This window comes from Halobacillus sp. Nhm2S1, from assembly GCF_019599545.1.
Taxonomy (GTDB): Bacteria; Bacillota; Bacilli; order Bacillales; family Halobacillaceae; genus Halobacillus.
Window position 1 is genome coordinate 1,038,086 of record NZ_JAIEZV010000001.1, and the last position, 56,497, is coordinate 1,094,582.

Below are 56,497 nucleotides of genomic sequence, written 5' to 3' on the forward strand. Positions count from 1 at the left end.
GACAACGGGGACGGGAAGATAACTGTCCTGTTATTGGGAGTGGATCAGCGAGGGGCAGAGATTGCAAGAACGGACACGATCATGATTGCTGAATATGAGCCCGCTTCTAAAGAAGCAAAGATTGCTTCTTTAATGAGGGACCTTTATGTTGATATCCCGGGGCACGGATACAATAAACTGAATGCTGCATTCGCTTTAGGGGGCCCGGAACTCCTACGTGAGACCATTGAGGTCAATTTAGGTATTGAAGCCGAATACTATTCGATCGTGGACTTTCAAGGGTTTACACAAATTGTGGACACTTTATCACCGGACGGAATGAAAGTGGATGTAGAAAAGAACATGCAGTACCGCTCTGGGGATGGAACGACGGACATCCAATTACAAGAAGGATCACAAACCCTTAATGGAGAAGAACTTCTTGGTTATGTGAGATATCGAAGTGATGCTCGAGGGGATTTTGCGAGAGTAGAGAGACAACAGAAGGTCATTCAATTGATGAAAAAGGAACTTCTTTCTTTCCAGGGAGTCCTGAAAGCACCACGGTTGATTGGAAACATACAGCCTTACATTGATACAAATCTCGAAGGAAGTAAAATGGTTCAGATTGGGAAGGACCTTTTGCTGAACCCTGTGGAATCCATGGACATGATCAGCATCCCTACCACAGATAATGTATGGGATGAACGGAAGACTTATCCGATCGGCCTTGTGCTTAACCATGATGAGGAAGCGACAAAACAAACACTTCAGCATTTTTTTGAAAAGGAATAAAAGAAAACCCGATGTCTGAATAGCAGACATCGGTTTTTTTTATTCTTCGTATTTTTGGAAGATCAGACTAGCATTATGACCGCCAAAGCCGAGCGAGTTACTCATTACGGTGTTGACGTCTTGTTTACGCGCCTCGTTCGGAACATAATCAAGGTCACACTCCGGATCTGGAGTTTCGTAATTGATCGTCGGTGGCAATATTCCATCGTTGATTGCTTTTAAGGAAATAACCGCTTCAACCGCACCGGCAGCACCCAAAAGGTGACCAGTCATAGATTTCGTTGAAGAAATAGCAAATTTATTCGCATGTTCTTGGAATACTGTCTTGGCCGCATGTGTTTCAAATTTATCATTCAGTTCTGTGGACGTTCCGTGAGCGTTCAAGTAATCAATATCTTCCGGCTTCAAACCAGCATCATCGATGGCTTGTCTCATGGCACGCGCCGCACCGTCTCCTTCAGGTGCTGGAGAAGTGATGTGATAAGCATCTCCTGTTGAACCATAGCCTTTCAGCTCACCATAGATTTTCGCTCCACGTTTTTTCGCAGACTCCAACGTTTCCATAATAAGAATGCCTGCACCTTCACCCATGACGAAACCATCACGGTTTTTATCAAAAGGACGACTGGCTGTTTGCGGATCTTCATTTAGAGATAACGCACGTGCTGCAGCGAATCCAGCGAATGACATTTTATTCATCGGAGCTTCCGTACCACCGGCAATCATTATATCGGCATCGCCGCGTTGAATCACTTTAAAGGCATCTCCAATTGAATTTGCACCTGAGGAACAGGCGGTTACTGTACAGGAATTAATCCCTTTAGCTCCAAGTGCAATGGATACTTGACCAGCAGCCATGTCCGGAATCATCATAGGAATGAAAAACGGACTGACACGGCGGTAACCTTTCTTCTGGAACGTTTCAAATTGGGATTCATACGTACCCATACCACCAATTCCAGAACCAATCCATACGCCTGTTCGATGAGCCACATCGTCTGTGATCTCGAGCTTTGCGTCTTCCACGGCCATATGAGCAGCAACCATCGCATATTGAACAAACGGGTCCATGCGACGTGCATCCTTACGATCAACATAATCAGAAGGATCGAAGTCTTTCAGTTCTGCTGCCACATGGACAGGATAATCTTCCTTATTAACTTTCGTGATTTCACCGACTCCGGAGACACCATTTTTTATATTGTTCCACATTTCTTCTACTGAATTACCGACAGGAGTTACAGCTCCCATTCCGGTAATGACTACACGATGTTTATCCATCATTCCATACCTCCTTGGTTACTTCCCCCATCGAAGGGCAACGGCTCCCCATGTGAGTCCGCCACCGAATCCGACAAGAACGACTAGATCATTATCTTTTATCTTACCTGCCTTCACGTCCTCTGACAAAGCGATTGGAATAGACGCTGAAGAAGTATTTCCATAACGCTTCACCTGCGTAGACATTTTTTCTTCAGGGATTCCTAAGCGTTGTCTGGCTGCTTCCATTATCCTTATATTCGCCTGGTGTGGCACTAAATAATCAACATCCTGTTCACTCAAGCCAATTTTCTTAACCACATTGACTGAGGATTCAGGCATTTGTCTCACAGCGAACTTGAATACTTCACGACCATTCATGGATAGGGTATCTTCAGGTGTTTGATACAAATGAGGTCCACCTGCTCCATCCGCGCCAAGTTCAAAGGAAAGAATTCCTTTATCCTCACTTACTGGGCCAATGACAGCAGCTCCTGCTCCATCACCAAAAAGGACGCACGTATTACGGTCGGTCCAATCTGTAATCTTTGAAAGTTTCTCAACCCCCACGACAAGAACATTCTTATATGCATTCGTTTCAATAAACTGTTTAGCTGTGATGACACCATACATGAATCCAGCACAGGCAGCACTCAAATCCATAGCCGCAACTTTATTGGCACCAAGCCTATGTTGAAGCATGGTGGCAACAGATGGGAATGGTGTATCCGGGGTAACAGTAGCAACGAGGATCATATCAAGATCTTCTGCTTTCATATCCGCATCTTTCAAAGCTTCTTCTGCTGCGCGAAAAGCTAGATCAGAAGTATCCATATCGTCTGCAGCGATGCGGCGTTCTTCAATCCCTGTCCGCGTACGAATCCACTCATCACTCGTATCCACCATTTTCTCCAAGTCTTTGTTCGTCAGCACTTTTTCCGGCGCATAGTGTCCAATGCCCAAGAATCCTGCATTCATATATTCATCCCCTTAAAGGTAATATCTAATATCAATTCTTATGACTTGGTACTAATTTTAATTCATCTTGGACTAATCTGCAAGTTTTCCACCACATGATCCTTGAACTACTATTTCTTTTTTTATTCTGTTATACCTGCCTACAAAATACATCAAGGTCTTACATAAATTGTAGCAGAGGAGGTGTGCTTGTATGGGCAAAAGAAAGTCATCCCCATTTGATGATTTCTGGGGGTTCCGTCAGCAAGAAGATCATGAAGGGGAGAAAGGTTCGCAACCAAAACTCAATGATCTGTTCCAAGAAGCTTCAAAAACATGGAAGTCCGTGTCACCGATGATCAAACCAATGATGGATAAATTTAAGAAGTAAAAATAAGTTCCTTGAATTTGACATGAATTCATAAAAAAACCTCTGAAGCTTTTTGTCTGCTTCAGAGGTCTTTTTCAGGGAGATCTCCTGTTTCTTTATAAGTTTCTACAACTTCTTCCATTTTGCTTTGGAAGTTTTCCGGGATCCTTGGGCTGTAACCCCCCATTTTTATAGCACCTTCTTGAAAATCAAATGTAAGCATTTCTCCAGGTAGGTCTTCGTTCATATAACGCTCCATCGCTAATTTATATACTTCATCTACCTTTTGGACAGTACTTGTGAGCACCGTATTTTCAGCTACAGAAGATTGGTCCTGTACATAACCGATGGCAAAATTCCCGTCATTTTGGGCCCTTTCAATGACCGCAACATTAAAAACATCTCCCGCTGGATAAAACACATCCACACCCTCTTCTTTCATCGAGTCATAATACATGAGGGCCATCTCCGTATTCTCCCAGCTGTTGGTAAGTGATATGTCAACTTGAGCCTCAGGATTTTGATAGATGACACCTTCATAAAATCCTTCTACTTCTGGCTGCCATTCAAATACCCCAATGATTCCAACACGATTGGTTTTAGTCATCTCCCCAGCTACCATTCCAGCGAAAAATCCCATCGCTTGCGCATCGAAATTGAGGCTTGTTACATTTTCGGCTGAGAATTGGCCATTAAAATAGACGAAATCCATATCAGGATAAACCTCATGTAATTCCCTGAAGTGATTTCCATATAAGCTGCTATGTCCGAAGATGACGTCAATTCCTTTAGCTGCAAACTCATCGACGGCCTCGGCTGTATGTTGATATGTGCGTATTCCTTCTTTAAAGTAAATATCTACTCCATATTCCTCCTGGATGGCTTGCAATCCTTTGTACCCTTGCTGCCCCCATGCTTTGTCATGGATCGTCGTTTCAACTAGCATGCCGACCTTTATATCTTTTTTATAATCTGGCAAACCTTGACATGCGACAAGGGAAAATAATAGAGAGAGGATCATGATGGACTGTAATTTCACATTCAAGCACTCCTAAGTACCTACTTATATCCTCTCCCTATTCTACATTTTTTTCATATCAAAAGTAAATGACAACATTGAGACCCCTAGATATTGCGAAGCATCTGCTCACAGCGCCACAGAGCATCCACTCTTTCTGTGATGATATCCTTGTCTTCAAGTCGCTCTCCTACACGCAACGGTTCCTGATCAAGAAAGCTTCTCAGGAAGATATCCATGAAATCCCCGATATAGATTGCCTGGTGATCCATGATCCATTGCACCAGTTCATCTTTTTCCTGAGCGCCTGTTTTCCTGATATCCATCCATTCACCATAAAGAAGGGGCGTCTCGATCCAATTTCTTTCTGTATCTCCTTGCCTGACCAACAACCCCCCATCCACTAAGTCCACTTCCCACTCGTCACTTGATTGTTGGACGTGATTTTCTTTATCACTTCGTTGAAAAAAATGCTGGAAATTGCTGTTTCTGCCTACGTACATATATAGGAGATCGCTCTTCGAATCCTCGATGGGGTCAATACCGATGACTTCGATACCTTCCTGAAGAAGACTCGATGTCAGATGATATCCAATCCAATGAAAGCAAGGGTTAATGGTCACCATCATAGGCTATCCTCCTCTTCCTTGTCTTCCTACATAATATTCAATGGAAACGTTAATCATGAAGCGATTTCATATTTCCTTTTCCTGTACTCTCTGATAAGATAAGAATAGATTGTGTAAAAATGAGGTGAGTAATGATGCGGATGATTTGGACAATCATTTGGGCTTTCCTATTGAGCTTCATGTCCGCTTATGTAGTCAGCAACATGGCTGGGAGCAGTTTCGCTTTCTCTCAAGTCATCATTATGACAATTCTTTTCACACTGGCTGCAGTTGTTCTTGGGGAAGGAATTATCAAAGAAGAAGCATAAGCCACACTCAAGCGTTGCTATCCTTCGGGAGGCAACGTTTTTCATTTGGAAAATGATGAGATTCTCCTCTAGCCACAAGGACAAGGTTCCTTTATAATCGTAGAGTGCGTGAACATCGTCACAATTGTTCTATCAACACAAACAAAAAATATAGATAGAAATAGGAATACAGACGGGCAGGAGGAACAAAGAGTATGGAACAACTATGGTTGATTATTAAATATTTATTTTTGGGGATCTTTCAAGGATTTACTGAACCCATTCCGATTTCATCCAGTGGTCATTTGGTCATTGCACAGGAACTACTAGGGGTTGAATTGGAAGGACTCACCTTTGAGGTGCTCGTGAACTTTGGGTCTCTCGTAGCGGTTTTGATCATCTACCGCGAAGATCTCCTTCGCCTCATACAAAATGGATTCGGATACTTATTTAATCGCAGCCAACGCAATCATCAGCAAAAAGATGATTTTGATTTCATTATTTATCTGATCATAGGAACAATTCCGGCTGGGGTGCTTGGCGTTCTTCTCGGAGATGCTATTGAAGTTTTATCTACCGTTCAAACGGTTGGAATCACATTGATCATTACAGGAATTGCCCTTTGGTTAATTCGTAACCTGAGAGGACGCAAAGGCGACGGACAATTAACGTGGAAAGATGCCTTGATTGTAGGGATTGGACAAGCAGTCGCTCTGATACCGGGAATAAGCCGCTCGGGAGCCACGATTGTTGCCGCCATGTTTTTAGGAATGAAACAAGAGACGGCGCTCCGTTTTTCTTTCTTATTATTTATCCCTGTAAGTCTGGGAACAATGCTTCTATCCATAGAAGATGTGATCAAACATGCAAGTGATGAGAATGCCTGGTTTGCCTATATCATGGCCTTTGCGGGATCTGTAGTCGCTTCGTATTTCTCATTAAAATGGTTCATGGGCATCATGGCCCGTGGGAATTTGAAATACTTCGCGTTTTACTGTTTTATCGTCGGGGGACTTGTCGTGCTATTCTTATAAATCCGAAAAGCCAGTACAACTATTAAAGTTGTACTGGCTTTTTAATTAAATGGGTCCAGAGGGTTACCCCCCACTAACTGGAGGAATAAAAGCAATCGTATCACCTTCAGTGATGGTTGTATCCTCAGGAGCAAATTCTTCATTGACTGCCATCATGCAATTGTTCACTTGGTCGAGGGAATATTCGGAGCGCACTTTTTCTTTCACTTCTCCTAAAGTCATTCCGGCTGCTGCCAGTCTTACCTCATCCGTTCCAATCGCTTCCTTTAATCCCGCAAAAAATAAGAGTGTATTCATTTGATTTCCTCCTTCAACGGAACTCCCGGCTTGACCTCTTTCTGGTCTCCAATCCATTCTTCACCGTCTTCCCAATGCTCTTTTTTCCAAATGGGAACAATTTCTTTAATTCTTTCTATAGCATAACGGCTGGCTTCATAAGAGTCGTTCCGGTGCGGAGTGGAAACAGCGATGATTACAGCAACATCCGTAATCTCAAGGCGTCCGACCCGGTGGGCAATGACAACGTCTGCGCTCGGCCATTGCCGCTCCATTTCCTTGGTGATTTGTTCCAGTTTCTTTTCCGCCATCTCTTTGTATGTTTCATATTGTAAATAAAGGGTCCGTTTGCCTTTTGTGAATTCTCTTACTGTGCCAATAAACGTATTGACGGCACCCGCCTCTCTTCGGATTACCCTCTTTGTTACATCTTCAATCTCGAGTGGCTCTGATGTAATCCAACAGCGCTTTTCCATCAGGCTCCCTCCTTCGCTATACGATAGACTTCTGGTAAGCGCTTTCTCCACTCTCTGAGCGATATGGCTGGTAAGGATATTTGATCCAACATTCGCTCATCCCAACAAATGACTAGTTGGATATTCGTTAAACTTTCAAGCAATGAGAGATCTTCTTCCCTTTTTATAATGACAGCCTTAGGAAAGTCTTCCTGCTTGTACCCTTCCACAGCAATTAAATCAGGAGAAAAGTGCTGATAAATGTTTACAAGTTGCGTGAGCGGAAAATCATCTTCGTGAGATAATTCAAGCTGAAATCTTCGAGGGCTGTCCACTCCTGTCAAAAATGCGCCCGATTCATGAAGCCGATAACTATCCGTATCAAGATGCATAACCTTCAACGGTTCCTCATGACCATGGTGCTTGATCGCCGCTACTTTGTCTCCACGGTCTGTCCCATAGGCAATCAAATCTGAGAGCAATGATGTCTTTCCAGTATTTTTGTAACCGACAATTTGAAAAACCGGCGTTTCGGGCATTCGTCTTCCCTCCTTGGTAATCACTCGCACACGTTAAATAACAATGGGGCTTGGATGATGTGCACTGGACCGCGAACGGAACAGAAAAGACAACGCTCTTCGCCGGATCTGTCTTCCTTTGTTATGTAAAAACCCCTACCGTCGTTCACACGGCAGGGGCATAGCTTCCATAAATCAATCTGGAATTCCAAGAGCTATCTTCGCATAACGGCTCATACGATCTTTGGTCCAAGGTGGATTCCAAACGATGTTGACCTTGATTTCATTCAATTCAGGCAAGTCAGCGAGAGATCGTTTGACATCCTGTTCGATATGACCCGCAAGCGGGCAGCCCATAGCCGTTAGCGTCATGGTTACCGTTGTGTCGCCATTGTCATCTATATCGACGCCATAGACCAAACCTAAGTTGACGATATCAATGCCGAGCTCAGGGTCAATGACATTCTCAAGGGCACCCATTGCATTTTCTTCAAGTGCAGTTGTACTCACATTAGTTCCCCCTTCACAATTCTTCAAACTCTATTATAAACAAAATTTCAAAGAGAATAAAATATTCCCACTGGTTACAATACTAACTCCAACCAATTGACCATTTCGATAACAGCAAAACGGCTGACTTTATGATCACGTCCGACCTCTCTCAGAAAACGAATATTTTCAGGGTTCTTATATTGAGCGATCGCTTCATTATAAAAATCATAGGAATGCTCAAACGGAACAACTGGATCCGCATCGCCATGCCAGAAAAACAGCGGCCGTCCATAAAGTTTATCCATTTGCTTGGAAAGGTCAATACCTTCAAGTGAGCTGTACAGTTCATCAAGGTCTGCTTCTTTCAAAGGAAGTGAAACCCCGGAGTTTTCGACGTCCTGTATGAGCTTTCTGGCAAAATCAACAGGCTTTGGCGACCCCATCATCACAGCAGAAGCTTGAATCCAGGGATACATCGTCAATGCAGCACTTGTCGTTATACCGCCCATGGAGGTTCCGCCGACACCAATCCGTCGATCTTTAATTAGATCCTGCCGATCAAGTTCATCTTTTATATCTTGAAGCTCTTTTAAATTTTGATACACGATATCCCAAAACTTGAAGTTGAGTTCCTGTTTCGGCAGTTCTTCATCACGTTCTCCATGATGAGCGCTATCAGGAAGGATGACCCGATACCCCTTTTGAGCAAGGAGATAAGCTTGGGGTAAGTTATGTTCTTTTGCGGATGTGAACCCATGGAAGTAGATGAACACGGGTAATGGCTGATCTTGTTTCGTCGAATCGACTACAGTTAAAGCGGGTACATTTTTATAAGTATTACGGTAAATCCCAATCATTGTTCCTATTTCCTTTCTGCAAAAACTTTACGTTTGGTTTAAGTTGTGTTTATAAATGGTTTATATAATATGTATCGTAACACTGCCATCTTTAATTGGAAAGTGTTAGGTAGTCACAAGGGAAATTCTTTACAATCCACCGCTCTCCCCGATAAACTATACATACAAATGAGGTGAAGATTATGGAACGACATTTGATTGCATTAGATTTAGATGGAACATTATTAACCGATAATAAAGTCATTAGTGAAAAGACGAAGAATACCGTCCTGAAGGCTATGGAACAAGGTCACATCGTCGTCATAGCAACAGGCAGACCACACCGGGCGAGCATTGATTATTATCATGAACTCGGTCTTGATACACCAATGGTTAATTTTAACGGGGCACTGATTCACCATCCGAAAAACCACCGTTGGGATGCCATTCACTCTCCTTTAGGGATTCGTACCGCTCATAAAATCATTCACACCTGTCAGGAGCTCGGTGTGAAGAACATTCTTGCTGAAGTGAAAGATGATGTATATTTAGATCAATATGATGAGGAAATCATGAGTATTTTCCAAACCAAAAACGACCCCATTACCGTCGGCCGCCTTCAATCAAACTTAAAAGAAGACCCGACATCCATTCTCATCCATCCAGAAGAAGAAAAAATCCAAAGGCTCCGGGATGAACTGGACGATCACGCTTCTCTGATCGATCACCGCAAATGGGGTGCTCCGTGGCATGTCATTGAAATTGTGCGGGCAGGCATGAATAAAGCCGTTGGTCTGGATAAGATCGCCCGATACTTCCATGTCCCGAATGAGCGGATCATTGCTTTCGGAGATGAAGACAATGATTTTGAAATGATTGATTATGCAGGTGTTGGCGTAGCGATGGGAAATGCCATCAATGAACTGAAAGACCTTGCGAATCATGTTACCTATACCAATGAAGAAGATGGGATCGGCGTATTCCTCGATGATTATTTAAAAATAAACAAGCGTGCGATATAAGGTACATTTTTCCTCGCGTAAAAAAGGACCCTCCTGCCATACTAATCTTGAACGTGAAAGCGTTCAGGCTTATTTATGACAGGAGGGTCTTGTCATGGAGCAGCAAAAGAAAACCAATCGTAAACAGGATCGCTGGACAGAAGTTCGAAAATTCGACGAAAGCGAGATGGAGCCGAAAAGGCTTTCAGAAGCGAATCGTAAAGAAATCGAATCAGACCAGCATACGGTAGGAGGGTTTTAACCATGGAGAAAAACCTTTTTGAAAACGCGCGCGAAGCGGTCAACCGTTTCACCCAAAAGCGTGGGGGCAAACACGACGCGACTAGCCAACATGATATGGAAGCCGCGAAACAAGCGATTCAGTCTGCCTATAGCCAATGTTCTCAAGAGGAGAAACAACAGCTACAGCAGTTTGAACAAGAAGTGGAAGCTCACCACAACAACTTACGATAACGATCGTAGAGAATCAGGCTGTTCCCAAACAGCCTGATTCTTTTTAATTCAAGTTTCCGACTTTTGTACACTGCCATAATGTAGAAGATCTATGAGTAATAATAAGTGTTTTTATTTGAATGGGGATTAGAAAGTTATAAACTTGTCTATCCGGGTATATAATGAATACCCCCTAATGATTTTCTAAATACATCGAAGCGCCGGATTGAGTGCACAATCCGGCGCTTCGATGTATTTAGTTACAAATTTCTTCTAAGCTTTTCACTACTTCGAGATCAGGATCTGTGGGTTGAACAAAAACAGCTTTCATCCCCATATTTAACGCCCATACAAATTGTATCGATCCAATATGGACTTTAAATGAACTTCGGCCGCCATGAAATCTTTTGTTTTCACGTAACATTCTCGTGCTTCTTTGATTCAAACCCCATCATGCATGGCGACGGCGAAAGGCAACCAACACTCGACCCCGATCGATATGTACTGCTCAAATTCTTATTGCATTTTATGGGGATCCGCCCGTCTTATCGTTTCCCTACACCACACGTCTCCATCCCAGGAGGTCACTATTTCAATTTTACTCGTAAATGTGTCCACGTTCACGATTGTGTCGTGCTCCATGTCATACTCTTTACCAATCGCAAGTAAATGTTCCCTATTCCTTATGGCCATATCATCTTCATACCACGTTCCGTCCAGGTCAAAAATGAAACAGGCTGCCTTCTCGATCACATTAATCGCCACCCCTTCTCTATTCCTTATCACCATCACACTATACTTGAGTACCATAAAGAGAGGAGGAATGAACATGGTCAGGAAGAACAACCAAACTTTAATCGGTTCTTGGATCATTGCGGCCGGTACCGTCGCTTCAGCCGTTAATGCTTCGATTAATGCCTATACAGGCGACGATGGTGAGGGACTTAATCTCATCGGGAATACATTCCAAGCAACAGGAAATGGAGTGGTTGCGAATGATGCAGAGTCTATTCTCTCTGCATCAGGAAATCTCATTCAGTCAGCAGGAAACTCTACGATCATTTACAGTATTTTGGCAGACTTAGAAAGGAAAGACGAGTTAAATCTTGTAATAAAAGGAAATTTGTTACAAGCGTTCGGCGGTCTCATCGCATTTTCTGAAACATACGAAACGGACGCTTCCTTGACGAACGCCTACAAATTAAACGGCGAATTGTTAGAGGTCGTCGGAAATTCGATTCAGGCTGTGGCTGCAGGACGTGAGTTGGAGGGGATTGAAGCTGGCCATTTTTCTGCACTTGGAAGCTGGATTCAAGCAATCGGGGCCGTTATTGTAGCTCTGACTATCACCAAACAGGAACAGAAGAGAGTATAAAATACATAAAGGCCGGGAGCATTCCCGGCCTTCTACTCGAATCTGTAATATGACTTCTTTAATGTGAATGCATATAGGACATGGCCGATCAGCCAATATAAAATCGCTGTCCCATCTGTGAGAGCTGGGGTCTCTTTAATCGCTAAAATCGTTAGTGGTACATAGGTCGTAGCAGCAATGGCTGTAAGAAGAATGGCCAGGCCCCACCGGTTCCGGTTGGTTTCCTTCCATTTACGCATAAAGACATAACTATATAGAATGCCGATCATCCAGGATATGATCATGTGAAAGAGCCACTCCATCACCACAGGCCAATCGATGTCACCGATGACAGGGATAAAGTCCACATTCATCAATAACGTGTACACTTTCTTCCCTGTTATTTTCTCTACAAACCACATATACAAGCCAAGAACAATACCTGATGTTGTCCCTATAAAGACTCCCCATCGAATCATAAGCATCCTCCAAGGTTTTAGTAAGCTTCCTGTTTCCTAAGTTCCCTTAATAGCATCTCTAAAACCTGACGAAGCTCTCGATAATCCCCTTCAAGCATACGGAAGTACAGAGCTCTCATAAAGTGCTTGCTGTTGTTAATAATGATATCCTCATTCGGGTCCTGCCAGCTGTCACGGATATAAAGCAATGTTTCAAGCCACTCCACGCGTTCGGCATGGCTGATTTTACCAAACATTTTCATAACTGCTGTCACCATCCGCTCTTCTTCATCAAAAAGGTACGGATGATCGATCAGGAATTGCTCTCTGATTACTGGAAGCATCTCCAGGATTTCTTCTTTGGTTATTTCTTCGCAGGCAGCCACGCTGTAAATGGCATCAGCCGCATGCGCCATTGCATGCGCCCACCCTTTATCTTTTACATAGCCGCGGTGGTCTTTTTCCTGCTGCATATATTTTTTCAAATGATCCCATACGCGATGAACTTCCTCTTCCTTTAAAAACGGGGAATGTCTGTGCTTTTCCATGATGGGCGGAATCAGCAATACAGAAAAACTGCGTTTGAACACAGCATCCTCTTCTTTCTTGGATGTTCCGATTCGGTAAAATAAATAATTTTTATTCAATACGGACTGCAATATATTCTTTAACTGTTCATTTGAATAGTAACCGCGTTCGATAAACGTCGTAAATATAGAATGGATCAAATCATCTCGCAAAACAGGATGGACAGATCCGACTTTTTGTAGCATCATAGTGGTGAGCTCTTGTAAATTCTGACCTTCAGGCAGCGTGTAATCATTTTCTTTGATCGGCTGTAACATTTCAATCAGTCTTGATTCCATCGCACACACCTCCTAAACATTGCTCTCATTGTACCACAGATCCAGAGCAATCATATATCCATGAGGTTCGTAGTTTTGAAGGTTATTATTTTTTGATAAAATAAGAAGAGACGGAACAGAGGAGGATACTATTATGGCAATTCAAGTACAGGAAACACCTAACCCTAATGCACGTAAATTCACAACTGAGTCTATGATCTTTCAAGGGGACGGCAGCGTGTCTGTCATGCCTGGTCAAACAAGCGAGCACAAAATCATGAACGACTTGATGGAACTTGATGGCGTCGATAACGTCTTCGGCTTCCAAAACTTCATCACCGTCAATAAGCTCCCTCAGGCCGACTGGGACGAGTTGACTCCTAAAGTAATGAGTACACTTGAAGAATACGGCTATTAAAAAAAATCCGCCATCATGGCGGATTTTTTTATTCTTCCGGCTGGAAGTTTTCTAATGGGATGTAATTCATATTCGTCGGACTTCCATCTTGTGCACTTTCTTCAAACAAAGTAAGGGTCAGGGTCCCAAACATCGGCAGATCTTCTTCTGGGATATCAATCTCAAGCTCAAATGTAGACCATGACGGAGCTCCTTCATTTACCTGGAAGGCTGTTGGTTCCACTTGCACATTATGCCCGTCTTCGACACTATATATGAAGCTTCCTTCGAAGACACGTGCCTCTCCCTTAACTACATAGGAACCTTTTTCACCTGTGACAGTGATATCACGGAAAGCCTGCCCATCTCCATCGTATTGAGACGATGGTGCTTGTTTTTCAGAGCCTTCTTCCTCATCTGTTTCCTCTTCAATCGTAAAACTTTGAGTCACTTGGAAAGGATTTGCCTCCAAAGACTGGTCATTGATTGTATTCACAAGAAACGTCATCGTCGCTTCATAAGTTCCGGGTTTCTCAATTCCCGTCCACGTTTCTTTCACATCGAAGACATCCCCTTGAGCCAACTCCTCTGTCGTCAGTTCTTGTGTAAACATTTTATCGGCAGAGAAGGTGTACACACTCTCTCCTGCTTCGTTCTTGACCTGGACTTCATACTTTTGACTGGAAGTAAAACCAAGCGTGACTGGCTCTTCCCCGGCATTTTCCAAGTTAAAATTAAAGGTTGCCGTGTTAGAAGTTGCGTCAATCGTCGCGTCCATGGCTATTTGTTCAATAAGAGCTTCCATATCCACTTCTGGTTCTTGTTCAGATGGTTCTTCCGTCATCTGATCCTCCTTTTCTTCTCCGCTCGCTTCATTTTCAGTTTCATTTGCACAGGCTGCTAAGGAAAGCACCAGGGTTCCTAACAAAATGGCCAAAAACTTTTTCATGACCCCACTCCTCTATTTTTCTATTTATTACATAAGTCGTTTGTCTTTAGAAAAAAGTTACACTATTGGTCATCTTTTCTGAAGAACCCGAAAATACCAGTGGTTTGCACGATGTTTGTGAACGCCTGGGGATCTACTTCCTGAATAATATGCTGCAAATCATAGAGTTCATATCTTGTTATGACCATGACAAGCATATTCTTATCCTGCTGAGTGAAAGCTCCTCTCGCTGGCAACGTTGTAATCCCACGTACCATATGCCCATGGATCGCTTTTTCCAAATCGGCTGCTTTCGATGTAATGATCATCGCCGTCAGTTTCTCGTGACGTGTATGAATGGCATCAATGACCCTTGTAGTCACGTACAAAGTCAGCAATGTGTAGAGTGCATTTTCCGGCTCATATAATAAACCGGCAATCGCGATAATTGCACTGTTAAGTATAAGGAAATAAATGCCGATCGGACGGTCTTTCATCCTGGACAAAACCATGGCTACGATATCGAGACCGCCGGTAGAAGCACCCCATTTTAAGGTGATTCCAACACCCATTCCCCCGATAACTCCACCAAACACAGCGTTCAGAATGATATCCTCAGATAATTGCTGGACAGGAATTAATTCAAGAAATAGAGTGGTGAAAGCAACTGATATTGCACTGTAAACAGTAAAACCTTTTCCCACCTTCAGCCATCCGAGAATGGCGACTGGAATGTTAAGTAAGAATAGTAGAATACCTGTACTCACCGGTACACCGGCAAAATCATTTAAAATACTTGTGAGCAACTGGGCAACCCCCGTAAACCCACTCGCATAAACATTTGCTTCAATCAAGAATAAATTCAGCGAAACCGCGTTTAACACAGCGCCGAACAGAACAATCAATATACGTTTTATTTCAACAGTAAACAAAAGCGAACCTCCTTGCCTAAATTCATCTATTCATTTTTATCACCGTAGTAGAGTAAAATCAAGATAATTTTGGTAGAATCGTGTAAAGTTTTGTCGGATGGTTTGCCAACAGTATATTTTGACTATCTCACGGTTTGTGCCTAAACTAAAAGTACATCCTAAAAAATAGAAGGTGACGCGTATGCATGTACAAGTATTGTGTGATTCTGCAAGTGATTTGAACCAAGAAATGTTTGAGCAGTTTTCTGTCCAATCCCTTCCATTGAAAGTCATCCTAAACAATGAAGAATATGACGATGGGATCGACATCACTCCAAAAGAAGTCTACGACCGTATGAAAGACGGGGAAGCACCTAAAACAGCTCAAGTCTCCCCGCAAACTTTTCGAGAAACGTTCACTGCTTTAGCCGAAAAAGGGCAGCCTTTCATTTATTTTGCGTTCTCTTCCGAACTATCAGGTACATACCAAACAGCAAAAATGATTGAACAAGAAGTAAAAGAAGAGTATGAGAACGCCCGATTTGATGTCATCGATACAAAAGCTGCTTCCCTGGGCTATGGTCTAGTTATTTTAAGAGCTGCAGAATTGGCAAAGGGTGGTGCTTCGTACGATGAAGTGCTTGAGCTTGGACAATACCACGCCACTCATATGGAGCATATTTTCACAGTCGATGATTTGGAATACTTACAACGCGGGGGCCGGGTAAGCCGAACCGCTGCATTTGTAGGCGGTTTACTGAAAATCAAACCTCTCTTGCATATGGAGGATGGAAAACTTATTCCTCTTGAAAAAATCCGCGGTTCGAAAAAAGTTTTGAAACGCATGCTCGAAGTCATGGATGAGCGTGGAGCAGACCTCCAAAACCAGCGCATGGCTATCAGCCACGGAGATGATCTGGAAAGAGCCGAGCAGCTCGCGGAAATGATCAAAGAAACTTATGGAACGAAAGAAATCCATATTGATTACGTCGGAGCAACCATTGGAGCCCACGCCGGACCAGGCACGATCGCCCTGTTCTTTTTAAATGACACCTATAAATAAACATTCCCAAATACATGTAACCCTACTCCCTTAATTACGACTAATAACTAAAGGCACAGAGAGGTTGGGTACGCTCTTTCATGAGAGCGTTCCACCTTTTGCCTTGCCAAGTCTAATATAGGGGGTCTTTTTATGTACAGAAAAAGAAAAATGATCTTACTTATTTTCACCCTCACCATGCTGCTTGCCGCATGCAGCGGAGAAGACAACAGCAAAGCACCTACAGGTGAAGAATCCACAAGCGAAAGTAGCTTCGACAATGCCAATGAGTCGATGAATACGGAGACAAAAGAAGCATCGAAAAGCGGTCTATCAGAAGCACCAGGTACACCGGAGAATGACATAGAGCAAGCGGAAGCCCAACAAGAAAGAATGATGATCTACGAAGCACACATCGACCTTGAAACCAAAGATTTTGATAACTTCCAACAAAACCTCCAGTCACAAATGAATCAACATGGAGCTTATATGGTAGAAACCAATGTTCACAAAACGGAACGCGGAAACAGGCAAGGCCATATTCGAATTCGAGTCCCTCAACCGAACTTTGAAGGTTTATTGAGCGGTTTTGAGACTATATCAGACCAAATCATATCCAGGAATATAAATAGTAGAGACGTGACGAAGAACTATGTGGACCTGAAGGCAAGGTTAAAAGCAAAAGAGGAAATCGAAGCAAGGCTTCTAAGTTTTTTGGAAGAAGCCACTGCCACAGAAGACTTAGTGGAAATATCTCAAGACCTTGAACGCGTACAATCAGACATTGAATCTCTGAAGGGGGAGATGAACTACTTAGAAAATCAAAGCGACTTTTCCACCATAACCATTTCCTTTACTGAAACCAAGGTTGTCGTCGGTAGAGTTGATCAACAAGACTTGAACACCTGGGAACGAACAAAACAAGCCTTTTTCAAAAGCATTAACGGGATAACAAGTATTGCCTCATGGCTTTTTATCGCAGCAGTAGGCTACTCCCCAGTCGTTATTCCTGTGCTCATCGTCATTGCCCTAGGGATCTGGCTGCGTAAAAAAAGAAAAAGCAAGTCTGATGACAAATAAATGCTTACCAAAAACAATTCAACAATAAAAACAGGCCCAAGCTGGGCCTGTTTTTCATTTATCTTTTGTCCGCTTTCCGATTCTTCAAGCTGATTACCGTAACCGCTATGACAAACAAAGAGAGTACTCCACCGACGAACCCTATAAACAGCCAGTTATAGCCGCTATTAGGTTCAACGATGAAGACGTCAGCTGTTTCACGTTCCATACCAAGGCGGTAGGACCCATCGCTTTGCTGACGGACAAGACCATCATGAAGCAAACCTCTTAACTGGTGGTCATCTTCCATACCTTCCAGGGTCATGGTGCGGGTCTCTTCTGCATTATTGAGGGCTACAACCATGTCATTACCATCATATGTGCGTTTGAAAACGACAAGTCCGTCCTCGTTGTACAGTTCGCGATACTCCCCTCTGGTAAGGGCTGGAAACTGTTCTCTCATCGAATTCAGTTTTTCTATCCGTTTTTTCAGTTTTTCATCCCCGGCTTTAAAATTCATCATCGGGAGATTTTGCGGATCTCCTCCATCATCTATAGGGGTTTCGGTTCCGTAGTACACAACCGGGACACCCGGGACCGTGTATATATACGTTAAAGCCAGCTGCCATCTTGTAATCGGATTTTGCCCTTTTACGACAGCTTCATGTGTAAAACGAGACACATCATAAAAGTCCAGCTGGTGCGGCTGTGAAAGATTCTCTTCTGCTCGAAGATCGTTTAGAGAGTTGCCTGATTGATTAAAAGACTCTCTTGTCACCTTTCTGAACGGATGATCTTCTTCAATCGAAGAAGTGTACTTAATCAGAGGGGCCTCCTGCAAAGACGTTCCACTTAAATCCGATTCATTCATGATAATTCGGAAACCATCTACCCCCGTCTCTTCTTTCCAAAAATCCATCGTTTCTTTAAAGTAAGTGGCTACATTTTCCCTTTCCAAAGCAACCTGAGGCAATTGATCAAACCACGGATGCTCGCTGGAAACCTCTTCCCCTGTCAGCCAGCCGGACTCATCATTACTTTCTGTCCACGGATGGTTCTCAGATACAAATCCTGCAGGAAGATCAAAAAGCACTTTTAAATCTCGGGCATGAGCTTCTTCCACCACTTCTCTCGCTTCTTCCATCGTTCCGAAATGTTCTTCAACATTTCGGAAGTCTGATACGTGGAAACCGTGGTAGCTGTCTCCATCATTCTGCATAATCGGAGAGAGTTGAATGGTGGTAAAACCCAATTCTTTTATGTAATCCAGTTGATCGACAATCCCAGATAAGTCCCCACCATGATACGCGTTGGGGTTTTCCAAATCTACGCCTTCATTGTTGTTCATATCTCCGTTCATAAAACGATCGACAACAATATAATAAACGCTTTCATCCTGCCATTGCCTTTCTCCGCTAACTTCAGCCTTTGCTGTCACAGGCAACCCTAAAAAAAACGGGAGGCATGCCAACAGCATGATTGCTCTTTTCATCTTCTGTGTCCCCCTTACAGATGTCATACCTCATTCTAGAGTAGCCCTTCCCCCCTTACTCCGTCAATCTCCTGCTCAATTCTCCATGAAATTGACACAGGTCTCCCTCTCTCCATTAAAAAATACAGACCCAAGGAGGTCTGTATTAAGCAGATTCAAATTCCAAATATAGAAACTAAACATAAGCTCCTGATCATTAAAGACTTAATCTCGAGATACTTTCAGGGTTCGTTGCCTTATTAGGAGTCAGGGCTCCGCGCCCGGCCCACGGAAAGCGGACGGTTTCCCGCAGCCCCTAAACTTCCACAAAATTATAGAAACTAAGACTTCATCAATACTTTAGAAAGAGATGCGTTTGTAGGCTTTCATCATGGCTTGGTTATGTTGGTCAGATCCGTCGATGTTGCCACTTTTGAAAATGGGAGGCGTGTCCCCGTTTTCTGCGATTCCCTCAATTGTTCTTGTCATGAGTTCGTGTAAAATTCCCGCTCCAACTACAGAAGAAACGGGTGAATAAGATCGATCTCCCTTTTGTATAATCGTATCCCCCACAGGAACTTCCATGTCGATGACATCATCTACGACATCCTCAAGCCTCTGATTGCTGCTGTGCCGCGAAGGTTGACTTTCTTTATAACAGAGAGATGTTAAAGCGACGGTGTACAACCCTATCCCCCTACAGTAAATGGCTGTTTCAATAGGAGCTGGATTTCTGCCGGAAGTAGAAATAATTAAGACTGCATCTTTTTTCTGCAAATCTTCCTTTATCAAATATGGCTGTACCACTCCTGATTTGCGTTCATTTTCACTAGCCTGCCTTGCTCCTCGATGCAGCATCAGTTCTTCAATCATTATTGGATGCACAGGGACAAGCCCTCCCGCTCGGTAAAAAACTTCCTGAGCAAGCAAACTGGAGTGGCCGCAGCCAAATGTATGGATAACTCCTCCTGCTTGAATAATCCGGGAAAAGCGATCACTGATCTTATCGAATTTATAGGATTGGGAGGATTCAATATCCAATAATTTCTGGGAGGCTATTGTTAAATAGTTCATTTGGAACTCCTTATCGATCAATATCTGTAATGAATTTATACCGATCAGCGCGGTAAGTAGATTTAACGACCTCAAACGGTACATTGTGAGCAAGAAAGCTTTTTCGTTCAATATGAAGTACCGGAGAGTGAGGGGGAATGTTTAAATAGTTCGCTTCTTCCTCATCTGCAGCGCGCGCTTCAATGATTTGACGTGCTTGACTAATCGCCATACCCAATTCATGTTCTACATAATTATAGATCGATCCTTGGACGATTTCTTCAGATAAATCAGGCAGCAATTCCTTGGGCATAAAGGTGTTTTCGATTGCCATAGGTTTTTCATCCGCCATTCTTATTCGTTGGATCCCATACACCTTTTTCCCTTCTTCCAAATTCAGTTTCTCACGGATATCTCTCGGGGCTTCAATAACATCAAAGGCCAGCAGCCGACTGCTCGATGTCATCCCTCTCTTTTTCATGTCTTCCGTAAAACTCGTCAAACCTTTTAGTGGCTGTTCGATTTTCTTTTCTGCGACATAAGTCCCTTTTCCTTTTTCCCGATAAAGAACGCCTGCGTTCACCAAATTTGTCACTGCCTGTCTTACAGTCATGCGACTGACTTCAAAACGCTCGGAAAGCTCACGCTCGGACGGGATCATTCTACCGGCTTCAAACTCTTCTTCTTCTATTTTTTGTTTCAGGTATTCTTCAATCTGATAATACAATGGTAACGGAACGTTTTTCTTTAACAAGGGATTCATCCTTTCCGTTGGACTTTCTTATACGCATCTTCATCAACGATCAGGGTAAGGTCGTGATGGCTTTTCAGTGAAGAAGCAGGGAAATCTTCGTCAGTCTCTCCATGAAGCAGCTGGTAAATGGCATCCGATTTCCGATCACCAGAAGCTAAAAGGATGATTTTTTGACTTTTCAATATGGAACGAATGCCCATCGTGATCGCCTTCGTCGGTACATCTTCCATAGATTCAAAGAATCGGGCATTGGCTTCTCTCGTTGAATCGGTCAGGTGTACAATATGGGTCTCACTATCAAACGAAGTGCCTGGTTCATTAAAACCGATGTGGCCATTTTCACCAATACCGAGAAGCTGTAGATCAGGGGGGCCGATCGTATCAATCACTTCTTCATAACGTCTACATTCTTGTACCAAATCCTCTGCTTTCCCAAAAGGGATGTACGTGTTCTTTTCATCGATGTTAATAGACTGAAAGAAGTTTTGATTCATAAAGTAGCGATAACTCTGATGATGCTCGGGATCCAGACCGACGTATTCATCTAAATTGATGGTAGATAAAAAACGATAATCCGTTCGCCCCTCCTTATAACTATTGATTAATTCTTTGTACGTGCCAAGAGGGGTTCCTCCCGTAGCTAAGCCTAGCACAGTATCCGGCTTTTTTGTCATTTGTTCCTCAATCATTTGAGAAGCCGCCTGACTCATCTCCTTGTAATCCTTTGCAATGATGATGTTCATGTTGCTCCCCCTTCACAATTATAACTGATGATTCCACGGCAAATCGTTGTTACTACACACCCTTTTTCATCCAAAAGGACAAGGTCTGCATCTTTCCCTTTCGTAATGCTCCCTTTCCGATCATAAACCCCAAGCTCACGAGCTGCATTGGCGGAAGTCATTTTGACCAATTCATTAAGCTCAACCCCGGCGAAAGCGCGCATTTTTCTTGCCGCCTCTTCCAGTGTTAATATACTTCCTGCAAGCGTGCCGTCAGAGAGGCGGGCTTCCCCATTATTCACCGTTACATTCTGCCCGGCAAGGTCATAGGTGCCAGCAGGGAGGCACTTGGCCCTCATCGCATCTGTTATTAGGATCGTTCGGTCACTACCAAGAACCTGATAGGCTAGTCGAACCGCTTCCGGATGAATATGGATGTGATCGACAATCATCTCAACAAGAAGGGCAGGGTTCGTAAAAGCAGCGCCCACCAAGCCCGGTTCCCTGTGGTGCAGACCACTCATTTGATTGTATAAATGTGTGATATGGCTGGCCCCTTTTTCCACTGCTTCGTTGGCTTCATTCAAGGTAGCTTCACTATGTCCCAACGAACAGATAACCCCTTTCCTTCTCACCTCTTCAATAAAAGGAAGGGCCCCTTCCAACTCAGGTGCCAAAGTTATGAGTTTAATGTTTTGATGGCTTTCATTTTGCCATTGTTCGAAAAGATCGAGGGATGGTTTCGTAATATGCTCTAAAGGCTGAGCCCCTGCTTTAGATGGGGATATAAATGGACCTTCCAAGTGAATGCCGAGCACCTCTGCTTGTCCCTGTCCCTGTTCCTGTTTTTCAATGAATTCTCCTGCATTCGTGACTGCTTTAGTAATCCGCTCTTTTGACTGGGTCATCGTTGTAGCTAAGAAACTGGTCGTTCCTTCCTGGGGGAGCTGAACGGCCAGTCCATACAAAGCTTCTTCAGTAGCGTCCATGACATCATGACCATTCGCGCCATGAATGTGTACATCAATGAAACCTGGCAGAAGTGTAAGGTTTCTATCTTTCCCATCAATAACAGAAGCCTCACCCTTCACTACGAACCCTTCATGAATTTCTTCTATTTTCCCATCACGGACTGTTACAGAACCAGAGGGGATCGTCCTGTTTTCCGTCACAACAGTTACGTTCGCAATCACCAGATCACTCATCTCCTTGGCCTCCTTCCTCTACTTTCACTACCCCTTTTTGACCTTTTTTCACATACCCTTCTTTCAAAAGTTCCACAGTAGCTCTTTCCGCATTCGTGAAAATGAACGGGGTCACTACAGAAGGTGCGTTCGCTTTGACAAAGTCAAGATCCACTCGAAGCAATGGGGTTCCTTGTTCCACTTTTTGTCCAGATTCCACAAGCAATTCAAACCCATCTCCATCAAGCTTGACTGTATCCAATCCAACGTGAATCAGCATTTCCAATCCATTCTCAAGCTCAAGACCGATGGCATGCTTCGTAGGGAAAACTTGTAGGACCTTCCCGTTCACAGGAGAATGGAAAGTTTCCTCAGATGGATCAATAGCAAAACCAGGCCCCATCATCCCTTGGGCAAAAACTTCATCTGGAACTTCAGCAAGAGGGAGCACTTTTCCATTCAACGGCATTTGAAAATCTTCTTCTTTTACTTCCTTTGATGGAACCTTTTCTGCTCCTTGCTTTACAAGTGGTACTTGTTCATCCTGTACACCTTCAGAAACGTGATATCCATGCTCCATTTGATTCTTCATCGCATCAGCGACAAACTCGACAGAAGTACCTACAATCACTTGAAGGTTTCTTTTACCGATTCTCATCACTCCACGTGCACCTTGACGCTTCAATTCCTTCTCATTGACTTTATCACGATCTTTCATTTCAAGACGGAGGCGAGTGGTACAATAATCCAACGTTTCGATGTTTTCAGGACCACCTAATGCATGTAAATAATGGGAAGCCTTCACATCATAATCATTGCTTTCTGTTTCAGTGGACTCCTCTTCCATTTCCTCATCTTCTCTCCCTGGTGTTTTCAAATCCAGTTTGACAATAAGGAAATAGAAAATCAGGAAGTAGATGGCTCCCATAAACAATCCGATTAAAATCAGAGTAAACGGATTCTGTGCAATGTTATAGTTCAGTAAATAGTCGATCAACCCTGCCGAAAAACCAAAGCCATGTCTGACATCAAAGACAAAAGCGAGAATCATCGACACACCGGTCAGCAAGGAGTGAACGACATAAAGAAGGGGAGAAAGGAACATGAAAGAAAATTCGATCGGCTCGGTAACCCCTGTAATGAAGGAGGTCAAACCGATACTCAAAAACATTCCTCCGACAGCTGCCTTTCTCTCCTTTTTTGCTGCCGCATACATAGCGAGACATGCAGCCGGCAGACCGAACATCATGACAGGGAAAAAACCAGCCAAAAAGTAACCAGCCGAAGGGTCGCCATTCAGGAAACGATTAATCTCTCCGCGCACAACATCTCCCGCCTCTGTTGTAAATGTTCCGAAATCAAACCAGATCAAAGCATTCATAACATGGTGTAAACCGACGGGAATAAGCAGGCGGTTCAGCACACCATAGACACCTACGCCAAGTTCTCCTCCGTTCAAAATCCAATTTGCCGTAGAATCAAGAACAGCTTGTGGATACACCCATACATATCCGAAAACAAAGGAAAGCACGACCATAACTGCTGAGGTGATGATCGGAACAAAGCGTTTGCCTCCGAAGAAAGATAGGAAATCCGGGAACTTTACATCATTGTACTTGTTGTAAAGCATCCCAGCGATGACACCAGCAATCACACCGGCGAAAACCCCCATATCCACATCTTTATTTATAGCTTCTATTCCACTATCCAGGACCAAATAACCAATAGCACCTGCTAAAGCTGCCGCCCCATTTCCATCTTTCGCAAAACCCATCGCAATCCCGATGGCAAAAATAAGAGCCAAATTCCCGAGAATTCCGTTACCTGCTGCCGTAATAAACGGAATGTCCAACATATCTTCCATCCCTAATCTTACAAGTAAAGCCGCAGCCGGCAATGTAGCGATCGGGAACATTAATGATTTACCTATTCGTTGTAAAAAACTTAGCATTCTTGCTAGCCTCCTCCAATTTGAAAACGTTTTACTGAAGCCATCTTACCACCATGTTTTCTAGTTGTCTATACCAGTATGATATGTTTGAATATTCTATAAAAATACACTTATATTCTCCTTAGCTACATTTTCTACACATTTTCATGATTTAAACTTATTAAAGTATATGGCAGGATTGTGGAAGACTCAGTTTCGAGATGTTTCCAGGGTTCGTTGCCTTGTTGGGCGTCAGGGGTGGCTGGGAAGCTACTCGCTTTCCTGTGGGGGAGTGGCGAGCTTCCTCGGACTTTGTCCTGTGGGATCTCGCCTATCTCCTTTCTCCCACGGGAGTCTCCCAGCTTCCCAACCACCCCTTTCAATGTAAGGGAGAAACGAACCCTTGTACCAATTTGGAGGGTCTTCCACTATCCAACTGTTAGAGGTATAAAGCGCTGTGGATTAAACTTTTAAGTGTTATGGTGGTGTTCTATAACCCACTTCCCGTAATTATATGAGCTGACCTTTTGGTAGTGGTTTCGAGGATCTTCCTTGACAAAGGGGCGGAGGGGAATGGCGAGACTCCTGCGGGAAAAAAGTGCAGGGTGAGACCCCACAGGACGAAGTCCAAGTAGGCTCACCGCGCTCCCGCGGAAAGCGAGCTATTCCCCACAGCCCCCATCCACTCAACAAAAGTCTCGAAACTGAGTCTTCAAGTAAAGGGAGCTTATGTGGAAGTAGGAGAATTGAAAAAACCGCCCTGAAAGTGGGCGGTTTGGTTAGAAGGTAACTTTGTAGGTTCTGAGCCAGTGGTCAATCTGACAAAGGTGAGCAATGAGCTGCGGCCCTGTCATCAGCTGACCAAACCAAGGTGTATCAATTGACTTCCCTTCTGAATCATTTAACTTCCGCACCTGATCACGATCAAAAATATCAAAGAGCGGAGCATTCGAATCTGCAAGCGTCTCTTCCATCCAAGTACAAACAGCCTTCGTATAGTCAGGGTGGAAGGTTTTCGGATACGGGTTCTTTTTCCGGAAGAGTACTTTATCTGGTAGAATTCCTCGGAGTGCCTGACGCAGCAGGCCTTTCTCCTGATCATTATGAAACTTCATACTCCATGGTACATTCCATACATACTCAACAAGGCGGTGGTCACTGAAAGGTACACGCACCTCAAGACTCGCTCCCATACTCATTCGGTCTTTGCGCTCCAGTAAAGTCTGCATAAACCAGTTCATATTGAGGTATGACATTTGCCTGTGCTTCTTACTATCCTCATCCTCACCTGCAAGCAGTGGCGTTTCTGCAACGGTTTCCTGATATCGCTTCAACATATACCATTCAATATCAATATCCCCATTTAAATCTTGACGGACAAGAGAGACTCTCTCATTAAGGGAGCGAATCCATGGAAATCCTTTTCTTTCTTTATCCTCTTTCCGGTAAAACCAGGGATATCCTCCAAAGATCTCATCGGCACATTCTCCTGAAAGAGCGACGGTTACATGGTTTTTAATTTCCTCACAAAACCACAACAAAGATGAATCCACATCCGCCATCCCTGGCAGATCACGGAGCTCTACCGCCCGTTTCAAACGTGAAACAAGATCCTCTGTCCTTGCTTCCATCACAGAGTGTTTGGTTTGGTTCTTTGCACTGACAAGATTGATGAACGCTTCATCACGATCTGGTTGAAACGCATTCTTTTTGAAAAATTTCTCTTGATCTTTATAGTCGATGGAAAATGTCTGAAGCGCCCCTAACTGATCCTGTTTATATTTTTCAGCGGCTACAGCCGTAATGGCACTTGAATCGACGCCTCCAGATAAAAACGTCCCAAGTTTCACATCAGAAACAAGCTGGCGCTGGGAAGCATCCATAAACAATTCGCGCACGCGCGCAACTGTCTTATCGAACGAGTCTTCATGAGGAGCGCTCTCTACGTTCCAATACCTGTCGATTTTTAATTTTCCTTTTTCAAATACAGCTCTATGGCCTGGCCGGATTTCATTAATCTCTTGGAAAATCCCCTCGCCAGGTGTTCGAGACGGTCCTAAGGATAAGAGTTCATGGAGACCATTACTGTCAACAGCAGCTGAAACATCAGGGTGGGCTAATATAGCCTTCATTTCAGAGGCAAACATCACACCATTACCTCTGTCACTGTAAAAGAGCGGCTTAACCCCCAACCGGTCACGGGCTAAAAATAAGCGCTCGCGCTTTTTCTCCCAGACACTGAACGCAAAGATTCCATTCATGTAGTCGACACATGCGGTTCCCCATTCCATGTAACTGACGAGGACCACCTCAGTATCTGAATGGGACTGGAACGTCCACCCCTTGGCCTTTAGCTGGTCTCTGATATCATCTGTATTGTAAAGCTCTCCGTTATAGCATAAAATGTATTCTTCATCCCGCGCCTTGCGGATCATGGGTTGCTTACCTCCGGCAGGGTCCACAACAATTAAACGTTGGTGACCAAATGCAGCCGGTCCCTCTATCCATTTCTGGTAATCATCAGGCCCACGGTGCTGCAACGTGTTTGCCATTTGATCCAATATCGAAGCCTTTTCCTCTGTTTTATGTGTTGCATCGACCCATCCGACAATTCCACACATCTAGCCTCACCATCCTTTTTTCATACGAAATGCGCAAGTCACGCTACAGCGCTGGATATTCACATAAAAAAACCATCATGACTCACTATATGATGGTAGTGTTTTTCTTATGAAACCTCTCCCACTTTCCCTGTACTAGGAAAGGTGATGCCAGAAGCTGTTAAGCCTCAATAGGAAGATTCCTGTGGCTCACTAGAATATTGAAGGGACACAGCTCTTTCCAAGTATTTATTCTTTTCGGGATTAGTAGTTTTTGAGTCTTTATCAACGGCAAGCCACCCAACCTATGCACGGAATTTCAGTAGCAAACATCAGGAGCTATTTTTAAAGAGATAAAAAAACAAGAGAAAAGTGTTGACATGAATAATGAGAATGATTATCATTGTAATTGATAATAGTTATCACCGTTATCCCCCCAAAATAACGGACGAACATCAGACACAAAAACACAGCCCCCTTTTTTGATATTAAAAAGCTGCATGCGAACGTCGCATGCAGCTTTATTTTTATGCTGGCAGAATGCCGGCTGGTAAGAAGCCAAATCCAAGAATGATCGCGATGATGCCAGCGATGGCAAGCTGTGCCCACCAAATGCCTGTTGGCTTCTTCTTTTTGTATTTGACAGCTACCATTTCCATGGAAGCGATGGTCCATAAACCGACGAGCAGTTTAATGATGATAAGCGGACCGTATTCGGCGTAGCTTGCAAACAATGAACCTCCGGAATAAAGAATAAGCAAATAAAAAAGACGAAGAATCATGTGAGAGATCTTTGCTGCTTTTTCACTGCCTTTGCGGCTGAACATGGTTACAAGACCGACAAGTACGAATGCGATGACCCATGAAGTAATATGTAAGTGCGCCATATTTTGTTATCCTCCTTTTCATATGAATCTACGGTTATGATACCATGACTGTTCCGCATATTCCTATTATTTTAATGCAGACTGCATTTTCGAAATTATAAGAAAATAAAGAGCAAACCTGTTATAATGATGAAAGACTGAAATGAAAATGGAGGGATTGCATGTCTGTAATTAGTAGTCAAAACATTATTGATCAAACCCAGGAATATGGTGCGAAGAACTACCATCCACTTCCGATTGTCATCGCTAAAGCCGAAGGTGTATGGGTGGAGGATCCTGAGGGAAATCGTTATATGGATATGTTAAGCGCTTACTCAGCGGTCAACCAGGGACATCGACACCCGAAGATCATTCAGGCGCTGACTGATCAGGCGAACCGTGTAACCTTGACTTCCCGGGCTTTCCACAACGACCAGCTCGGCCCGTGGTACGAGAAAATTTGTAAGCTGACGAATAAAGAGATGGCTCTTCCGATGAACACAGGAGCTGAGGCTGTAGAAACGGCCATTAAATCGGCAAGACGCTGGGCTTATGATGTTAAAAAAGTAGAAGAAGACAAAGCGGAGATCATTGCATGTACAGGAAACTTCCACGGCCGGACGATGACAGCGGTCTCCCTTTCTTCTGAGAAAGAATACAAACGTGGTTTCGGACCAATGCTTCCAGGCATTAAACTCGTTCCTTATGGAGATATTGATGCACTGAAAGAAGCAATCACAGAAAATACAGCCGGCTTCATGCTTGAGCCAATTCAAGGGGAAGCAGGCATCGTCATGCCGCCGGAAGGCTTCCTTAAAGAAGCCTATGACGTTTGTAAGGAGAACAATGTATTGTTCATTGCGGATGAGATTCAAGCAGGTCTTGGCCGTAGCGGTAAGATGTTTGCTTGCGATTGGGAAAATGTCAGCCCCGACATGCTCATTCTTGGTAAAGCTCTTGGCGGAGGTGTCTTCCCGATCTCCTGTGTGGTTGCAAACAGGGAAGTCCTTGGTGTCTTCAACCCAGGCTCTCACGGTTCCACATTCGGCGGCAACCCACTTGCCTGCGCCGTTTCAGTGGCTTCTCTTGAAGTGATTGAAGAGGAGAAACTGGCGGAGCGTTCGCTTGAACTAGGAAACTATATGATGCAGGAGCTCAAATCGATTGACAACCCGAAAATTAAAGAGGTTCGCGGAAAAGGTCTCTTTATCGGTGTTGAAATGACAGAGCCTGCCCGCAAGTACTGTGAAGAACTAAAAGAAAAAGGACTGCTCTGTAAAGAAACACATGAAAATGTGATCCGCTTTGCTCCTCCTCTCGTCATTGAGCAGGATGACCTGGACTGGGCCATCAGTCAAATCAAAGCAGTTTTAAGCTAAGTATAAATAAAAGACGGCAGACCCAAAGGGCTGCCGTCTTCGTTATTTAAGAGAAGCAATCTTCTTTTGTTTCCAGGGGGCAAGAACGACCTCCACCTCCCGCTCTTCTCTCTGCTCCCAAAACGTTCCTGTATTTTCTTCAATGTAATACCTTCCAAGTCCAATATCCACTTGATATTGCTGAAGGGAAGGATCAGACCATTGATACTTAGAAGAAAGCACCACTTGATTGCTTTCTGTATCGGGCCACAGGGTAGAGGCTTCTACAAGCTCGTATATTTCCTCGTCACTTTCCTCAAGCAGTAAAAACACTTTTTCTCCACGATTCAAAGGTTCTTCGACCAGCCATTTTTCTTCAGGAATTTGTTCAATGGCATAATCCAGTGTTACATAATCCCCGTAAAAAGGATCACGCGGGTCCACAGGTGCCGTCTTAAGGGTAATCGTCTGTCCCCAAAGATCCATCGCATAATAAGAGGCAGACATGAGAAGAAGAAACAAGAGTTGTAGAGTGACAAGCCCATAAAACCACCAGCGCTGCTTCATTTCTCTCCCCCTCCTTTATGGATGGTGCGCCTTTTTTTCTCGAGGAAGTAACTGAGCGCAAACAATAAAACGCCGCCGATCAAGAAGAACAACGAGCGATCCATGAAATCCCAAGCGAGTTGAAAATAAGCAATAAAAGTAGTCAGAAGAAAAGCGACTGTCCCTTTGTTCACCCATCGTGACACTTCCTGCTGATAACCTGAGATTAACCACAGCAGGGAATAAAGAAACAAGATGAGGAGGGAAAGCATATCTCCTGATTCAAAGCGGAAGACAGGGACAAACAATAACAAGTCAATCCAGTAGTAGTTGGTCGAACTCATAGCAGACCTTACCACAGAGAAGAAAAACAAAATGGCCCAGGCCAGGAAGAAATAAAGCGATGATTCCGTCAATTCTCCCACATATTCGTTTCCTAGGAAAAAAACCTGCAAAACCAGCATGGTAAAAACGGAAAGAATGCTCAGTGTCTTAAATACGCGCACACTTCCTTTTTCAAGCAGGAAATCCTCCACAACATACAGCAGTAAGAAAAACGCAATCAACCAATAATAAGGCATTCCTTCACTAAATACGAGAATGACAGCATGAAGCGTGTAACTTACTCCGAATGCAGCTAGTTGAGTCACTTTCCGTGAACTCAACACAAACCACCCCAACCCGAGAATGAACAGAAGGCCAAGCCAGATATGAAAGTGCTGAAAAACAAATCCGCTGTACAGCTGCCCCACCGTCATAATCACAAGTGTCGCGTAAAAAAATGAATGGTCTTTAAAAATGAGAAACAAACCGAAGGCCACGATCGACCATAAGAAAAATGGAAAAGCACTATAAGACGTATAGTGATACATTTGACCGACTAAAAAAATACTGGAACCGAAAACCAGAAGAGCAATCATGATGAGGCTGATGCCTACAGGTTTGGATTTTTTCCTGTACACCCAATCTCCGCATAAATAAAAGACCGTCAGTGAAGTAAGAAGAATCACCATTCTCCCGAGGTCCGTCAAATACGACCAGTTTGATGCAACGAAAGTTAAAAATGCAAGACCTATGAAAAGAGCTGCAAAGGTGAGCAGCACGGGTTTATTCTGCTTCTTAGGGTAGCGTTCCAACAATTGTTCTCGTTGGACTTCACTGATTATCGCATCTTCTACCCATTTCCTGCTTTCTTTCACGAGGTGATCACGATTCAAGACATCTGCTCCCTTCTCTTATGAAGCCGCCTCACTCTTTCGCTTTAATGGCTGCTTCTTCCCGTACGTCAATGTCCGCCATAACCATTCCAACGGACCATACCGGAATTTTCTCAACCAAGCCTTGCTTACAAAGACCTGACCAGTAAATATAACCAAAACAATGATGAAACTTCCTATCGGTGGAACGGTACCATATAAACCAAAACCGACGGAATAAAAAAGGATAAAGCTGATCAGTGACTGTAGGATGTAATTCGATAAAGACATCCGGCCGACCCATGTTAAAGGATGAACGATACGGGCACCAATTGATGTCTGGAACAATAGAGTAATAGATAAGACATAAAAAATAGCTGAGGCTGAACCTCCGATGCTATCCTGGGCCAGCTGAAACCATTCCGGGCTTCCGAATAGATGCGGGCCTGCTTTGAAAATGAGGAACAATATACCCGTCCACACCCATACAGTTTTAATTGAATTCAAATGTGCATTCGGTTTATGAAGCCATCGCTTACGGCAAAAATACATGCCGAATAAAAACATTGGGATTAAACTCAACGCAAGAAATGGAATATTTCCCCATTGATTGGCATATACCCAATCCGCTAAGTTTTGACGCCAGATATCAACGAGCGATCCGGTCCCATAGTTCTCAAGTGCTTCTTGAATCGCCGGCCGGTTGACGATGCCCTGCACCTGATCCCTGATCATGTACAGCGAAAAAGTCAGTGGCAGCACAAGAAAAGCAAGCATTCCAAACGCCCAGTTCAACAACGTTTTTTCCTTCACGTTGAAAAAGGCCAGTAATATTAACCCGAGTACTCCATAGGAAAGCAGGATGTCCCCATGCCAGATAAGGAAAGCATGAATGAGACCGAATCCTGTAAGTATAAGGAGACGCCTGAAAATAATACGATGGTATGAAAGCTGTTTTTCAACGAGACGGTCCTTCATCATTTGAATGCCAAATCCGAACATGAAGGAAAACAGCGTATAAAAACTGGCTTGAAAGAAAATATCAATAAAATTTTGTACGGTATGACTGAGAGACGATGGCCAAAATTCCGCTGCGCCACCATACAAAAAATATGGTGCGTTAAACGCAGGTACATTGACCATAAAGATTCCGAGAATCGCGAGTCCCCTGGCCGCATCGACCCAGTCGAGCCGTTCCGATTCCCGGAGAGGCGAACCTTTCCTTTTCATATGTATTCCCCCTATGATAGTTATTTTACTTTTCTTACGTCATTTAGACAATGAAGTTTCATAAACTGTAGAAAGGAGTTTTTCGTTATGCCAGCAAAAGTCGGAGCCGTCAAAGTCATTTCTCTTTCTTCTTCAAGTATTTTCAACATCGGTGACGTCTACAATATGGCCCCGGAAGCGACAGCAAAGACTTTTGCCGGTGGAGGTTCCTTCAACACCGGTGACGGCATCCGAATCAACATCAACCGATCGAATACGTTCATTAATGATTCGGAGTTTATTGATCAGCCTATTGTAAATAATGCGTAGGAGGTGTGTCTATGAATCTTACTGTTCATCAATCCATCTACATCCACGTCCTAAGAATCGGCTCAGTAGCTAACTCTTCTGTTCTTCAAATCGGAAGCTCCGGAGTCATCCAATCAAAAGCTGATTTGTACAACACAGGCGGCTATAAAGGACCTGCGCCCAAAGCCCAGCCGAAAGACGGAGAGGTCATCATCCCAGAAGCAGGAGGCGGCACGCTTGTTCCACTTTCCATAACATAGATGTCCCCCATTCTTCATAAAGATAGGATAGGGGGTGAGCGCACTTGAACCAATATCATTCTTGGCAATCCTGGATCCAGCAAATGATGAACCAAATGGAACAACAGCAGAAAATGATTGAACAATTACAGAAAAAAATAGAGCAGATCCAATCCATTGAACACCCACCGAAGACAGTCATAGAAAAGATTGAATATAAATTTGATCAGCTGAAAATCGAGACGCTCGAAGGAACCCTGCAAATCGGGCTGACCCCAAATGGATCCGACCTCTCTGAAATTGGAGACTTATATAGCAACCAAGGAAAGCAATTGCCACAAACGGATGATCAGGCGCTTCACTTTTTACAGGAATATATGGTGTCCGACATCCCCGTCTGGATGAATCAGTACTGCCGTGATCATGATATCCAAGTCAGTGAGAAGCATAAAGAACGAATGATCGAAGATGTCCGTAAACAACTTCCACAGCGCATGGAATATTACCGTAATCAAGAACCAGAAGCTCCACCTGAAACGTTATTCCACCAAATACAAACAGAAATCCAACATTCCATTGCGCAATACTTCGATACGATTCAAGGAGATGATGACCGTTGAATCATGTTGTACACAACTATGGCCTGCACGTAGGAAACATCCGCGTGACAGGCGTTTCTGGTTCATCCGTCTTTTTAATTGGAGATAATAAAACCATCCGCCTGCAATCTTTCTTTGACACTCCTCCAGAATCTTTAATCATAGGTCCTTTTGAAAACATTGAAGAAGTTTCTAATGTCGAGATGGAACCGAATGATTAAGAGAATGGTTTACACTCAGCACGTAGACATTACGTCTGTGCTTATTGGCTCCATAGTCGATATCGGTGATGTGTACCGTGCAGCCCCATCTTCAAAAGTTTTGGCTGTACAAAAAGAAGGTTTACAGTTCAAGGGTGACCTATACGATTTCGAGGACTTTCCTATCTTCTCACAGGAGAGCTCACCCCCGTTACCGCCGATTCAAATGGACTCTTTTCATTACCAAAATCGTCCGATTGAAGTCGATTATGTCCGAGTCATCGGGATCTCGACAGCTGCTGTATTTCAAATTGGCGGCATTGATCATATAGACGCCATCAATTACACGAAACACTTCAGATTATTGCGCGAGGAAGAACAATAACAGCCCAACGTGCATACGTTGTAACTATAATGCTTGAATCGCACCAAAAAGGAGGCGATTGCGATGCCGGCTATTGTCGGACCCATCAATATAAACAGCGTCGGTGGTGGTGTAGTTAACTTTGGTGATTCTTTCTATCTGTCCCCAAAATCTTCAGGAAAAACGAATGCCGGATCGGGCGCACTGAACACCGGAAACTGGATTATTACAAACAACGGACTCAGCTCCACAAACCCATTTGACCCAGACGTTGCCGATCAAAATATTACAGCAAATGCTTAAAGGTAATGAAGTGCCCTTGATCGTGAGGGCACTTTTTTGTTCTTTCGTTTGCCGTTTTAAATTAAGTCACTTTCGTTTGCGTTAGGGCACTTTCCTGCACTCTATTATTCCTTTTCATGTGTTTCGGGAGGTGTGCTGCACAACCTCCCTAATCAAAAAAAGAAACCGGACGTGTGGCCGGTTTCTTCATTTCCTCTTTCTTCGATTCGATTTTCTAGTCGTTATTTTCTTCTCCGGGTCCTGCTTTTTCACCCATCGTAAATACTTCTGCATATCCGGGTGGTCTTTCAAACGTTCGACACTATGATAAAAAGCAGCTAGTTCTTCATTTGTAAATAATGCATGAATCTGACGGTGACAAGCACTGCACAGCATCGCCGTCGGTCCTTCCACTCCACCGTATTGTTTCGGTATTAAGTGATGTTCTGTCGTTTTGACCGGTGAGCGGGAACATAAATCACAGGTCTCTCCCATGTGTATCGACCTCCACCATGAAGGATCCTTCAAAGAAATACAAACAACTCTTGCGAACCGGCTGTTTCCAAATCTTTTCGAGCGCGGTTTGGTACAAGCTTAATTGTGTGCGGTACCTGTCTGCCAATTTCGATGCTGCATCGTCTGCATCTTCAGGAATCGCATCCGATTTATAATCCAGAATCATCCAGCCGTCTTCATACGGAATCATAGCGTCAATGACACCCTGAATGAAAACCTGCTCCTCAGTCGCTTCTTCCCAGTCTGGGTAAACCTCATCGGCAGGCAAAGTCAAACTGAATGGAACTTCACGTTCAATCTGATCCGTTTGTAATACATATTTCCCTATATCGGTTTGGAAAAAGTCCGCCACGGCTTTACAGTCAATCACATCAGCTTCTTCGCGCCGGAGTACTTCCTTGAGAACCAGGTGCTCCACGTACTCCTCCACTTCCTCACTCGTCCACTGTTTTGTAAAAGGCAGATGTTGCATGACGGTGTGCATCGCTGTTCCGCGTTCCGCTGCAGTCAGCTGTTTTTCCTCCTGCATGAAACGAGGACGTTTAACGATTGGTGCACGGTAAGGGACGAGCAGCTGGTCGCTTGAGTATTCGTCCTTCGTCTCGCGCTGACGTTTGATTTCAGTCACGGTCTGCTTGGCTCTGGTGTGAGCCGCTTTGACATGAGGGTACACAAAGTCGAGGCGCTTCACATAGGATTCATCCACCTCTTCAGGAACCACTACCGGTTTCCATTCCTCAACTGCTTGCTGCAACTGTTCATCCCGTTTTTCTTTCACTTCGTCAAGGACACTGAATTCACTTCCATGAGCAATGTGCACCCGCCACTGAGATTCGTCATAGTGAATCTCTTCAGCGGTCATCACTTCCACATCTCCCCGAAGGTCAATCGTGTGCTGATGACGAATCAACGAGGGACCGACCCAATCGAGGTAAGACTTTGCCTCCAAACGATCGTGGGGTGGAAGCACCCAGTCACGGGCCTCCACAAAGTTCTGCCATTTCTCCTGTTTCTTTTCAAAAGAAGCGACATTGCCGACCATGACAAGCTTCTCCTTCGCTCTTGTCAACGCGACGTATAAGACTCTCATTTCCTCCGCTAAAAGTTCACGACGTTTGGCTTCTTTCAACGCGTGATAAGCAAGCGTCGGGTACATGAGCCTTTTTTCTGGATTGATATAGCGTGAGCCGAAGCCATAATCTTTATGCAGTAAGTACCGGTTCTTCAAGTCCATCATATTGAACTGTTTGTCCATGGCTCCAAGAATGACGACCGGGAACTCAAGTCCCTTACTTTTATGAATCGTCATGATCCGGACGACATCTTCCTGCTCACCAAGGGCACGGGCCGCTCCGAGATCATCCCCTCTTTCTTCCATCCGCTCAATAAAACGAAGGAAGCGGAACAGCCCACGGAAAGAGGTGGCTTCATAGGAGCGGGCGCGATCGTATAAAGCTCTCAAGTTGGCTTGGCGCTGACGCCCGCCCGGCATTCCACCGACAAAGTCGTAGTAGCCCGTTTCACGGAAAATGTCCCAAATGAGTTCAGATAATGCTCCTTGACGCGCCCGTTCGCGGAAGCTTCTTAATGATTCCAGGAACGCATCCACTTTACGTCCCAGCTCATCTTTAGCCACATAAGCCTGCATGGCTTCATAATAGGTCGCACGCTTCTTCGCAAGACGAATTTGTGCAAGCTCATCTTCATTAAGACCAACGATTGGCGATTTGAGTACCGATGCGAGCGGGATATCCTGCATCGGGTTATCAATCACCTTGAGCAGACTGAGCATCACTTTGATTTCGATCGCTTCGAAATATCCTGTGGAGAGCTCTGCATATATCGGAATGCCTTGCTGCTTCAATTCGTCCACGATGGTCGATGCCCATGTCATCGAACGCATCAGGATGACGATGTCCCGGTATTGCAATGGACGTTTCGTCCCCGTTTCTTTATCCACGACTTGAAGAGGTTCCTCGTCTTCATACCCAAGCCATTTGCGAATCATTCTTCCATAAGCGCGAGCTTCGAGTTGGGCTTTTTCTAGATCCTTATAAGCCTCATCTTCGTCACTGTCGCTTTCCTGTGATTCCCGGTCGATGAGGAAAAGCTCCGCATCGGCATCATCAGCTGTTAATTCATCATATATTTTGTTGCTGTAAATGAGCTCTGCATCCTTTTCATACTCCATCTCTCCGACCTCTTCATCAAGCACTTGGCGGAAGATATAGTTTGTCGCATCCAGCACTTGCTTACGACTCCGGAAGTTACGAGCGAGGTCAATCCGCTCGCCGTCATTCTCTTCCTTTCCGTAAAGCTTGTACTTATTCAAAAATAAGGAAGGTTCTGCATGTCGAAACCGGTAGATGCTCTGTTTTACATCTCCGACCATAAATAAGTGCCCGGCATCTTTGCCTTCCGTCAACAGCCGAAGTAACGTTTCCTGGACGAGGTTCGTATCTTGATATTCATCAATCAACACCTCGGAAAACTGCTTTTGAAAACTTTCTGCCACAGGAGAAGGCACAAGATCCACAGGAGTCGCTGTCTCATCCAGTAAAATATGCAGGCAATAGTGCTCCAAGTCAGAGAAATCGACGATCGCTTTTTCTTTTTTCAGCTGCTCGTACCGCTCTTTAAAGTCCTTCACGATGACGGCAAGCTGTTCCATAACTGGATGCAGGTCCTGCATATCCTTCAAATAGCTTTCAAGCGAACGTGAGAACCATTCATCACGAACCTCATTCCAACGTTTCTTATAACGGTCACGAATCTTTTTCGCCTGTTCTTTTTTTTCTGCATCACAGTCCATTTTCTTTCGAGATAGCGTGGCGAATTTCTGTCCAGCCATAAAGCTTTGCATCTCTGACCAGGAATGAGCGAGTGCTCCTTTTGCCTGCTGGATCATATCAAGGTCCGACTCTGCGGTTTCCGCATAAGCATAGGGGCCGTCCGGTTCACGTGTGAGCTCCAATACTTGACGGGCTTCTGTTTCCATCGCTTTAAACTGGCTTTTCACTTCTTGTTTTAACAGGTTGAGCCACGGCAGGTCTCCTTCACTTTCGACATCGGCCACATTGTACATGTCTACCATTTGATCGATCCAGGCATCCGGCCACGGATTTTGCGTCGCAAACGTATATAAATCAAGTACTAATTTCTCTACATCCAAGTCACTCCGGTCGCTTGAAAACCTTTCAACCACATCGAAAAAACGCTGCTGCTCTTCGCCTTCTTTCCCATACCAATCCTCAAACAGTTCTTCAAGAACTTCCTGCTGAATCAAGTCCGATTCGACCGTATCGGCAATTCTAAAACCGGGGTCGAGATCAAGTAAGTAGGCATAGCGACGCACCACTTCCATACAGAACGAATGGAGCGTGGAGATGGAAGCATTTTGCAGCAAGGATAGCTGTTTTTTTAAATGATGGGAGCCTGGATTTTCCTCTAAAGCCTTCGCTAATGCCTGCCCTACACGGTTCCTCATCTCCTGTGCCGCGGCATTCGTAAACGTCACCACAAGCAAGGAGTCGATATCGACAGGATCATCTTTATGAAGGAGCTTTTGAATAATCCGTTCGACAAGCACCGCTGTTTTCCCTGAGCCGGCAGCCGCGGCCACGAGGATATTCGATCCATGCGAATAGATCGCCCTCTCCTGTTCTTTTGTCCAACTGACCATTACGCATCCTCCTTCCCTTTCGTCAGTCTCTCCAGAACATCTTCATCTTTCATGTCCTGCAGTTTCCGGTAGTTATGTTCTTCTAATGTCGGGTCGAACTGACAGACAGATCGGTACGAACAAAATTCACAGGCGACCTGCTGGTTTTTCTGAAACGGATCAAGGTTGACCGCTCCATCCGTAATTCTCGTTCCTGCTTCTGTCATCAACCCGCGGATATAATGTTTCAATTGTTCGAAACGTTCCTCATCCGCTGTTTTTGAACTCTTATAAAATCCGCCCTTCGCCTTCAAAGCGGCAGGGACGATTTGACTGTATCCTTTTTCAAGACCTGTATCCATCATTTGAACGACACGTTCATTCTCTAGAAGCAGCCCTTGCATCTTGAATTTCTTAAAAATCTCTTCTTCAATCTGCTCATCTTTAAGAAGCTGTTTCCCTGTAATCATCGGGTTGTGCACATGGAAATAAAGCACACCTCCAGGGGTTGCATTTTTTCCAAGCCAGTGTTCAGCGTTGGTCAGCACAACATCTAAATAAGCGAGCATCTGCAGCGACAAACCATAAAAGACATCCACGAGACTCAAGCCTTTGCTGCTTGATTTGTAATCAATGATTCTTAAAAACAGATCTTCTTCCGAAAGTGCTTTATCCACACGGTCGATACGCCCCCGAAGCATGAGTTCATATCCATTCGGCAAGTCAAAAGATAATGGCGGAAGTTTCGCATCTCCCCCAGTCCCGAAACCAAGTTCCAGACCTACAGGAGAAAATTGACTACTCCTTGCCTGCTCACTGAGAACGAACGTTGCCCGTGCAATGACCTGCTGCAGTTTCTTCTGAATATACTGATAGCGGTTCGAACTCTTCAAGATTTGATTTTGTAGGATTGGTGCCAGGGCATTAGTCGCTTTTTCCGCATAAAGGTTCGTCTCCTGACGTCCCAATTGAGAAAAGTCACGTCCTTCAGCCTGAACCCATTCCGTGATTTGCTTAAGCGCTTCGTGGAAGAGCTGACCGATGTCAGGGGCGTCTAACTTGTAGGTCCTTCTTTCTTCAAGTCCGAGGCTGTGCTGGGCGAAATATTGATACGAACAACGGTGATACGTTTCCAGCCTTGAAACACTTGTTTTCACTTGTTTGTCAAATAGCTGCCCCGTAGTCTCCTTGGAAAGGGATACCGGTTGATTTTTGTAAAAAAGACTCTGCAATACACGGTTCGTCAATCCATGGGAAGGCTCGTGCTCAATATACCAGTTCAACAATTCCCACCAGACCGGCTGCATCAAATATCCTTTCAAATACCGGGCAAACTGCGAGGTAAGCGCCGACCTTGTTTTTTGCGGATTGGTAATGAACCGTTCTGCTTCGTACAAATCATCAGGATCCTGTAATAGCACATGTTCCTTCGTATTCGGGAACAACTCCTCAATTCGTTGGATGAGGGTCGCCGGAACTTTAGACTTCCCTTCCTCGTTACTGAGCGGATAGCTGATCCACAATTGATCTGCGGGCATCGTCAGTGCTAAGTACACATAAAAGCGATCATCCAAGAGCTGGCGATTACTTCCGTCGGCAAGCTGAATACCGTGTTCCGCAAGCAAGGAACGTTCCTGTTCAGAAATCATCCCATCACTCGGCGGCTTCATCGGCCACATCCCATCAGTCACACCGAGGAGGAAAGCCGCTTTAATTCCTGTCATCCTTGAACGATCGACACTTCCGACGATGACATGGTCCATGCTTGGCGGAACATGGGCGAAGGTGAGAGATTCCAAACCACTATCGATGGTACTGCGGAAGACTTGGAGTGACATTTTTTCATCACCGGCCATTTCCACCATTTCATCGAGCAGTTGCAGGAAATCATCCCATACTTGCGCCTGTTCCCGACCTCGCTCAATTTCCCCTTTTTCATCATAAAACGTACGCCAGGACTCGAGTTGATCCGGAACGCGCAAACCTTCCAGCCATAAATAAATGACCCGTGCCCGCTCTTCAATCGTTTTGGCTGCCCTAAGCTCCTCATCAAATGGCTGCAGCGCTTGGCGTACTTGGTCACGGTACGCATTGATCCGGGTTTGTTTCGCTTTTTCCTCGTCCGTTTGTGCGGACTGTTCAAATCCACGAAAACGCTGGTAAACCCACGGCTCATCAGAAAACCATTGACTGCGCGCCCGTATGCCATACTCCAGTACGTAATTCTCCAGTTCGTCGATTGCATCTTCATTCAATGGATGCCTGCGGTCTGTCGCTGGAATAAAGCCGGTTTTTAATAGTCGAAACACAGCATCATACCGGAAATTCCCTTCCACAACATCAAGACCAGACCGGACGAGTTCAATCATGGGATGGTTGAGCATCGTCCTTTTTTCATCAATGAACACCGGGATATCATAATCATCAAAGAGTGTTTCAATCAGACTATGGTAAACATCCGGCTCACGCATCAAAATGGCTATATCCTTATAGCGATAGCCTTGATCACGAACGAGCTGAAGAATCTCCTGTGCCACCCCTTCGACTTCTGCACGAGGATGAACCGCTTCTGCAATCTGAATCGGTACTTTTCCTTCAAACGGAGCTGCCGGCCTTACATCATAATACTTTTCCAAATGTAGAAAGGCGGGCTGGTCTTTCATACGACCTGAGGTATGGTCAAGCACCTCTGTATCTTCCAGCCTGGCCCCCGCTTCCTCAGCCACCTTTTTCAGATCGAGGTACGTTTGTTTCGTTTCATGAAAAAGATCAAGCTCAGGATTCTCTTCTCCTGCCGGTTCCTCTGTTGTTAACGTCACATGAACTGTCTTCACCTTTCTCAAAAGAGTTTCAATGACTTGATACTCCTGAGGCGTAAAGCTGTGGAACCCGTCGATGTACACTTCTGCTCCTTCTAAAAAAGAAGCCTCAGGAATTTTGTTGGCAAGAAGCTTTAGCTGATCTTCACTATCTATGTATTGATCTTTCAGCGCATCAACAAGACGATCATAAATATACGTCATATCATCCAGCTTGTCCCTGAGTCCCTGTTCCTGACTCGTGGTGTGAACGAACTGATCAAGCGCATCCATTTGTGCTTGAAGATCCTCCGGTGTAATGCGGTAACGCTTGAATTCTGTGATCATCCCCTCCAGTTGTTCAATGAATCCCTGCTTCTCCACCGCTTTTTGAAAAACACGCCAATCGGACGTTCTTTCCTCAACAATTTTGCGCAGCATCATCTGAACCCCTGTAGACGTGATGAACTTCTTCGTCCCCCCTCCAGTTTCCTGGAGCACTCTCCAGGCCAGCCGGGAAAAACTGAAAACTTGAGCACGAATCGAGCCTTCCACTCCCTCTCTTTTCAAAAGACCGTACTCCTGCTGGAAGGTCATCTGGTCCGGCACGATGTAGATGATCGCCGGTCCTCTTGGATCGTCTTTCAGTTTGGCTTCTATTTCATTTAAGCAACGCGTACTTTTTCCTGCTCCTGAACGACCGAGCAAAAAACGCAACCCCATACCGACCGCTCCTTTCTTTCTCATTCTGTTTATATTTTATCATTTTTGAACCGTTTATGATGCTTTCCGGCTCTTCATCAATCGCTCCCGTTTGTTGAAGACTCAGTTTCGAGACTTTTGTTGAGTGGATGGGGCTGCGGGGAATAACTCGCTTTCCGCGGGGCCCCACACGGAGTGGGGTCGTTCGATGTTGGCACAGGACGTGCCGAATTTAATCGAACTTCCTCTTTTCTTTTAAGCCTCCTCGGACTGCGTCCTGTGGGGTCTCACCCTGCACTTTTTTCCCGCAGGAGTCTCGCCATTCCCCTCCGCCCCTTTTCGATGTAAGTGTCTCAAAACCACTCCCGGAATCAGCTGCTTCTATGCCATGGTAATTGGAGGGAAAGAAACTTTTAAAGACGCTATTCTGCATACGGAAAGCTTGTTATATAGCGCTTTATGCTTTTAAAAGAGGTGGAATGGAAGACACTCCCTCTGAGCAGGGGTTCGTTCATCACTTTCATGAAAGGGGTGGTTGGGAAGATGCGAGACTCCCGTGGGAGAAAGGAGATAGGCGAGATCCCGCAGGACGAAGTCCGAGGAAGCTCGCCACTCCCCCACAGGAAAGCGAAGTAGCTTCCCAGCCTCCCCTGACGCCTAACCAGGCAACGAACCCGGAAACATCTCGAAACTGAGTCTTCAAGAATCCTGCCATATAGTTGAATAACGATCGACATAAAAAAACCGCCCATAAAGGACGGTTGCGTTTTAGAACTGTACGCCGAGTTGGTTCATAGGCCAGTATCGGACATCCACTTTTCCGACGACTGTATCAGCAGGTACAAATCCGAAATATCTACTATCCAGGCTGTCCCGTCTATTATCCCCCATTACAAATAAGTGGCCTTCCGGGACCTTTTGATGTCCGGTCACCTCTTCCAACGTGAAATCCTCTGTAAAAGGCAGCCCATCATTCGGACGGAGTGGATCGAGGTAACTTTCGTCAACACGTTCACCATTGATATATAACTGATCATCCCGAACAGCAATCTCATCCCCGCCGACTCCTATCACGCGCTTTACATAATCTTCTTCTTCATTTGCGTGAAAAACAATAACCTGCTGTCTTCCGATATCCTGCCAATCATAGACAGCTTTATTGACCATTAATAAATTCCCGTCATAGAGCGTCGGCTCCATCGATTCGCCGTCTACAATGTAGCTTGCGAATAAATAAGAGCGGAACACAAAAGCCAGCAGCAGGGCGAATAATACCGTTCTGATCGCTCTTTTATATTTTTTCATGGTTTGCGCCTCCAGGTGTTATGCTACAAACATTTTACCCCGGCTGAGACAAACTTAATCCCCGCTGTACGCTTTCTGTTCCGCTTTTATTTGTATTCTCTTTTCAATATACTTCCCAAGCACCCAAAAGAGCAGAATGCAAACGCCGACAACAATGGACTTCACTGGATTTTGTGCAAACGATGCGATACTCGAACCTACATAGGCAATTGTAAAAATCATGACGGCTTTACCCAAAAGGACGGCTAGAATGAATTGCTGTCGACTGACATTGGATAACCCAGAAACCACGTTAATGATCGAGGATGGAGAAAAAGGGAAGCACATGAGCAAGAATAATGGGCCAAACCCATGCTCCTCCACCCACTTCGTCACTTTCTTCACTTGCTTTTGTCTTGTAATTTTCCTGAACAGACGTTTATCCCCTAACCGACGAATAATAAAAAACACGCACAATGAGCCGAAAACAGCCCCAAGCCATGAATAAAGAAAACCTTTGAATAACCCATAAACGACAGCATTGGCTAATACAAAGGCGACAAGTGGCAAAATCGGCAAAAACGCTTCGATAAGAGGAAATAGGATGCCCGGGATTGGCCCAAACCGTTCCAATCCTTCCAACTGCCTGATGATGTAATCAAATAATTGATCATTCTCCGCTAAATGGCGCCATTGGTTGATTTTTTCAAACACTGAATCCATGATGCTGCTCCTTATGTACACTAGCGAACAGTGTATGCTTTTCTTTATTTTATCTGAAATCCCGCTCCATGCCTACCAGTATGTGAGCCCTTATCTAGCATTTCCCCTTCCTGCCACTTTCAACCTTTTTGCAAAACTATCTTGCATACATTGGACCTTTCCGTGGTATAATACAAACAAGAACACTTGTTCGTATTCGGAGGAGAATGACATGAGGTATCTAAAACAAAACGAATTGGATCTCGCTTCACGCTATTTGTTTTTATCTATGGCCATCACTGTGATCAGGCAGGATCGGAAACACATGGAACAAGGGAAATTCAAAATCAAGGAGCCGTACATGGAGATGCTCGGTAAAATGGAACTGGAAGCGCGAGAGGAACGGAGAAAACTAAGAAAGCAAATGGACCAGATGAAATTGCAGGTGGTTGAATCAGGAAGGAACGATTCATTTACCTCTTTCCTTTTTTTAGCTCATGGATATGAAGAGAAGCGCAACTATTTTAATCCAGCCATCAGAAAAAAAGTGGAAAACATTTTGTTCGAGCTTATGAGAAAGTCTCAGCGATCCGCTCAGCACGGTGATCAGCAACCACAGGTGTCGAATGGAAACGGTCCTCTAGAATGACGCGCAAATGAGCGGTTCGCTGCACTTGATTGGCAAACATGCCATCAGAAACGGGAAGATTGACGGTCATACCGTTCGTGAATTGAACAGTCGTCGTTTTATTAGGCTCTCCACGGTAGGAGCGGATATATTTGTGGGCGATCCAGGAGCAGTCTTTTCGTTTCGGGGAGATAATCGGGAAGAAATAAATACCCATCGCTTCTGATATGACAATCGGGGGTTTGTGCGTGTAACCGGTCAATTGCTTTGTTCCGGCAATTCGGCCATCAAGGCTACTTGCAAAGTAACGGCAGGACCGATCAATAAGATCACTTGGACATTTCGAAATGACAAAGCGCTCATCGGTTTCCATAACTTCTGTAAAAGCTTGTCCATCCTCATTGTTTGTGGCTATAAGAGCAATGGTCTGAGGATTAATCTCGTATTCTTTTCCATGAACATATGTCATCCACTACAACACCTCTTTCATTTCAAGTGGCGGCAGCTCTACACCCAGGTCGAATCTACCGCTCATCTTCTTTAATTTACCAAATCACCCAACAAAAGTCTAAACATTCTTAAAAAATGTTTCATTTCGACGATTCTGCTATACTACAATTACACCTTTTCTTCTTTCTGCCCTTTGTTTCCTCTCTGCTCTTCACCACGACCAAAGTCAGGATTAAGTAATGTGAAGAAATCGAGTTCAGGCTGAACCGGTTGATTTTTCATTTGAAACACCTCTCAAGCAAAATTTCATTTAGGAGGAATACAACATGTGGAGCCGAAAAAACAAGAAGCCGAAACTGGAGAAGAAGGATTTATCCATCCACGATGTCCGAAAAGCCGTCCATGCCTATGCGGATGCCAAACCGAAAGATGTTCCTCTGAGTGTGATCATCAAAGAGGACCTTTCCTTGGATTATGACCTTTTAGCCCCCTACTTAAAAGCTGTACCTATTCAAAACTTCTACATGTCTCGGGAAACCTATGAGTTGTTTGAAGAGCAGGACCGGGACCTTGCGCTGGATATCGATCTTGTGCAACATGCTGTCGACCAATATATGAAACAGACGCAGGAGCTCCCCGTCATAGATGATGACCCATACAAACGGATAAGTTATTATAAGCTCGAAAATCACCATTTGTTACAACGCAGACCAGAACGTGACTTTTATCTTACAAAAGAAGAATTTATGATCACCTACAAAAAGCCTAAATGATCATCGATCAGCCGTTCCTAAGGTCATCCCGCCATCCACTACAATTTCCGTTCCCGTACAATAAGAACTATCGTCAGAAGCAAGGAAAGCAATAGCTTTAGCTATTTCCCGGGGCTGTCCAATCCTACCGAGAGGGATCGAATCATAAAATTCCGGGATCCCTTTCCCCTCTGTTGCCATCTCGGTCTCCACTCCACCGGGGTGAACCATATTGACACGAATCCCTGAAGGTCCGAGCTCAATAGCTGCAGCTTTCGACATCGCCACCACAGATGCTTTCGTTGCTGCGTATGCAGATGACTCGCTAATCGGAGCGAAAGAAGAAATCGATAAGTTATTCACGATAGAGCCTTTTCCCTGTTCAGTCAAGGGATAGCTGCCTGCATTCCGAAAAAGACCCCCAGCTGATTTACTTGGATTAATTGCTCGTACTCTTCCATTTTTATCTCTATAAAAGGCTTTCGGATCAGAAGCCCAGCATTGTTCACAAGTACATCCAACCGACCAAATTTCTTAACGACCTCAGCTGTAGCAGCCTTCCAATCCTCATTCTTCGTTACATCCAACTGTACAGCCAACGCTTCTGAAGATCCTGTCGATGTCACCACCTCTTCAGCAAGGTGGGCATTTCGTGCTCCAAACGCCACCGAAGCGCCAAGAGATAACAAATATTCTGCAACGACCTTACCCTGTCCGCGATTTGCACCAGTCACCAACACCACTTGACCATCTAATTCCCTCATCACCTTTGAGCTCCCTTCGATACATCATTCCGTTATTTTAAACCCAATCACCAAAGCTCATACTTATATATTCACGAAACGGCCACGCAACTAGTTATTGAAGTAAATGGCAGGATTGTGGAAGACTTTATTTCGAGATGTTTGTGTGGATTTAGGAGCGAGCTATTCCCCGCAGCCCTCATCCACTCAACATACTTATCGAAACTGAGTCTTCAAGTAAAGGGAGCTTATCTTTAAGAGGCTAGATACAAAAAAGTGCCCATGCTCGCGTGAGCATGGGCCAAAAGAGACGACTGGTTAACTTTTGAGTGAGGGAATAAATTGTTGGAAAAGTACTTTTGAGAGGAAAGACTTTTCCGTGACACTCATCAGTAAACAACGTTACTGACCTATTTATGACAACCAAATCATAAATAGTTATGAGATAAATAAGCATCACCGCTTATCTGTTTCTATTGTAATATATCCTAGGTCCAGCTTCACCGAAAAAAAGTTGCGGAGGTCCGCAAACTGGTGCGAATTTTCTAGTAAATGACATAGGACAACAGAAATTTCAATTACTTATGACGGATCATTCGGTCCATCTCCTCTGCTAGAGTTCCTTCATGTATTTCAAATTGACGCTGCAGTGTTTCAAGATCAAGGAGCATAGCATGAGTCTTTTTTCTAATCTCCCTCACTTCTTCATGAGAAGATTGAATTTTATTTTGGACAAACCAATCTACGAGTAAGCCATCAAAAAAATAGTCAGCAACCGTTAAACCGCTGGATAAGCGAATATTAATATCGTAATGATTGCCGAGATCCTCAATCTCATTTGCGAACTTCCGCAAGTGGCTTTGCGCGGTATGGATGGCGGTATCTGCATCATCCACTCGTGAATGCTTAACAGCTGTAGTGAGCAGGCCACCACCAAGCATATCCAGGGCCCCCCAGTTTTCTGCAGATGTCAACGAAACCGACGCTTCTTCTAATGCCTGAATTGCTGCTTGTCCTGCATCGATTGCTTCATTGATTTCAATCAACTCTGCCTGTAACATGGATCGCTTTTCACTAAGCTCAAGCAAATGCTCTCCTCTCTCCTCACCCTTGGAAATAAGGAATTGCTTTTTTCGTTGATACAGCTCCTCATATTCCTCTTTTGGATTTCCACAAGCAGTGATTCTTTCAGAAAGCTCTGCTATTTCTTTCTCTACCTCAAAGGCAGATTGATGAGCTTCTCTCCATTTCAATCGAGCTTCCACCGCTTCCCGCTTTTCTTGTTCCATTTTTTCCAGCTTCTTACCTGTGACAGTTACGAATAAATTCGTAAGGCTCATACGTTCCAACTTTTCCACATCTTCTTGTTCTTCTTTGAACTTTTCTAAGTAGCACTGTTCTCTGCCACGCAATTCCTTATGTTTTTGTTTTAATTGTTCCTTTTCTCTATGTAGACGTTCTTTCTCAAGGTATCTTTTTCTGGCTTCCATTAATGATTCATGTAGTTCTTCCATCATTCTTCCTCCTTTCTATTTTCTACGTCTAAAAAAAGAAAAGGTTCCAGCCCTTCCAAATATTCATTGGCAGGATTCTCAAAAACTTGGTTTCTAGATGTTTGTGGGATTACAGGGACGGTGGAAATCGAGTCATCCCCCCAAACCATCGCCGCGTTCATAAAAAGACTCTAAATTAACCCTTCAAGAACAAGGAGCTGTGTGAAAAAGGAGGATTATAAAAAGCTCAAAGTCACGGGGACTTTGAGCTTTGATTGCATCTTTATATTATTTTGAATTTGTAAGTTGTTCACGCAAGTTTTTACGCAGAATCTTTCCAGTCGTGTTCTTAGGAAGCTCTGACATAAATTCGATGCGCGAAGGAACCTTATACTTCGCTAAATGGTTGCGGCAATATTCGTTTAATTGTGCTTCTGTCAGCATTGGATTTTTGGATACGACAAAGCTGATGACCGTTTCACCAAGTTCAGGATCAGGAGCCCCGACTACTGCGACTTCAGTTACATCTTCGTGTTGATACAATACTTCTTCTACTTCTCTAGGATAGACATTATATCCTCCCACAAGAATCATATCTTTTTTACGATCGACGATGTAAAAGTACCCCTCTTCATCCTGACGAGCCATGTCGCCTGTGTATAACCACCCATCCCGAATGGTGACCGCCGTCTCTTCAGGAAGTTTATAGTACCCCTTCATGACATTTGGACCTTTAACGATCAATTCACCTACCTCGCCTGGCGGGAGCTCTTCGCCAAGTTCATCCACTACTTTATTTTCGACATTTTTAATATTCTGCCCGATAGACCCTGCTTTTCTTGGTCGATCCAAGGGGTTGAAAGCTGTAACAGGCGAGGCTTCGGAAAGTCCATAGCCTTCTGAAACACGCACGTTAAACTGTTTTTCAAATGATTCCAACAAAGCGACCGGCAATGAGGAACCTCCTGAAATACATAGACGCATATGGCGGAACGTCGGTGCCTGTTCTTTTCCTGTCTGTAATAAATAGTTATACATGGTTGGGACGCCTGCAAACACCGTGGCCTGATGTTCTTCTGCCGTTGCAAATACTTCTTGAGGAGAGAATTTAGGTATAATGAGAACGGTTCCGCCATTCATGACCGGAGCGTTTAAGCAGACCGTTAAGCAGAAAACATGAAACATAGGTAGCGTAGCAATCACACGATCCTCAGAATTGAATTGCAAGTAATCGGCTACATCCGTTGCGTTCGAAAATAAGTTTTGATGTGTGAGCATAGCCCCTTTCGGTTTCCCTGTCGTTCCGGAGGTGTACAGAATTACTCCCACATCTTGATCATCGAGTAAAGGTGTTTCATAGTCTGAACGCCCTTCAGCTACAACACTTGTAAACGATTTCATTTTTCCGTTTAAAGAAGAAGTGTCCAAATCTACCCCTATTCCGGTGTCTGCTACAAAATAGTGCCCGACATTGAGGTCATGATCCATTACTTCAAATTTCTCAATCAATACATCCATCGTCATGACAGCCTTGACGTCTCCATTACTCAAAATGTAACTCATTTCATCAACGGTGTACGTAGGATTAATCGGGATCACGGTTGCTCCTGCTCGGAGTGCTCCGTAAAGTCCAATCATGAACAAAGGACTGTTTCCGCTCACAAGCGCCAAATGATCCCCTTTTCCATAACCTAGTTCAGACAACTTAGAAGCGAATTTAGTGACTGTTGCATCAAACTCCTGATAACTCACCCGCTGGCCTTGGAATATGTAGGCATCTTTAGCTGGGTGACGCTGAGCCGTAAGCGACAGTTGTTCGCTTAGATTCATGTATGCTCCCCCTTGAGTATGAATGAATGGTCATTCATTATAATAATTTTCAATATAATTATAAAATACTGACAACTTTTTAGCAACATTTGTCGCACTAAGGCTTTTGGAAGGGATTAAAAAGGAACGATCCTTAGATGAGGATCGTTCCTTTTTGTTAATAGACCATATCAAGAAAGTCTTCCTTGCTGATTTTACCTAGATAATGAGAAATATCCACATCACCTAGAGCTTCAGAGATCGCCTGGCGTTCATACTTCGTACCAATGAGTATTTCTTCAACCTCGTTGATGTCTCCAACACCAAAGAAATCCCCAAAGATCTTCGCGTTCTGGATATGCCCTTTGGCTACATCCAGGCGAATGTCATAGCTTCCCGCACCTTCAATTCGTTTCGTATGCTGGATGTTGAATTTCGGAGACTTGCCATAATTCCAATCCCAATTTTTGTAGCGTTCTTCCGCAAGATTGTAAATGTTATCCCAATCTTCTTTTGTCAACTTATATTGAGGAACATCCTTCACATCTTCGACATCGAAAATATAGCGGAGAATCAAGTTCTTGAACTCTTCCATAGATATCTTGTCATCAAGGAATTCAGAGATGTTTGCGACACGACTTCGAATCGATTTAATTCCTTTCGACTTGATCTTCTCCGTTTTCACATTAAGAGCAGAAACAACGTTCTCAATTTCTGAATCAAGCATCAATGTGCCATGACTGAACATGCGGCCCCGGGTTGAGAATTGAGCATTCCCTGATATTTTCCGACCATCTTCTGCCACAATATCATTTCGCCCGGACAGTTCTGCGTTTACACCCAACTTCTTCAATGCTTCCGTTACCGGTTTGGTGAATTTAGCGAAATCATGAAAACTGTCCCCATCGTCCTTTGTAATGAAACTGAAGTTCAAGTTTCCGAGATCATGATACACCGCACCTCCGCCAGAGAGACGACGAACAACATGGATCCCGTTCTCCTCTACATAGCTTGTATTGATTTCTTCTACCGTATTTTGGTTTTTACCAATGATGATGGAAGGTTCGTTGATATAGAACAGTAAGTAAGTGTCGTTGATATCAAGATTTTTTAATGCGTATTCTTCTATGGCCAAGTTAATGCGAGGATCGTTAATCCCCTCATGGTCAATAAAAAGCATGCGTTTCATCCTTTCAGTCCGTATTGTCCATGTACCATTGTAATCGTTTAAGGACGTGGAGACAATTCATTTACTCCAAGTCAGGCCTTCGTCCGCCAGTTGAATGGTTCCGCCGAAGATATCTTCCGCTTCCTGACGCAACTTCGTCAACTGCCCAAAATGCGGCAGATGACTAAGCCACAAGTTTTTCACATTGGCCTCTTCAGCAATAGTGGCTGCTTCCGTACTCGTCATATGACCAGCTTTCTTCCCGTCCATGCCTTTATAAAAGTTTGTATCTGTAATAAGAAGATCTGCATTTCTTGCAAATGTCGCCCACTCTTTAAAATAGCTAGTATCTGCTGTGTAAACCGCCGTGTCGTCACCATCAGAAATCCGCATACCATAACAAGGTACTGGGTGATTTGTTTTTTGAAATTGGATGGAGAAAGGCCCTACTTCCAACGTTTTATCGGGATCATAAGCTATTCCCTTTGTATATTGATGTGTTAGTGTGTCAAACTTCTTTTTCTCCTCTTTATGGCCATAGATTGGGAGCGTTTCATTTGTCTCTGCAAGGGTATTCTGAACAAGACAGGCATATTGAAGGGGCCCAATATCCGCAACGTGGTCATGGTGATAATGAGAAAGGACGACCGCATCCAAGTCATCGACCTTCTTAAATTGTTGCAGTCGTGATAACACACCACTTCCACAGTCGATTAGCATCGAAAAACCATCTTTTTCAAATAAATAGCCAGAAGTAGCACTGCCCGCTGCAGGGTAAGCCCCCCAATAACCGATGATTGTCACTTTCATTTTCATCACTCCTAAAACTTTTTGCCTAATTACACATTGTTTTATAACAGATGGTTGATTTCTGAATATTGTTATAATACAATGGTTTTACATTAAAAATTAATTGGAGGCGATTTACAGATGATGAGTGTTCTTGAGTTCTTCCGTAATCTTCCGAAAAAGCACTGCTCCAACTGTGGGAATGTGATCCAGGAAAAAGCTGACTGCTACGGCAACATTTGCGACGAATGTGACCACCCGGCCCGCTAAGTCTAGTATTCCACAAAAAACATAACAAAGAACATCAGAATTGGAGCAGCTGTCAAAAGCTGCTATTTTTTTGCCCTTTTCTCCCTTTTCTCCCTTTTCTCCCTCTTCCATAAAGGAGGCTCATCACTCGCCCACGGAAAGCGAACCTTTTCCCGTAGCTCCTAAATCCACACAGACATCTTGAAACTAAGTCTTCCACAAACCTGCCATATAGCGAAATAACTCAACAAAAAAACTATCCATCCGGCAGGCGATGCTACTGGATGGATAGTTTTTTTCGTTTTGTGGAATTTCTTACAAGCAGCCGATGAGGATATACATATCTGTTCGGGGGAAGAGAACCAGGATGTAACAGTTGCTGGATTAAAACTTCCACCGTCTTATCAGCCATTTGCTTCACAGGTTGTTCCACTGTTGTAACAGAAGGAACCATCAATAAAGAAATCATCTGATTGTCAAAACCTACGACAGCTAAATCGTCAGGAATTACCCAATCGGATGAGGAAGTAGCTTCATAAATCAAGCCGGCAGCAACCTCGTCGCTTCCAGTAAACACTCCATCTACATGCGGAAGCTCATCTTTAATCATATGAAAGACTTTTTGACCATCACTAACATCCATGGCCCAGTCAATCGCTAAATCGTTCTGAAAAGAAAGTCCATATTCAGACAAAGCTTCGATAAAACCTTCTTTCCGTTTTTTTGATAAGTGGCTCTCCGGACCACCACTTACATAGGAAATGTGTGTGCATCCCTGTTCCAACAGGTGAGTCGTCGCCTCGTATGCCGCTTGCTTGTGATCCATATGAATCATGGGAATGCTGGACTCGTCCATATATTCATTGCAAAATACAATGGGGCCACATTCTAGAAAAGGTTTGACATCTTCCCATTCATTAACAAGTGATGCCATAATCACACCGTCCACTTGCTTTGTCTTCAATAATTGTAAGTAGTCCATTTCTTTTTTCTTGGAATCATGTGTTTGACAGACGATTACTTGATATCCCCACTCAGACGCCCTTTCCTCCATCGCCTCTATTAAATTACCGAAAAAAGGGTTCGTCAGGCGTGGTAAGAGAACGGCAATGGTTTCCGTCTTTTGACTTCGAAGGCGACGGGCGGAAGAATTGGGGACATAGCCAAGGTCGTTCATGGCTTGAATGATTCGCTGTCTTTTTTCATCTGTCACGTATGGCTGATCATTGATGACTCGGGAGACCGTTGTCCTCGATAATCCAGCCAGTTTCGCTACATCTTCAATCGTAGCCATACTTACTCCCCCTTGATGCTTTCTTGAAAACGTTTCCAATTTTAATCATACTAATCATTCGGTTTTCTTGCAAGCCCTTTCATAAGTTGAAATACATTTTGCTAACGTCTTAAGAATGTGTGATGGCCTTAAATACATATTCCGCTTACACCTTTAATAAAATGGAAACAGGAAAATATAGGGAGATGGTCCACCTGAGAAAAGTATTGATCATCGCAGATCCTGGTGTTGATGATGCATTTGCGATTATGTATGCCCTTCTTCATCCTGAGATTGAAGTCGTGGGAATCGTTGCAGAATATGGGAACGTCAGTCAGGAAATTGCCTTAAGAAACACAGCTTACCTGCTGCAATTGGCTAATAAGAGCGATATCCCAATGATTAAAGGTGCAGATAAACCTCTGACAGGCACAGATCCGGAGTTTTTCTTTGATATACATGGAGCCCATGGCCTCGGAGAAGTCATCCCAGCCGTTCAGACACCTGACCATGAGCGTTTTCAGAAAGTTTACGAACTAATCCATACATATGGGAAAGATTTAACGATCATAAACCTCTCTCGCTTAACTTCACTCGCTCTTACGTACATTCAATCTGAAAGTAACATCGATAAAGCAGGGGATGTTTATGTCATGGGCGGTGCCTTCTTCGTACCTGGTAATCGTACTCCAATAGCAGAAGCAAATATCTACGGAGACCCTCAAGCCGCTAAAATCGTAGCTGCTCATGGAGAGAATGTCACCTTTGTCCCTTTGAATATCAGCAACCGTGCAGTTATTCCCTTGGATACGATAAAGAAAGTGGCTGTTGAAAACGATACACCCTTTTCAAAAATCATTTATCCCATTATGGATTACTACAGTAACCAATACGAATCCATCATCCCTGGAATTGATGGCGCACCTCTTCATGATGTTACGTTATTCTCCTATTTAATGAATCCTAAAGACTATAAAGTCGTAGAACGTCAAGTAAGTGTGAATGCGATCGGGCCATCAAAAGGACTCACCTATGCTGACTTCCGCCCTGCACCTGATTTTATTGAAGATTATCCCATGCACAATATCATTATCGACTTCAACCGAGAGGCCTTTATCAAAGACTTTGTCAGAATCATGACAGCCAACTAGTTTAAAAAGGAATGGATAAAAAAAAGGAAGCATTCCTGAGAATGCTTCCTTTTTATTGATAGAGATAGTCTATAACATTCTGGACAGCCGCTTCTCCCTGGTCGATGCAATCGGGCAGACCGATGCCGCGGTAGGAACCACCTGCAAGGTAAACGCCTGGAAGAGCTTTCTCCATTTGTTCCGTAATCTCATTCACCCTCTGTTTGTGGCCGACCGTATATTGAGGCATCGCATCGTACCAACGGGTGACGATCGAGAATTCAGGTTTGGCTGTGATGTTCATCGTCTTGTTCAAGTCCTTCAGTACGATTTCTTCAATCTCTTCATCCGTTTTTCGAACCACTTCCTGATCGGAGGGTTTCCCTACGTAACACCTCAGAAGAACTTTCCCTTCAGGTGTCGAATGGGGCCACTTTTTATGTGTCCAAGTACAAGCGGTGATCCGGAAGTCACTGTTTCTTGAGACGACAAAACCTGTTCCGTCGATATCCTTTTTAATGGCTGACGCATCGAAAGCCATGGCGACGTTTGCCACAGAAGTAGCATTGGTTTCTTTGAATGGTTCTAGAAAGTCATACTGAGACAGCATGCGTTGTACGGCATAATGGGGAGCTGCTAATATAACCGCATCTGCCTCTGTTACCGTTCCATCACTTAACAAAAGGTGATAGCCATTGATTTTTTTCTCTATATGATCCACTTTCACGCCTGTTTGGACAGTTCCAGGTTCCAATCTTTCTTCAATGGCTTCCACAAGAGACCCGAGGCCGTTTCTTAATGTACGGAACATACTCGGTTTCTTTTCACCTTTTTTCGATTTCTTCATCGGATACGTCTGACGCAGTCCTTTAATGAGACTTCCGTATTCCTGTTCCAGTTTGTAGAAGTTAGGAAACGTGGATTGCAGGCTCAAGCGATCGATATTTCCTGCATAAATACCAGATAAAAGCGGTTCTATTAGGTTTTCAACGACTTCATTCCCAAGTCTTCTCCGGAAAAACAACCCAAGGGATTGATCTCCCTCTACTGTTTTTTTCGACTTGACCAAATCTAAAGCAGCTCTCGTTTTTCCGACAGGACTGAATAGCCCGGAGAAAAGAAATGGACGGACCCTTGTCGGAATCCCCATAAAAGAACCACTTGGCATTTTATGAAGTTTACCGTTCACCAAAATGTAGGACTGACCTGTACCATTGGGAACAAGTTCATCCCCGAGTCCTACTTCTCTCGCAAGGCGTCCGGCACTCTCTTTACGGGCGAGAAAAGAATCCGGCCCTCGTTCAATAGTGAAGCCATCTTTTTGGACCGTATCAATCTTTCCACCCAGGTGGTCGCTGCATTCCAATAACTGAACATCCAAAGAATAGCCTTGCTCGCGGGCTTCTTTTTGCAAGTAGTAAGCAGAGGTTAACCCTGAGATTCCTCCACCTACGACGACGACACGCTTTTTTTCTACCATATGAAATCTACTCTTTCACTTTATCCAAGACGACATCAGCAAGTGTCTGGATAAACTTTGGATGAGTGTTCGGCATCTCCGGGCGATAGTAGTCTGCTCCGACTTTATCACACACGACTTTACACTCGTAGTCATTATCATAGAGGACTTCCAAGTGATCGGATACAAATCCAACAGGCGCGTACACAAAACTGCGGTATCCTTTTTCATGATAAAGGTCTTCTGTTAAATCCTGTACGTCCGGGCCGATCCATGGATCTGGTGTGTTGCCTTCACTTTGCCAGCCGATTTCATATTGAGTAATTCCGGTAGCTTCTGAAATTAGTTCTGCGGTTTTTTTCAATTGATCTGGATAAGGGTCTCCCCCTTCCAAAATCTTCATCGGCAAACTGTGAGCGGAGACAATCAGGCAGGCTTTCTCCTTTTCGTCTTCCGTCATCTTGGAGTACTCCGCTTCAATGACATCTTTCCAATAGTCGATAAACCCAGGCGCGTCATACCAGCTTTCTACAGAACGAATAGAAATCCCGTGCTTATCAGCTTCTTCTTTGGCTCGACCATTGTATGATTTCACGCTGTACGTAGAGTAATGAGGAGCAAGAACGATGGAAACGGCTTCTTCTATCCCATCTTC

General features: G+C 44.1%; 61 protein-coding genes and 1 pseudogene (2 of these 62 cut by a window edge). 22 read left to right on the plus strand and 40 right to left on the minus strand.

From position 1 onward, the window contains the following. Positions 1 to 774, plus strand: partial view of an LCP family protein gene (locus K2225_RS05360; protein WP_255574224.1) — the 3' portion only. The gene continues 222 nt to the left of window position 1, outside the view; the window shows 774 of its 996 coding nt (coding positions 223-996); the start codon falls outside the window, past its left edge; it ends in the stop codon at positions 772 to 774. 39 nt (positions 775 to 813) lie between these two features. Here K2225_RS05360 and fabF read toward each other — a convergent pair whose 3' ends face one another. Together fabF and K2225_RS05370 are read right to left on the minus strand one after the other, a co-directional pair. Continuing rightward, positions 814 to 2,055 (minus strand): beta-ketoacyl-ACP synthase II, encoded by a 1,242-nt coding sequence (gene fabF, locus K2225_RS05365; RefSeq protein ID WP_220583804.1) that lies wholly within the window; start codon positions 2,053 to 2,055, stop codon positions 814 to 816. 18 nt (positions 2,056 to 2,073) lie between these two features. Next, a complete protein-coding gene (locus K2225_RS05370; protein ID WP_220583805.1) occupies positions 2,074 to 3,012 on the minus strand; it encodes a beta-ketoacyl-ACP synthase III in 939 nt (312 codons plus the stop codon). Positions 3,013 to 3,205: 193 nt separating this feature from the next. On the opposite strand from K2225_RS05370, the gene K2225_RS05375 reads away from it, so the two are divergent. Beyond that, a complete protein-coding gene (locus K2225_RS05375; RefSeq protein WP_220583806.1) occupies positions 3,206 to 3,382 on the plus strand; it encodes a hypothetical protein in 177 nt (58 codons plus the stop codon). 61 nt (positions 3,383 to 3,443) lie between these two features. Here K2225_RS05375 and K2225_RS05380 read toward each other — a convergent pair whose 3' ends face one another. Together K2225_RS05380 and K2225_RS05385 are read right to left on the minus strand one after the other, a co-directional pair. Further along, a complete protein-coding gene (locus tag K2225_RS05380) occupies positions 3,444 to 4,400 on the minus strand; it encodes a BMP family ABC transporter substrate-binding protein (protein WP_370632710.1) in 957 nt (318 codons plus the stop codon). Between the two features lie 86 nt (positions 4,401 to 4,486). Next, positions 4,487 to 5,008: a hypothetical protein gene (locus K2225_RS05385; RefSeq protein WP_220583807.1), complete on the minus strand. Its 522-nt coding sequence runs from the start codon at positions 5,006 to 5,008 to the stop codon at positions 4,487 to 4,489. Between the two features lie 131 nt (positions 5,009 to 5,139). Here K2225_RS05385 and K2225_RS05390 point away from each other — a divergent pair, with 131 nt between their 5' ends. Both K2225_RS05390 and K2225_RS05395 read left to right on the plus strand, forming a co-directional pair. Next, complete coding sequence (locus K2225_RS05390; protein WP_237417175.1) at positions 5,140 to 5,316, plus strand: YjzD family protein; 177 nt, start codon at positions 5,140 to 5,142, stop codon at positions 5,314 to 5,316. 194 nt (positions 5,317 to 5,510) lie between these two features. Next, a complete protein-coding gene (locus K2225_RS05395) occupies positions 5,511 to 6,329 on the plus strand; it encodes an undecaprenyl-diphosphate phosphatase (protein ID WP_220583808.1) in 819 nt (272 codons plus the stop codon). Between the two features lie 63 nt (positions 6,330 to 6,392). On the opposite strand, the gene moaD is transcribed toward K2225_RS05395, so the two are convergent. The 5 genes from moaD to K2225_RS05420 form a co-directional block, all read right to left on the minus strand. Next, positions 6,393 to 6,626, minus strand: coding sequence for a molybdopterin converting factor subunit 1 (gene moaD / locus K2225_RS05400; RefSeq protein WP_089654271.1), 234 nt, complete (start codon positions 6,624 to 6,626; stop codon positions 6,393 to 6,395). Then, the gene (locus K2225_RS05405) at positions 6,623 to 7,081 is read right to left on the minus strand and encodes a molybdenum cofactor biosynthesis protein MoaE (protein ID WP_220583809.1); all 459 of its coding nucleotides are present in this window, start codon (positions 7,079 to 7,081) and stop codon (positions 6,623 to 6,625) included. The genes moaD and K2225_RS05405 overlap by 4 nt, the downstream gene beginning before the upstream one ends. Continuing rightward, positions 7,081 to 7,599, minus strand: coding sequence for a molybdopterin-guanine dinucleotide biosynthesis protein B (gene mobB / locus K2225_RS05410; protein ID WP_220583810.1), 519 nt, complete (start codon positions 7,597 to 7,599; stop codon positions 7,081 to 7,083). Before mobB ends, K2225_RS05405 begins: the two co-directional genes overlap by 1 nt. 174 nt (positions 7,600 to 7,773) lie before the next feature. Then, positions 7,774 to 8,058, minus strand: coding sequence for a metal-sulfur cluster assembly factor (locus K2225_RS05415; protein ID WP_089654274.1), 285 nt, complete (start codon positions 8,056 to 8,058; stop codon positions 7,774 to 7,776). Between the two features lie 104 nt (positions 8,059 to 8,162). Beyond that, on the minus strand, positions 8,163 to 8,927 hold the full coding sequence (locus K2225_RS05420; RefSeq protein WP_220583811.1) for an alpha/beta fold hydrolase: 765 nt from the start codon (positions 8,925 to 8,927) through the stop codon (positions 8,163 to 8,165). A gap of 182 nt (positions 8,928 to 9,109) precedes the next feature. Here K2225_RS05420 and K2225_RS05425 point away from each other — a divergent pair, with 182 nt between their 5' ends. From K2225_RS05425 to K2225_RS05435, 3 genes are all read left to right on the plus strand, one after another. Then, entirely contained in the window at positions 9,110 to 9,928 is an 819-nt protein-coding gene (locus K2225_RS05425; RefSeq protein WP_220583812.1) for a Cof-type HAD-IIB family hydrolase, read from the plus strand. A 94-nt stretch (positions 9,929 to 10,022) separates the two neighbouring features. Next, positions 10,023 to 10,169, plus strand: coding sequence for a hypothetical protein (locus K2225_RS05430; protein ID WP_220583813.1), 147 nt, complete (start codon positions 10,023 to 10,025; stop codon positions 10,167 to 10,169). Between the two features lie 2 nt (positions 10,170 to 10,171). Continuing rightward, positions 10,172 to 10,381: a DUF3813 domain-containing protein gene (locus K2225_RS05435; protein WP_146814139.1), complete on the plus strand. Its 210-nt coding sequence runs from the start codon at positions 10,172 to 10,174 to the stop codon at positions 10,379 to 10,381. A 235-nt stretch (positions 10,382 to 10,616) separates the two neighbouring features. Here K2225_RS05435 and K2225_RS05440 read toward each other — a convergent pair whose 3' ends face one another. Next, on the minus strand, positions 10,617 to 10,784 hold the full coding sequence (locus K2225_RS05440) for a hypothetical protein (RefSeq protein ID WP_220583814.1): 168 nt from the start codon (positions 10,782 to 10,784) through the stop codon (positions 10,617 to 10,619). 92 nt (positions 10,785 to 10,876) lie between these two features. Beyond that, positions 10,877 to 11,113, minus strand: coding sequence for a hypothetical protein (locus K2225_RS05445; RefSeq protein WP_220583815.1), 237 nt, complete (start codon positions 11,111 to 11,113; stop codon positions 10,877 to 10,879). 76 nt (positions 11,114 to 11,189) lie between these two features. Here K2225_RS05445 and K2225_RS05450 point away from each other — a divergent pair, with 76 nt between their 5' ends. Beyond that, complete coding sequence (locus K2225_RS05450; RefSeq protein WP_220583816.1) at positions 11,190 to 11,735, plus strand: DUF6944 family repetitive protein; 546 nt, start codon at positions 11,190 to 11,192, stop codon at positions 11,733 to 11,735. Between the two features lie 32 nt (positions 11,736 to 11,767). Here K2225_RS05450 and K2225_RS05455 read toward each other — a convergent pair whose 3' ends face one another. Next, on the minus strand, positions 11,768 to 12,193 hold the full coding sequence (locus K2225_RS05455; RefSeq protein WP_220583817.1) for a hypothetical protein: 426 nt from the start codon (positions 12,191 to 12,193) through the stop codon (positions 11,768 to 11,770). Between the two features lie 17 nt (positions 12,194 to 12,210). Then, complete coding sequence (locus tag K2225_RS05460) at positions 12,211 to 13,038, minus strand: DUF2785 domain-containing protein (RefSeq protein ID WP_146814156.1); 828 nt, start codon at positions 13,036 to 13,038, stop codon at positions 12,211 to 12,213. A gap of 133 nt (positions 13,039 to 13,171) precedes the next feature. On the opposite strand from K2225_RS05460, the gene K2225_RS05465 reads away from it, so the two are divergent. Next, complete coding sequence (locus K2225_RS05465) at positions 13,172 to 13,435, plus strand: NifU N-terminal domain-containing protein (protein ID WP_089654261.1); 264 nt, start codon at positions 13,172 to 13,174, stop codon at positions 13,433 to 13,435. 28 nt (positions 13,436 to 13,463) lie between these two features. Here the strand turns inward: K2225_RS05465 and K2225_RS05470 are convergent, their stop codons facing one another. Beyond that, the gene (locus K2225_RS05470; RefSeq protein ID WP_220583818.1) at positions 13,464 to 14,363 is read right to left on the minus strand and encodes a BsuPI-related putative proteinase inhibitor; all 900 of its coding nucleotides are present in this window, start codon (positions 14,361 to 14,363) and stop codon (positions 13,464 to 13,466) included. Positions 14,364 to 14,425: 62 nt separating this feature from the next. Beyond that, entirely contained in the window at positions 14,426 to 15,274 is an 849-nt protein-coding gene (locus K2225_RS05475) for a YitT family protein (RefSeq protein WP_220583819.1), read from the minus strand. A gap of 181 nt (positions 15,275 to 15,455) precedes the next feature. Here K2225_RS05475 and K2225_RS05480 point away from each other — a divergent pair, with 181 nt between their 5' ends. Beyond that, complete coding sequence (locus tag K2225_RS05480) at positions 15,456 to 16,316, plus strand: DegV family protein (protein ID WP_220583820.1); 861 nt, start codon at positions 15,456 to 15,458, stop codon at positions 16,314 to 16,316. Positions 16,317 to 16,448: 132 nt separating this feature from the next. After that, positions 16,449 to 17,375 carry a DUF4349 domain-containing protein gene (locus tag K2225_RS05485; RefSeq protein WP_220583821.1) on the plus strand — a complete coding sequence of 309 codons (927 nt, stop codon included), beginning with the start codon at positions 16,449 to 16,451 and terminating at the stop codon, positions 17,373 to 17,375. Between the two features lie 58 nt (positions 17,376 to 17,433). On the opposite strand, the gene K2225_RS05490 is transcribed toward K2225_RS05485, so the two are convergent. The 8 genes from K2225_RS05490 to K2225_RS05525 all read right to left on the minus strand — a co-directional run bounded on the left by K2225_RS05490 (position 17,434) and on the right by K2225_RS05525 (position 27,955). Beyond that, positions 17,434 to 18,846, minus strand: a complete 1,413-nt coding sequence (locus tag K2225_RS05490; protein ID WP_220583822.1) for an alpha-amylase family glycosyl hydrolase — start codon at positions 18,844 to 18,846, stop codon at positions 17,434 to 17,436. Positions 18,847 to 19,185: 339 nt separating this feature from the next. Further along, positions 19,186 to 19,899: a sugar isomerase domain-containing protein gene (locus tag K2225_RS05495; RefSeq protein ID WP_220583823.1), complete on the minus strand. Its 714-nt coding sequence runs from the start codon at positions 19,897 to 19,899 to the stop codon at positions 19,186 to 19,188. A 10-nt stretch (positions 19,900 to 19,909) separates the two neighbouring features. After that, entirely contained in the window at positions 19,910 to 20,632 is a 723-nt protein-coding gene (gene phnF, locus K2225_RS05500) for a phosphonate metabolism transcriptional regulator PhnF (RefSeq protein WP_220583824.1), read from the minus strand. A gap of 5 nt (positions 20,633 to 20,637) precedes the next feature. After that, complete coding sequence (nagB, locus tag K2225_RS05505) at positions 20,638 to 21,375, minus strand: glucosamine-6-phosphate deaminase (RefSeq protein ID WP_220583825.1); 738 nt, start codon at positions 21,373 to 21,375, stop codon at positions 20,638 to 20,640. Continuing rightward, on the minus strand, positions 21,372 to 22,559 hold the full coding sequence (nagA, locus tag K2225_RS05510) for an N-acetylglucosamine-6-phosphate deacetylase (protein ID WP_220583826.1): 1,188 nt from the start codon (positions 22,557 to 22,559) through the stop codon (positions 21,372 to 21,374). Before nagA ends, nagB begins: the two co-directional genes overlap by 4 nt. Next, positions 22,552 to 24,489, minus strand: coding sequence for an N-acetylglucosamine-specific PTS transporter subunit IIBC (nagE, locus tag K2225_RS05515; RefSeq protein ID WP_220583827.1), 1,938 nt, complete (start codon positions 24,487 to 24,489; stop codon positions 22,552 to 22,554). The genes nagA and nagE overlap by 8 nt, the downstream gene beginning before the upstream one ends. Before the next feature lie 758 nt (positions 24,490 to 25,247). Beyond that, positions 25,248 to 27,089, minus strand: a complete 1,842-nt coding sequence (asnB, locus tag K2225_RS05520; protein ID WP_220583828.1) for an asparagine synthase (glutamine-hydrolyzing) — start codon at positions 27,087 to 27,089, stop codon at positions 25,248 to 25,250. A 506-nt stretch (positions 27,090 to 27,595) separates the two neighbouring features. Continuing rightward, positions 27,596 to 27,955 carry a YisL family protein gene (locus K2225_RS05525; RefSeq protein ID WP_146814188.1) on the minus strand — a complete coding sequence of 120 codons (360 nt, stop codon included), beginning with the start codon at positions 27,953 to 27,955 and terminating at the stop codon, positions 27,596 to 27,598. A 161-nt stretch (positions 27,956 to 28,116) separates the two neighbouring features. Between K2225_RS05525 and K2225_RS05530 the strand changes: the two genes are divergently transcribed. Then, positions 28,117 to 29,313: an ornithine--oxo-acid transaminase gene (locus K2225_RS05530; RefSeq protein WP_146814190.1), complete on the plus strand. Its 1,197-nt coding sequence runs from the start codon at positions 28,117 to 28,119 to the stop codon at positions 29,311 to 29,313. A 42-nt stretch (positions 29,314 to 29,355) separates the two neighbouring features. On the opposite strand, the gene K2225_RS05535 is transcribed toward K2225_RS05530, so the two are convergent. The 3 genes from K2225_RS05535 to K2225_RS05545 are packed head-to-tail and all read right to left on the minus strand — an operon-like array spanning position 29,356 to position 32,264. Further along, complete coding sequence (locus K2225_RS05535) at positions 29,356 to 29,859, minus strand: GDYXXLXY domain-containing protein (protein WP_220583829.1); 504 nt, start codon at positions 29,857 to 29,859, stop codon at positions 29,356 to 29,358. Further along, a complete protein-coding gene (locus K2225_RS05540) occupies positions 29,856 to 31,055 on the minus strand; it encodes a DUF2157 domain-containing protein (protein WP_220583830.1) in 1,200 nt (399 codons plus the stop codon). The genes K2225_RS05535 and K2225_RS05540 overlap by 4 nt, the downstream gene beginning before the upstream one ends. Positions 31,056 to 31,073: 18 nt before the next feature. Then, complete coding sequence (locus K2225_RS05545; protein ID WP_220583831.1) at positions 31,074 to 32,264, minus strand: DUF418 domain-containing protein; 1,191 nt, start codon at positions 32,262 to 32,264, stop codon at positions 31,074 to 31,076. An 87-nt stretch (positions 32,265 to 32,351) separates the two neighbouring features. On the opposite strand from K2225_RS05545, the gene K2225_RS05550 reads away from it, so the two are divergent. The 6 genes from K2225_RS05550 (at position 32,352) to K2225_RS05575 (ending at position 34,257) form a co-directional block, all read left to right on the plus strand. Further along, positions 32,352 to 32,573, plus strand: coding sequence for a spore germination protein (locus K2225_RS05550; RefSeq protein ID WP_220583832.1), 222 nt, complete (start codon positions 32,352 to 32,354; stop codon positions 32,571 to 32,573). Between the two features lie 11 nt (positions 32,574 to 32,584). Continuing rightward, entirely contained in the window at positions 32,585 to 32,812 is a 228-nt protein-coding gene (locus K2225_RS05555) for a spore germination protein GerPB (protein ID WP_220583833.1), read from the plus strand. A 44-nt stretch (positions 32,813 to 32,856) separates the two neighbouring features. Next, positions 32,857 to 33,411, plus strand: coding sequence for a spore germination protein GerPC (gerPC, locus tag K2225_RS05560; RefSeq protein WP_220583834.1), 555 nt, complete (start codon positions 32,857 to 32,859; stop codon positions 33,409 to 33,411). Further along, positions 33,408 to 33,611 carry a spore gernimation protein GerPD gene (locus K2225_RS05565; RefSeq protein ID WP_146814205.1) on the plus strand — a complete coding sequence of 68 codons (204 nt, stop codon included), beginning with the start codon at positions 33,408 to 33,410 and terminating at the stop codon, positions 33,609 to 33,611. The genes gerPC and K2225_RS05565 overlap by 4 nt, the downstream gene beginning before the upstream one ends. Further along, a complete protein-coding gene (locus tag K2225_RS05570; protein ID WP_220583835.1) occupies positions 33,604 to 33,975 on the plus strand; it encodes a spore germination protein GerPE in 372 nt (123 codons plus the stop codon). Before K2225_RS05565 ends, K2225_RS05570 begins: the two co-directional genes overlap by 8 nt. 63 nt (positions 33,976 to 34,038) lie before the next feature. Continuing rightward, positions 34,039 to 34,257 (plus strand): spore germination protein, encoded by a 219-nt coding sequence (locus tag K2225_RS05575; protein ID WP_220583836.1) that lies wholly within the window; start codon positions 34,039 to 34,041, stop codon positions 34,255 to 34,257. A 186-nt stretch (positions 34,258 to 34,443) separates the two neighbouring features. Here the strand turns inward: K2225_RS05575 and K2225_RS05580 are convergent, their stop codons facing one another. From K2225_RS05580 to K2225_RS05600, 5 genes are all read right to left on the minus strand, one after another. Beyond that, entirely contained in the window at positions 34,444 to 34,731 is a 288-nt protein-coding gene (locus tag K2225_RS05580; protein WP_146814212.1) for an HNH endonuclease, read from the minus strand. After that, positions 34,715 to 38,434 (minus strand): helicase-exonuclease AddAB subunit AddA, encoded by a 3,720-nt coding sequence (gene addA, locus K2225_RS05585; RefSeq protein ID WP_220583837.1) that lies wholly within the window; start codon positions 38,432 to 38,434, stop codon positions 34,715 to 34,717. The genes K2225_RS05580 and addA overlap by 17 nt, the downstream gene beginning before the upstream one ends. Continuing rightward, complete coding sequence (gene addB, locus K2225_RS05590; protein ID WP_220583838.1) at positions 38,434 to 41,934, minus strand: helicase-exonuclease AddAB subunit AddB; 3,501 nt, start codon at positions 41,932 to 41,934, stop codon at positions 38,434 to 38,436. Before addB ends, addA begins: the two co-directional genes overlap by 1 nt. A gap of 747 nt (positions 41,935 to 42,681) precedes the next feature. Further along, positions 42,682 to 43,218: a signal peptidase I gene (gene lepB / locus K2225_RS05595; protein ID WP_220583839.1), complete on the minus strand. Its 537-nt coding sequence runs from the start codon at positions 43,216 to 43,218 to the stop codon at positions 42,682 to 42,684. A gap of 54 nt (positions 43,219 to 43,272) precedes the next feature. Beyond that, entirely contained in the window at positions 43,273 to 43,920 is a 648-nt protein-coding gene (locus K2225_RS05600; protein WP_146814220.1) for a TVP38/TMEM64 family protein, read from the minus strand. A 211-nt stretch (positions 43,921 to 44,131) separates the two neighbouring features. Here K2225_RS05600 and K2225_RS05605 point away from each other — a divergent pair, with 211 nt between their 5' ends. Then, entirely contained in the window at positions 44,132 to 44,548 is a 417-nt protein-coding gene (locus K2225_RS05605) for a YhjD family protein (RefSeq protein WP_220583840.1), read from the plus strand. Here the strand turns inward: K2225_RS05605 and K2225_RS05610 are convergent. Beyond that, positions 44,469 to 44,996, minus strand: a complete 528-nt coding sequence (locus K2225_RS05610; RefSeq protein WP_220583841.1) for a competence protein ComK — start codon at positions 44,994 to 44,996, stop codon at positions 44,469 to 44,471. The genes K2225_RS05605 and K2225_RS05610 overlap by 80 nt on opposite strands. Positions 44,997 to 45,303: 307 nt before the next feature. On the opposite strand from K2225_RS05610, the gene K2225_RS05615 reads away from it, so the two are divergent. Continuing rightward, a complete protein-coding gene (locus K2225_RS05615) occupies positions 45,304 to 45,750 on the plus strand; it encodes a DUF3939 domain-containing protein (protein ID WP_220583842.1) in 447 nt (148 codons plus the stop codon). Here the strand turns inward: K2225_RS05615 and K2225_RS05620 are convergent. The 5 genes and pseudogenes from K2225_RS05620 to K2225_RS05640 form a co-directional block, all read right to left on the minus strand. Beyond that, a pseudogene (locus K2225_RS05620) lies at positions 45,751 to 46,493 on the minus strand (SDR family NAD(P)-dependent oxidoreductase). 557 nt (positions 46,494 to 47,050) lie between these two features. Beyond that, positions 47,051 to 47,986, minus strand: a complete 936-nt coding sequence (locus K2225_RS05625) for a hypothetical protein (protein WP_220583843.1) — start codon at positions 47,984 to 47,986, stop codon at positions 47,051 to 47,053. A gap of 267 nt (positions 47,987 to 48,253) precedes the next feature. Then, positions 48,254 to 49,795, minus strand: coding sequence for a fatty acid--CoA ligase family protein (locus K2225_RS05630; protein WP_220583844.1), 1,542 nt, complete (start codon positions 49,793 to 49,795; stop codon positions 48,254 to 48,256). A gap of 157 nt (positions 49,796 to 49,952) precedes the next feature. After that, entirely contained in the window at positions 49,953 to 50,954 is a 1,002-nt protein-coding gene (lplA, locus tag K2225_RS05635; RefSeq protein ID WP_220583845.1) for a lipoate--protein ligase, read from the minus strand. Between the two features lie 66 nt (positions 50,955 to 51,020). After that, positions 51,021 to 51,752 carry an MBL fold metallo-hydrolase gene (locus tag K2225_RS05640; RefSeq protein ID WP_220583846.1) on the minus strand — a complete coding sequence of 244 codons (732 nt, stop codon included), beginning with the start codon at positions 51,750 to 51,752 and terminating at the stop codon, positions 51,021 to 51,023. 120 nt (positions 51,753 to 51,872) lie between these two features. Between K2225_RS05640 and yhfH the strand changes: the two genes are divergently transcribed. After that, complete coding sequence (gene yhfH / locus K2225_RS05645) at positions 51,873 to 52,001, plus strand: protein YhfH (protein WP_074735206.1); 129 nt, start codon at positions 51,873 to 51,875, stop codon at positions 51,999 to 52,001. Positions 52,002 to 52,257: 256 nt separating this feature from the next. Here yhfH and K2225_RS05650 read toward each other — a convergent pair whose 3' ends face one another. Continuing rightward, complete coding sequence (locus K2225_RS05650; protein WP_220583847.1) at positions 52,258 to 53,274, minus strand: LacI family DNA-binding transcriptional regulator; 1,017 nt, start codon at positions 53,272 to 53,274, stop codon at positions 52,258 to 52,260. Between the two features lie 185 nt (positions 53,275 to 53,459). Here K2225_RS05650 and K2225_RS05655 point away from each other — a divergent pair, with 185 nt between their 5' ends. Beyond that, complete coding sequence (locus K2225_RS05655) at positions 53,460 to 54,404, plus strand: nucleoside hydrolase (RefSeq protein WP_220583848.1); 945 nt, start codon at positions 53,460 to 53,462, stop codon at positions 54,402 to 54,404. 52 nt (positions 54,405 to 54,456) lie between these two features. On the opposite strand, the gene hemY is transcribed toward K2225_RS05655, so the two are convergent. Together hemY and hemH are read right to left on the minus strand one after the other, a co-directional pair. Continuing rightward, complete coding sequence (hemY, locus tag K2225_RS05660; protein ID WP_220583849.1) at positions 54,457 to 55,863, minus strand: protoporphyrinogen oxidase; 1,407 nt, start codon at positions 55,861 to 55,863, stop codon at positions 54,457 to 54,459. A gap of 7 nt (positions 55,864 to 55,870) precedes the next feature. Then, positions 55,871 to 56,497, minus strand: partial view of a ferrochelatase gene (hemH, locus tag K2225_RS05665; RefSeq protein ID WP_146814243.1) — the 3' portion only. The gene runs 303 nt beyond the window's last position; 627 of the gene's 930 nt are visible here — the last part of the coding sequence; its start codon lies beyond the right edge, outside the window; it ends in the stop codon at positions 55,871 to 55,873.

What these genes read in the sequence shown, in the direction of transcription:
- K2225_RS05610 (WP_220583841.1), bottom strand. Translation starts at nt 44,996, where the DNA reads ATGACATATGTTCATGGAAAAGAATACGAGATTAATCCTCAGACCATT.
- K2225_RS05460 (WP_146814156.1), bottom strand. Translation starts at nt 13,038, where the DNA reads ATGGAATCAAGACTGATTGAAATGTTACAGCCGATCAAAGAAAATGAT.
- K2225_RS05525 (WP_146814188.1), bottom strand. Translation starts at nt 27,955, where the DNA reads ATGGCGCACTTACATATTACTTCATGGGTCATCGCATTCGTACTTGTC.
- K2225_RS05435 (WP_146814139.1), top strand. Translation starts at nt 10,172, where the DNA reads ATGGAGAAAAACCTTTTTGAAAACGCGCGCGAAGCGGTCAACCGTTTC.
- K2225_RS05580 (WP_146814212.1), bottom strand. Translation starts at nt 34,731, where the DNA reads ATGGGAGAGACCTGTGATTTATGTTCCCGCTCACCGGTCAAAACGACA.
- K2225_RS05530 (WP_146814190.1), top strand. Translation starts at nt 28,117, where the DNA reads ATGTCTGTAATTAGTAGTCAAAACATTATTGATCAAACCCAGGAATAT.
- K2225_RS05395 (WP_220583808.1), top strand. Translation starts at nt 5,511, where the DNA reads ATGGAACAACTATGGTTGATTATTAAATATTTATTTTTGGGGATCTTT.
- K2225_RS05570 (WP_220583835.1), top strand. Translation starts at nt 33,604, where the DNA reads ATGATTAAGAGAATGGTTTACACTCAGCACGTAGACATTACGTCTGTG.
- K2225_RS05545 (WP_220583831.1), bottom strand. Translation starts at nt 32,264, where the DNA reads ATGAAAAGGAAAGGTTCGCCTCTCCGGGAATCGGAACGGCTCGACTGG.
- nagB (WP_220583825.1), bottom strand. Translation starts at nt 21,375, where the DNA reads ATGAACATCATCATTGCAAAGGATTACAAGGAGATGAGTCAGGCGGCT.
- K2225_RS05615 (WP_220583842.1), top strand. Translation starts at nt 45,304, where the DNA reads ATGTGGAGCCGAAAAAACAAGAAGCCGAAACTGGAGAAGAAGGATTTA.
- lplA (WP_220583845.1), bottom strand. Translation starts at nt 50,954, where the DNA reads ATGCTTTTTATTGACCATGAGGGGATTAACGATCCTCGCATTAACTTG.
- K2225_RS05535 (WP_220583829.1), bottom strand. Translation starts at nt 29,859, where the DNA reads ATGAAGCAGCGCTGGTGGTTTTATGGGCTTGTCACTCTACAACTCTTG.
- asnB (WP_220583828.1), bottom strand. Translation starts at nt 27,089, where the DNA reads ATGTGTGGAATTGTCGGATGGGTCGATGCAACACATAAAACAGAGGAA.
- K2225_RS05450 (WP_220583816.1), top strand. Translation starts at nt 11,190, where the DNA reads ATGGTCAGGAAGAACAACCAAACTTTAATCGGTTCTTGGATCATTGCG.
- K2225_RS05625 (WP_220583843.1), bottom strand. Translation starts at nt 47,986, where the DNA reads ATGGAAGAACTACATGAATCATTAATGGAAGCCAGAAAAAGATACCTT.
- mobB (WP_220583810.1), bottom strand. Translation starts at nt 7,599, where the DNA reads ATGCCCGAAACGCCGGTTTTTCAAATTGTCGGTTACAAAAATACTGGA.
- K2225_RS05375 (WP_220583806.1), top strand. Translation starts at nt 3,206, where the DNA reads ATGGGCAAAAGAAAGTCATCCCCATTTGATGATTTCTGGGGGTTCCGT.
- K2225_RS05385 (WP_220583807.1), bottom strand. Translation starts at nt 5,008, where the DNA reads ATGATGGTGACCATTAACCCTTGCTTTCATTGGATTGGATATCATCTG.
- K2225_RS05370 (WP_220583805.1), bottom strand. Translation starts at nt 3,012, where the DNA reads ATGAATGCAGGATTCTTGGGCATTGGACACTATGCGCCGGAAAAAGTG.
- K2225_RS05405 (WP_220583809.1), bottom strand. Translation starts at nt 7,081, where the DNA reads ATGGAAAAGCGCTGTTGGATTACATCAGAGCCACTCGAGATTGAAGAT.
- K2225_RS05495 (WP_220583823.1), bottom strand. Translation starts at nt 19,899, where the DNA reads ATGAACTATTTAACAATAGCCTCCCAGAAATTATTGGATATTGAATCC.
- K2225_RS05650 (WP_220583847.1), bottom strand. Translation starts at nt 53,274, where the DNA reads ATGGCTACGATTGAAGATGTAGCGAAACTGGCTGGATTATCGAGGACA.
- yhfH (WP_074735206.1), top strand. Translation starts at nt 51,873, where the DNA reads ATGATGAGTGTTCTTGAGTTCTTCCGTAATCTTCCGAAAAAGCACTGC.
- fabF (WP_220583804.1), bottom strand. Translation starts at nt 2,055, where the DNA reads ATGGATAAACATCGTGTAGTCATTACCGGAATGGGAGCTGTAACTCCT.
- K2225_RS05555 (WP_220583833.1), top strand. Translation starts at nt 32,585, where the DNA reads ATGAATCTTACTGTTCATCAATCCATCTACATCCACGTCCTAAGAATC.
- K2225_RS05425 (WP_220583812.1), top strand. Translation starts at nt 9,110, where the DNA reads ATGGAACGACATTTGATTGCATTAGATTTAGATGGAACATTATTAACC.
- K2225_RS05470 (WP_220583818.1), bottom strand. Translation starts at nt 14,363, where the DNA reads ATGAAAAAGTTTTTGGCCATTTTGTTAGGAACCCTGGTGCTTTCCTTA.
- K2225_RS05550 (WP_220583832.1), top strand. Translation starts at nt 32,352, where the DNA reads ATGCCAGCAAAAGTCGGAGCCGTCAAAGTCATTTCTCTTTCTTCTTCA.
- K2225_RS05485 (WP_220583821.1), top strand. Translation starts at nt 16,449, where the DNA reads ATGTACAGAAAAAGAAAAATGATCTTACTTATTTTCACCCTCACCATG.
- nagA (WP_220583826.1), bottom strand. Translation starts at nt 22,559, where the DNA reads ATGAGTGATCTGGTGATTGCGAACGTAACTGTTGTGACGGAAAACAGG.
- addA (WP_220583837.1), bottom strand. Translation starts at nt 38,434, where the DNA reads ATGGTCAGTTGGACAAAAGAACAGGAGAGGGCGATCTATTCGCATGGA.
- addB (WP_220583838.1), bottom strand. Translation starts at nt 41,934, where the DNA reads ATGGGGTTGCGTTTTTTGCTCGGTCGTTCAGGAGCAGGAAAAAGTACG.
- K2225_RS05415 (WP_089654274.1), bottom strand. Translation starts at nt 8,058, where the DNA reads ATGGGTGCCCTTGAGAATGTCATTGACCCTGAGCTCGGCATTGATATC.
- hemY (WP_220583849.1), bottom strand. Translation starts at nt 55,863, where the DNA reads ATGGTAGAAAAAAAGCGTGTCGTCGTCGTAGGTGGAGGAATCTCAGGG.
- K2225_RS05640 (WP_220583846.1), bottom strand. Translation starts at nt 51,752, where the DNA reads ATGAAAGTGACAATCATCGGTTATTGGGGGGCTTACCCTGCAGCGGGC.
- K2225_RS05440 (WP_220583814.1), bottom strand. Translation starts at nt 10,784, where the DNA reads ATGTTACGTGAAAACAAAAGATTTCATGGCGGCCGAAGTTCATTTAAA.
- K2225_RS05390 (WP_237417175.1), top strand. Translation starts at nt 5,140, where the DNA reads ATGATGCGGATGATTTGGACAATCATTTGGGCTTTCCTATTGAGCTTC.
- K2225_RS05465 (WP_089654261.1), top strand. Translation starts at nt 13,172, where the DNA reads ATGGCAATTCAAGTACAGGAAACACCTAACCCTAATGCACGTAAATTC.
- K2225_RS05605 (WP_220583840.1), top strand. Translation starts at nt 44,132, where the DNA reads ATGAGGTATCTAAAACAAAACGAATTGGATCTCGCTTCACGCTATTTG.
- K2225_RS05630 (WP_220583844.1), bottom strand. Translation starts at nt 49,795, where the DNA reads ATGAATCTAAGCGAACAACTGTCGCTTACGGCTCAGCGTCACCCAGCT.
- K2225_RS05420 (WP_220583811.1), bottom strand. Translation starts at nt 8,927, where the DNA reads ATGATTGGGATTTACCGTAATACTTATAAAAATGTACCCGCTTTAACT.
- K2225_RS05600 (WP_146814220.1), bottom strand. Translation starts at nt 43,920, where the DNA reads ATGGATTCAGTGTTTGAAAAAATCAACCAATGGCGCCATTTAGCGGAG.
- K2225_RS05490 (WP_220583822.1), bottom strand. Translation starts at nt 18,846, where the DNA reads ATGAAAAGAGCAATCATGCTGTTGGCATGCCTCCCGTTTTTTTTAGGG.
- moaD (WP_089654271.1), bottom strand. Translation starts at nt 6,626, where the DNA reads ATGAATACACTCTTATTTTTTGCGGGATTAAAGGAAGCGATTGGAACG.
- lepB (WP_220583839.1), bottom strand. Translation starts at nt 43,218, where the DNA reads ATGAAAAAATATAAAAGAGCGATCAGAACGGTATTATTCGCCCTGCTG.
- K2225_RS05480 (WP_220583820.1), top strand. Translation starts at nt 15,456, where the DNA reads ATGCATGTACAAGTATTGTGTGATTCTGCAAGTGATTTGAACCAAGAA.
- K2225_RS05430 (WP_220583813.1), top strand. Translation starts at nt 10,023, where the DNA reads ATGGAGCAGCAAAAGAAAACCAATCGTAAACAGGATCGCTGGACAGAA.
- K2225_RS05575 (WP_220583836.1), top strand. Translation starts at nt 34,039, where the DNA reads ATGCCGGCTATTGTCGGACCCATCAATATAAACAGCGTCGGTGGTGGT.
- K2225_RS05655 (WP_220583848.1), top strand. Translation starts at nt 53,460, where the DNA reads ATGGTCCACCTGAGAAAAGTATTGATCATCGCAGATCCTGGTGTTGAT.
- nagE (WP_220583827.1), bottom strand. Translation starts at nt 24,489, where the DNA reads ATGCTAAGTTTTTTACAACGAATAGGTAAATCATTAATGTTCCCGATC.
- K2225_RS05455 (WP_220583817.1), bottom strand. Translation starts at nt 12,193, where the DNA reads ATGATTCGATGGGGAGTCTTTATAGGGACAACATCAGGTATTGTTCTT.